This window comes from Chryseobacterium sp. TQ-BC-N36 (assembly GCF_058382295.1).
Genome location: NZ_CM178175.1, coordinates 2191519 through 2249189, shown reverse-complemented (window position 1 = coordinate 2249189; position 57671 = coordinate 2191519). Strand labels below are relative to the sequence as shown.

Below are 57671 nucleotides of genomic sequence, written 5' to 3'. Positions count from 1 at the left end.
TCTTCAATAAAACAAGAATGGCATTTGTAAAAAGTGAAGAGCTTACAGAACTAGGTTCAAACGGTCTTGATATTTTTGATGTGGACGCCCGGCGCAAACGCCTTATTTCTTATGGAAAATCCGGCTGCTGTGATATTTTTACCATAGAATATGCCGTCATTCCCAATAAAGGACTTGATAAAGTCTTTGAAAAAGAAGAAGATATGACCGTAGAAGGCCGCTTAAAAGTGACCACCAAAGAAAAGCTCAATAATAAATGGATTACCAAAACAAAGGTATATCCGTCAGATCAATATAACAGAAATAAGAAGTAAGATGAAAATTCAGAAAGAAATTGATTTTATCCTGGCAGTAGATGCGCTTAAAAACGTGCAGAGAAGAAATTATAATGCAGACGACTCCCGAAGAGAGAATACCGCAGAGCATTCGTGGCAGATTATCATTCTGGCTCAGATTCTTTATCCATATGCCAAAAACCGTGCGGATATCGATTTATTAAGAGTGATAAGAATGCTTTCTATTCATGATCTTGTGGAGATAGAGGCCGGAGATACTTTTATTTTTGACGAAAAAGCAATGGTGGGGAAGTTTGAAAGAGAAAAAGCATCTGCCCAAAAGATCTTTGGAATACTGGATGAACCTTTACGAACAGAGTTTTTTAATTTATGGCTGGAGTTTGAAGATGAGAAAACTCCTGATGCTGTCTTTGCCTGCGGAATCGACAGAATCATGCCATTCATCCTGAATTCCCATACGACAGGAAAGAGCTGGACTGAAGCAGGAGTGACAGAGAGGCAGATCCGAAATATGCTTGAAAATGCAATCAGCAGAGCATCAGATGAAATGGGAGAGGCTTTTGAGTTTTTATTGAACAGGAATCTGGAAACGGAAAAAGTTTTGAAATAATTTAAAAAAATAAAGACCCTGTTCAATCATTGAACAGGGTCTTTATTTTTATGAGGATAGAAGTAAATAGTTATCAGGGTTTAATAAAATTCCGTTTTGAGAATAAAACCCTGCGATGCTGTTCCAGATATAAAATCTCAGTTCAAAATTCTTATAAGAAGTATCCAGTTTAAACTTTACTTCTTTTCCATCTTTAGACCAAACCGGATTTTTGACGATAAAAACTGTATTGTTTGTTTCTTTTCCATCCACATATTCGAACAGTCTCAGCTGAAGAGTAGCTGTCTTTTTCATAGGTTCTGTGAATTGTACCACCACATTGCTGAGGTCAACTTTCTTAAAATCTTTGTTGTTGGCATTAACTACGGAAGGCTGTGAAATTTTCTTTCCTGTTGTCTTCGTCCATTGTAATAATGGAGTGTACAGCTTGTCCAGGCTTTTATGCTTTTTGTAAAGCTGTATAACCTTTTCAGAAAATAAATTCTGAGCAATAAATCCACGTCTGATATTCACTTTATGATAGATTGCAGAAAGACTGTCCGTTTTTTCTTTTGGAAATTTTTCTCTGATAAATAAGTCGTAAACAGCCCATGTCATATACTCATTAAATGAATTGATACCCGGATATCCTGAGTTTTTATCCCAATTTGCCAGATTGAAGTTTGCTGCTATTTCCTTTGAGTACTTATCAGAAACAGGATTCACATAGCCATGGTCTATTTCCGAAAATACAGTGTGATTATCAAGAATCCTTCTTGCAAGATTATCTTTTAGATTTCCAAGGATAAGATCTTCTCCGATATTAGGAAAGTCAACAGTTAAGGAGCTGTTGATATCTCTATGGCAATTCTGCCCGCCTACCAAAGGAGAAATGGCGATAATGTACTTTTTACCTCCTTCATTGGCAGGTCTTTCTGCTATTTTATCCAAAAAAGCATAGGTATCATTGATGTAATAATACTCTTTGTAATTGGCAATTAAAGAATGGTAAAACTGCTGGTGATTTTTATAAAAAGCCCTGTAATTTGATTTCTTCACAAAATCATTGATCAGTTCCAGATTTTCATCCACTTCTTTGGGACCAAATGAATTGAATGGAAAATCTCTCGTAAGCAATCCATTTCCATCAAATGAAAAAGCATAAAAGTCAGTACGGAAGCCCAGAAATTTTTTCCAGTCTTTTCTTGAATAATTTACTTTTTTTAAGAGTGGGTGATCTTTTACAGGCTCAAAATAAGACATAATTTCATCATAATACGGAGAAACTTTCTGAACGTCATATGGATCTGTTTTACCGTATTCTGTGAGTGCTAAAATGATATTTCCCAATTCGTAACTTTCCGGGAGTTCAATTTTTACGTCTCTTTGTGCTGCTAATGATACTGAAAGGACGAGTGTAATGATTAAAATAATTTTTTTCATGTAATATCAGTTCTTCTATAGTTTTGGGAAATAGTAAGAATAATTTCCCGAGGGCTAAAATTAAAGAAAAACGTAATGAATTCCAATCATTGTTTAATGAAGATATATTATATTGCTTCGGGGAAAGTTTCGGGCGGCCAGAGGCCGCCCGAAACTTTTAGTATTTATAGTATCTGGATTGGTTTCTTGAATTCATCAATCGCTACAAAAGTAAAATCACCTACTATGGCTTTTTCTCTTTCGTAGGAATACATCTGCTCAGTGTAAATTTCAACGTTTACTTTCATACTGGTTTTTCCTACATAGGAAACTTTCCCGATCAGTTCCACAATAGTTCCGGCAGGAATAGGTTTTTTGAAATCGATCTTGTCACTGCTTACCGTTACTACTCTTTTTCTGGCAAAACGGGTTGCGGTGATAAAAGCGACTTCGTCCATCAACTGCATGGCCGTACCACCAAAAAGGGTGTCGTAATGATTGGTTGTGTTAGGGAAAACCGCTTTAAAGATTCTGGTTTCGGATGCTTCAATTCTTTCTTCTGTAGTCATATATCATTATTAATTAAAGCGATATGAAATGATATTAAAACAACAGAATAATCACAGGAATTTGGAGAATTCCTGAAACAATTCATCAGATCAATACAACTTCAGACCGCGAAAGTTACATGTTTAAGAAAAAGGCAGGTCTCCTGACTTGTAACATCATTTATCTCCTTCCCATGCCTCGCACAGTGGATCTTTGATAAAGACTTCAGTTACTTACAGTTGCGCGACAGTCCGTGATTTTCACACGGTTCCCTTTTAATCTGCAGTGATGCAGAACCAATTTCTGTGATGAATAAGCGTAAAACTTTTTCGGATGCAAAAATAATGAATTTATTCCGGATTATGATAAATAATCTGGCTGATTACTCTTCCTTTCTTGATGGTCCACAATGTTGTGTATCTGTTTTCTCCTGAGCCGTTGATCATATACAGGAAAATATTATCGTTATCAAGGGAAGTTACTCCAACGTTCTCAAAATCCATGGTAGGCTGGAACATGTTTTTGATGGCTTCTCTTACAAAAACAGAACCTCTTCCGGGCTGTTGTACCCTGATTGATTTGATTTCAGTCATTCCTTCAGGAAGGTCATTTCCAATTCCCCAGGGCTTTACTTTATCAATGGTAAGAAGTTTCCCATCAGCGTCTTTTTCCTTTTTACGGTATCCTGCATTGGAAGGATAGATATCAATCACCACTTTGCTTCTTTGGGAAGTTGGAATTTTAGGATCAGAATTATCGGTGAAAATAAGTGATCTTCCGTTTTTGGATTTGGAGGGAGTATAGGCAGGAAGCTGATCAATATAAGCAATACGTTCTTTATTCACCATTCCTTCTTTATCAAGCGTTTCATAACGTACAAACGGTTTGTCATCATCCTGCTTTTCAGGATATTTGATCCAGATCCATTCTGTTTCTCCGGGAGCAGGCTTTACATAAACAAATACATCACCTTTACGCATACGGATCTTGTCCACAATTTTTCTGTAATTGTCTTTATGAACCCGTACATTGGCATATCCTTCCTCAGCTTTTACCACTCCGAAAGGAACTTTGTTCTGTCCTTTTACAAAAGCTAAAGAAAAAATACTGAAAGCGGATAAATAGAATGCTTTGTTTATGAAAGTCATCATGAAAATTTTTTGATTCTTCAAATATATAAATTAAATGCTTTTCGGAATATAATTATAACGCTGCAGTTCGCTTAAATCTTTTATTTGTTTCAGGTGACCCTCAGAAAGCAGATATATAAGACCGGAAATATCCATAACATCTTTAAAATTATGATCAGAAATGATAAAGCCTTTATATGCTGATTCCTGATGAATGTTTTTCTTTAGTTCTTCAGTAACCTTGGGAGAAAGACTATGGAATGGCTCGTCCAGTAAAATAAAGTCAGCTTCAGAATAAATGATCATCAGCGTTTCAATAATTCTCTGTTCGCCTTTGGAAAGGTTTTTAGGTTTTTCATGAAGGAAAGGCTGTACAAATTCTGAAGTAAAAAGCAGCTCAGTATTCCTTTGATTACAAAAAAGAGGAATCAGATTTTTTATTTTTATATATTTTGGTAAAAAAAGATCCTGTGGTAAATAGGAAATTCTGTTTTTTCTATTAGGTATGGTTCTCAAAATTTTGTTGTCACATCTTATAAACTGAGTATCACCATGCTCAATTCCGGAGATGATTTTTAACAGTGTTGACTTTCCGCTTCCATTTCTGCCAAGAAGGCCTATGACTTGCCCTGTTTCGCATCCTATATAAATATCCTGCAGAATTTTTCTTTCATTAAAAGATTTTGTAATACTATCAACATGAAGCTTACTCATAAGAACAATATTATAATTTTTACAAAGAGTCCCAATACGATCGTTCCTGCCCAAAGAAAAGGCCTTGAAAATCCTAAATTGGCATAAAAGTAATATTCGCTTTTAAACCTTAACTCATAAATAAAGTAATGAAGAACCGGTAAAATTAAAAGAAAGCTTAATCCAAATGTTTCCAACCGGTAGGGGAGCAAAAAAGAAATAAGTAATGAAAACAGCAAGGCAGGAATAAGGATTTTTTTATAAAAAATCCAAAGAATAGTAAAGTTTCTGACCATGTTCAATATATTTAGAATGGCTGTCTGATATTTTATAGCTGAATTTCAAATGTATTAAAAAGAAAATAATAATGGGGTAATATATTATTATTATTATTATTATTATTACATAACTTAAAAAGATTGGTATTCTGAATATTCATTAAATTTATTTAAAATTTTGGCTAAATTTGGTGTTAATATTTTAAGCTATAATCATGATCAAAAAACTAGTTCTATTATTTCTTTTGTCAATTATTTCGTTTTATCAATGTAATGTATTGAAGGGTAAAGAAAATACAAGTTCATTATTGTTACCACCAGCAAGTGTTACGGTTACGGATATAACCCCTACGAGTGCTACTGTTTCCTGGACTCCTCAAATTGGTACAGGAAGTACAGTATCTTATAATAAGGTTGGTCTTCCGGGATCAGGTGGTACAAATTACACTACAAGCAACAGTATAACTATTACTAATTTGACACAATGTACCACTTATGAAGTAAAAGTAAGTTATGTGCAGGCTGGAGGAGGATATTCAGCTCCCGTTATATTTACAACTCCTATGTGGTATTGTATGGAAAATTCTACAGCAACAATTACTCCTTATTTATATGCATCTAATATTACACTAAATGCTACAGATTTGCCTTCAATGACAAGTAGTTCAACAGGGACAAAGGCTTATGCTGATTATCGCTCTGATCCTACTCGTAAGGTAAAATTGGTTCGTGGAAGTACTAATAACGCAATTTCTGTAACTAAAGCCGGACCTGCTACTCAAAATCCAACTACTATAGGAATTTGGATTGATTACAATGGTGATAGAGCATTCGATTCTACTGAAAGAATCTTATACTCAAGTAATAGTACTGATATGAATCCTACAGCAACTTTTAATGTACCTCTACAGGCCGGACAGGTGGATTGTAAAGTTGCTATGAGAGTCATATCTAATACGACACCTTATTTTTCAAATTGTGGACCTACAGCAGAAATACAGGATTATGAAGTTGAATTTATTGATCCTGTAAGTTTGAATGTTAATGAACGTGAGATGATAAATCGTGAAATAAATATTTATCCAAATCCTGTTGGTGATATTTTAAATATTTCAGGAGTTTCAGAATCGACGGATTATGAAATTTATAATGCTGCAGGACAGAAATCAGGAGAAGGGAAAATTTATAATTATAAAATAGATGTACATCATTTATCAAAAGGAGTTTATTTTATTCATCTGAAAGACAAAGCAGCGAGATTAAAATTCATTAAGAAATAAATAAAAGAGAGAGCCCTGAAAAGGGCTCTCTTAGTATTAGCATATTTAATCCTTGGATTAATTAAATTCTCTCAAGTTCATCCGCATCAATCGTGGTCTTGAAAGTTCCATAATTGACGATCACTTTGTTGCGTGAAATTTTTTCAATGGTTCCTACACTGGTGCTTCCCGTAATACGGACACGCTGTCCGACTTTCATCCATGCAGCACGGTCAGTTTTACGTTTTTCTTCCAGTCTTTCATTCGTTTCAGCAATTTTTTCAATCACTTCCTCTTTTTTCAGCTGCTGGGTGATTTTTCTCTTAACAACCTGCAGACGTTTGGACTCATCCTTATCCGTGCCTAATTTTCTGAATTTCTCCTGTTCAAGAAGTTTGACAAAATCTTTTACAACATCTTTTCTGGACTTACCTTTGGTATAGCTGTCGATGAATGCTTCAATTTTATTTCCGAACTGAAGTTTGCGGTGTTCCTCTTCGTATAGTTTCTGAAAATTGAAAAGCTTCTGCTGAAGCTGGTCATTCAGTTTCTGGAGGTTATCACGCTTATCTTCTACGGATTCTTTTCTTTCTGCAAGATCGGATTTCAGTTTTTCGACCTCAAATTTTTCCTGCTGCAGTTTTACAATCGTTTTGTCAAGATTAACAATATCATGTTCTACCTTTTTCTTGGCAGAATGGATGATAAACCTTGGAATTTTATTCTTTTCTGCAACTTCAAAGGTAAATGAACTTCCTGCCTGTCCTACTTCCAGCTTATACATGGGTTCCAATGTTTCTTCATTAAAGAGCATTGCTGCGTTCTGGGCATTCGGAAGCTGCTCTATCACCAGTTTAATATTGGTATAGTGTGTCGTGATGATGGCAAAACTTTTTTTATCATAGAAAAATTCCATGAAGCTTTCTGCCAGGGCACCTCCCAGCTCAGGATCAGAACCGGTACCGAATTCATCAATAAGCAGAAGCGTATTGGCATCTGCTTCTCGGATGATTCCCGACATTTTCTTCAACCTTGAAGAATAAGTCGATAAGTGGTTTTCAATGGACTGGTTATCTCCAATATCAGTCATGATCTTCTCAAAGAAAAACATTTCAGATTTTGGATGAACAGGAACCAGGATGCCACTCTGAATCATCAGCTGTAATAATCCTACCGTTTTCAGGGTAATTGATTTTCCTCCGGCATTGGGACCGGAAATACAGATGATTCTGTTGTGCTCAGTTAAGGTAAGCGTCTGTGGATGAATCGTTTTATTCTCTATTTTGTTTCTTAACCATAACAGAGGATGATAGGCATCTCTTAATCTCAGTGTTTTATGATGATTGATTTTCGGAAGAACTCCGTTGATCAGTTCACCAAATTTCGCCTTCGCCCTGGTAAGGTCAAGATCAAAAATATAAACCTGATATCTCCATAGCTGAGGTTGAAATTCTGCCAATTCTGCGGTAAGTTTACGTAGAACTTTATCGATTTCTTTTTTCTCTTCCTCTTCATTTTCACGAAGTTTGAAGTAATGCTTTACAACACTGTCCGGCTGAATATAAGTAATGGAACCTGTTTTGGATATTCCTAATGTTCTTCCGGCAACTCTTTTTTTGAATCCTGATTTTACAGCCAGAACCCTCTGGTCATCAATAATCGTTTCCCGGATATCATCCAGAAAGTCACTCTGTCCATAGGTGGTAAGTGCACGGTTGAAATTTTCCTGGATCGCTTTTTTAGCATGCTGGATTTCAGTTCTTATCCCTTTCAGAGCCGGGGAAGCTTCATTTTTTACCTCACCAAAACGGTTAAAAACCTTATCAACTTTCTCAATGATCTCTTTTCTGAATTCCAGTACAGAAACTTCTTCCAATAAAGTAGGAAAAGTTTCCGGCATGGTAGGGAAGAACTTCTGCAGTTTTCCGATCTGTTCCGTAATGGTTTTTATTTTGATGAAAGCAGCATTTTCCAGACGGTAGTTCTCAATCAGCATCAGTTTCAGCTCACTTTCAATATCTTCATATTCATCAAACGGAATCGCATTTGAACTTTCAAAACTCGACAGATATTCTGAAGTTTTTTTTAATGAAAGTTCTGCCTCGTCTATTTCCATCGGACGAAGTTGAAGAATTTTTTCTCTTGTTTTCGGAGAATACGCAAATGGGGAGATTTCCGCGAGCAATTGCGGAAACTCTAATTCGTCTAAATCTTCTTTATCTATATACACAGTGCAAATTTAGTGAGAATTTTGATTATTACGTATATCTGAGAGATTTACAGAATAAATTACCTTTGAATTTGATAATTTACTTTTTCTTGAAAATCTTTAAGTATCAAAAAAGATCAATTTCTAAGCGCACAGATTTTATTTTTTATAGGATTTTATTTCAAGAGAGCAAAGGTGGGATCAATGAAATTAATTCATCTGAGCGTGTGGATTATTCTTCTGCTTCGTCAGCGACTTAGTCGTATTTCTTTATCTGTTCCAATCAGATAATAGAATCTAATAATCTTTACATTTAAATAAATTTGATTCCGTCTTTAGTATTTACCTAAATTGTGATGTTCTTTTTATTACATTTGGGATATGAAACTGGAAACCGAAAGATTATTACTGAGAGATATCAACGAAAGCCACGTAGAGGATATTTTACGCATTCGGAGCAATGAAATCATCAATCAGTTTGTTATAAGGAACTCTCCTAAAAATAATTACGATGCACTCCAGTTTATTTTAACCATTAAAGAAAGAACTAAAAATAACCAAACTATCTATTTGGGAATTTCATTAAAAGAGCAGCCGAAAATTATCGGAACAATTTGTCTCTGGAATTTTTCTGAAGACCGTAAAATAGCGGAAGTCGGTTATGAGTTGCTACCCGAATACCACAGGCAGGGAATAATGTCTGAAGCCTTGAAAGCTGTTTTGGATGTTGGTTTTAATGAATTGAATTTAGAGGAAATCCTCGCTATTACCAATAAGTTTAATGAAAACTCAAAAGGAATTCTCTTGAAACATAATTTTGTTTTGTTGGAAGAGGAGAAGGATGAAGGGTTTCCTGATAATATAATCTTTATTCTTAAGGGGTGCTCCCACGGTCATCACTAGAATCTGACAGGTTTTTTCTATCTTTATTGCCGATTGAAATTATATGAAAAAAGAAATAAAATCTTTAACGGGACTTAGAGGGGTGATGGCGTTATGGGTGACTTTTTTTCATTTTTTTGATTTCAAAAACGAAATTCTTCAGCATATTATAGGAAAAGGATATCTTGCTGTAGATGTCTTTTTTGTATTAAGTGCTTTTTTGCTGACGGTTTCCTATTCCGATAAGTTTAAAAATCTAGAGATTATAAGAATCCTGACGTTTTATAAGAAAAGAGTCAATAGGATTTATCCTGTCTATTTTATTTCAATTATTTTGATAATCCTGTTGGCAGGGAAAATCTCATGGTTTACATTTTTTATCAATGCCGGATTGGTACAATGCTTTTTTAATCCAGACCGTTTATTGAATATCGTTTATTGGTCTCTGAGTACAGAATGGATATGCTATCTGATATTTCCTTTTATGCTTTATCTGATTATTCGGTATAAAATTCGTGGTGAAATCCTGATTGTTGGAGGTTTGCTTTTAAGGGTAGCACTTCCGCATTTCCCTGATATGTACTTTAACCCGGGAGGGGGCGCCAATATGTGGAAATCTTCAAAATACCTTGATATTCCATATGGTGTAAATTCTTTAATCAGAACAATAGCTTCTTATTTTTTTGGAATCGGAGTTGCTTTACTCCCGGGATTTAAAATAAAAAGCCGCTGGCCTGTATATGCTGTATTCACGCTATCTTTACTATCACTGTTTACAACAAGAGGGCTGGTTTTTATACCATTTTTGTCGGCATTGATGATCAGACAATTATATACAGAAGAAAAGAATTATCTTCAGGTGTTTCTGGAAACCAGGCCTGTTTATATTTTAGGAAATATTTCGTATTCATTGTATATTGTACATTATATTGTTAAAAGTCAGAACTTTATAATAGTAGATCTGCCGCTTGTTAATTCCCTTTTATTAATCACTTTTTCACTACTGCTGTCTTATTTTTCATATATGCTGATTGAAAGAAAAGTGAAGATATTTAAGGTATAATTGATACTCTTATTTTAATATTATTATTTTTGCAGTATGACCTGGACAGAAATTTTAGCCCCGATAAAGAGCACGGAATATTTTAAAACCCTTTGGGAAAAAGTAAAAAATGAATACGCTACAACCAAAGTTTTTCCACCGAAAAATCAGATTTTCAGAGCATTGGAGCTTACGGCTTTTGATGATGTGGAAGTGGTGATTATAGGGCAGGATCCTTATCACAATGATTATCAGGCCAACGGTTTATGCTTTTCTGTCTCTGAACAGGTAACGGCACCGCCGTCACTTAAGAATATTTTCATTGAGTTGAAAGATGATTTAGGAGTTGTAAGAACCTCCAAAGAACTTGACGATTGGGGCAGACAAGGCGTTTTACTGTTAAATGCCACTTTAACGGTTCGTGCCCATTCTCCTAATTCTCATAAAGATCTTGGCTGGGAAAAGTTTACGGACTTTATTATTAAGGAAATTTCAGATAAAAAAGAAAACGTTGTATTTGTTTTATGGGGAGCTTTTGCACAGAAAAAAGCCGAACTGATAGATCCGGCTAAACATTTTATTCTGAAATCGGCACACCCTTCACCTTTTTCTGTGCACAGAGGTTTTTTTGGAAGTAAGCCTTTCTCAAAAATTAACGAATATCTCGTTTCTAAAGGAAAGAAACCTATTTCTTGGTAGAATCAGCTGATTGGCCGGCTTTTTTTATAGTGATTCCGATTTTATATTTTCCGGCTAATGCTTTTGTTCCATCCTGCTGCTTCGGATAGGGTGCAATCTCCTGTAATGTAACAGTATACCCGTTGAATTCTGCTGACTGATGATAGTTTCTTCCCGGGTAATCTGCACTGGCAAGGTTCAAAATAGCAGGTCGGGTAGAGGTTCCCATTACTTCCACCTGTGCAAGAGCTACTCCGGCCCAGATACAGTTGACTCCTTCAGGACAGCGGCTGTCCTCAGAAACGCCTTTGAATGTTACATTCATCTGATATTCCTTTAAAAACTTATTTTCCCCTTCATTAAGATATATAATGCCATCTTGCTGATTATTGGCGCTTGTAGATTTTGTACCTGCTGGCATTTCAGTGGCTTTTGTGTTTATCTTTGATTTCTTTTGGGCATCGCATCCTGTTAATGCAAATATTCCCAGGCTGAGTAGAACAATTTTATGGAACATAGTTTCTTATATTTAATTAAATGACGTTAAACATATTAAGTAGTACTACCAAAAACATTGCCACTCCTACCACAAAGCTGAATCCGGTTCCGTAAATAAACCCAATCAGTGCCCCTTTGGTTGATCGTAAAGCTTTATTCATATCCTTGCTGTCGTGAAGTAATTCACCGATAAATACTCCGGCAAACATACCTATCAGAAAGCCGAGTGGAATAGGAATAAATATCCCAATGATGGTTCCTACGACAGAACCCATACTTCCCCAACGCGTACCTCCGTATTTTCTGTTGGTTTTTGCAGGAATAACATAGCTGAGCACGACAGAAGCTGCCGTAAGAATTCCGAATGCCCAGATATAGATCATAGAAAGATCTGCATCCGTCCCGAATTTATAGATCAGAAGCCCGCAAATGCTCAGCAGAAGTCCTGGTAACACCGGGAGAAAAGTTCCCAATATTCCGACAAATAATAGAATGAGGCAGAAAATATTAATAATTGTTGTATCCATTTACAGTCTTAAATTAGATGCAATATAAAAAAAGTGGCCTTATAAAAAGCCACTTTGAGAACTGAGTTATAAAATTTTATTACAAATTTAAGATTACATATTCCAGGATGGGTCCTGCTTTACCAATATTCCCGGTTGCATGGTTATGGAATGTGGTATAGTAGATATTACCGCTGCTGGAGTTCCCTGTACATGGTCCCATTGTATCTCCATGTGCCTGATGGGCACTCCATGCATTTTGATTGATTGTAATGGTGATATTATTTCCACTGGCTGTGTGGTGGCAGATGGTAATATGGTTGTTGTTTAAAGCATTGCCTACGGGAGTCTGTGGATCAGAAGGATTGGTATAATGTCCTGTTCTTATCATTAATGGTTCATTGCCTTTTTGAACCAGAACATCCCAGAAGGCAGGATCATAGTTTTGAATTTTTTCCCAGGCTCCGAGATCATACTCAATATCTAATGTATTAAATCCTAATGCACTTGCTAATGCTGTATTGGAAACATTACAGCCTGTATAAGTACCTGCAGCTCCTATATTTTTCAGGCAAAGGAGATTGTCATTGATGAAACCTCCGGGAGCATTGCAATTCTCGGTATTTGTATTTCCTCCTACCAGATAAGCCGAGGCCCAATCCGAGCTATAAAGGCTTCCGCCATTGGTCACAAAAGTGGAAAGATTAGTGTAAACATTAACGTCATTGGACGGAGTGGAGGTTCCTGTCTGGGTGGTTGTGCGGGAACCACAGTTCAGGAAAATAATGTCATACTGGGAAATCGTATTGATATTTTTTAAATCCTGATAGCTGATCTCAGTTGCTGTATAGCCTAGAGAAGTTATAATATCTTCAATTTTGTCATAGCTTCCCTTTACGTAAGCCATTTTCGCAATCTGATTCAGTTTTGAATCATTAGCGGTAATGGTAACAGTTTCATTCTTTTTAACAGTAACCGGAACTTCTGTTCTGAAATTTTTACCATCACCCGTTTGAATGTGGAGTGTGGTATTCCCTTCAGGAGCTGTTAAGCTGAAACTGCCGTCAGCACTGGAATAAGTATGATAGATATTGCTCTGGGCATCTGTAGTAAATACGAGTGCTCCTCCGATAGGTTTGGTACCGTTTTTAGCAAATACCTTACCTTCCAGTTTTCCTGTGGCGACTACTTTGGCAGGATTTTCTTCAGGAGTATCATCTCCTTTGCAATTGACTAAAAGCACAAACGTGCATAGCAAGATTAACAGGTAATTTTGTTTCATATTTAATTGATTTTGATGAGTTTAGTTTTAATCAAATTTAATAAATTTTTAATATTAAAACATTAAAATTGTAATTTATTTTAATATTTTTTACTTAAATCTGTTATTTATAGTTAATTTTTCATTTGTAATGAGGTGCTGTAGAGGTTTTGATATTTTTAGTATAATTCAATCAATATCTCTCAATGAATATTTTTGGGATGAAAATTGATTGTGAATAGTAAAATGATGATTCTTAATTTCATAAATTTGCTGTAATGAATGACCAGTTACAAGAAACCAAAAATTTTATACAGGAGCTGAGTGAGCAGCTTTATATCTATATTACCCGTATTTCACCAACCGGGCTGGACTGGGTTTTTCATATCATTGTAAAACTGAGTTTACTTCTGGTCTTGTTTTTAATTACTGATTTTGCTTTTAAGTTCATCATCAATTCGGTATTCAGGCTGTTTCATAACGAGCAGAAGTTTCCGATCTTAAAATCTGTTTATCAGTCGAAAATAACCAATTCCGTAGCCCATTTTGCTGCTTTGATTGTGGTGGGAGCTATCCAGGGATCGATATTTCCGGAAAATGCACTTCCGAAAACAACCATCTTCATTATAAGATGTGTCAATTTGGGATTGGTGCTGATACTTGCAGGAATGCTTTACAGATCGCTGACCGCTTTCAGAAATTATTTTAGCATCAAACAGGATTTCTATAAGATAATGGCGCTTAATGCCATCTCAGAAACCGTAAAGATTTTAGGAATTTTCATATTTACCGTTGTAGGAATCTGTGTGATTTTCGGGATCAAAGGAACTACAATTGTAGGAAGTCTCGGAGCAATTACTGCTGTACTGGTATTGGTTTTCAGAGATACAATTCTGGGATTTGTAACAGGTCTTCACGTTGCCACTTCTAAAAATTTAAAAGTAGGAGACTGGGTAAGCATTCCCAAATACAGTATTGAAGGAAACATTACAGAGATCAATCTTCTGACAACCAAGATCACCAATTTTGATAAAACGGTTTCCACGATTCCAACCTATGATCTGATGACTACTGAAATCAAAAATATGCAGGTGATGTCTGAATCCAATACCAGAAGAATAAAAAAATCAATTTACTTCAATATTAATTCTTTTAAATTCCTCACAGACGAGGATATTGAACGCCTGAAAGAAATCAATTTAATATCAGATTATCTTGAAGAGAGAACTTCTGAAATCAAAAAAGAGAAAGAAAGCCTGATCCATAAAGATAAGATTGTGAACGGAAGGCAGCTTACCAATATCGGGGTTTTCAGATATTATGCACAGAAATATATTGAAAATGATCCTGATGTAGACAAGCATGGGACCCGCATGGTGCGTCAGCTTGATATTACTCCACAAGGACTTCCCCTTGAGGTATACTGTTTTTCCAATGATTCCAAATGGGAACGTTTTGAACAGATCCAGGCAGACATCTTTGATCATCTGCTGGTAGCCTCAAAAGAATTTGAACTTCAGGTGATGCAGGTAAGTGTGAAAGTGTAGCAGAAGCTGGGAGAGGGAAGCTGGAAGTATTATCCCTTTTAAATATAAATTTTAATTCAATTTTTAAATGATCTTGAATGCAGAAGTACCCATTGAAGCACAAGGTCCGGATTTGCTTCCGGTCCCGGGCCTCTGACTTCTGACATCTTATATCTAACATCTAAAATAAAAAATGACAAAACTAAGCGTAAACATTAATAAAATTGCGACGTTAAGAAATGCAAGAGGAGGTGAAACCCCAAGTGTTACAGAAGCAGCTGTAAAAATTCAGGAATTTGGAGGACAGGGAATTACCATCCATCCAAGGCCTGATGAAAGGCATATCACAAGAAAAGATGTCTATGATCTGAAGCCGCTGGTTACGACTGAGTTTAATATTGAAGGAAATCCTCATCAGAGTTTTATCGATATGGTGCTTGATGTGAAACCAGAACAGGTAACCCTGGTACCGGATGCTGATGATGCCATTACATCCAATGCAGGATGGGATACAAAAAAACACCTGGATTACCTTACAGAGATCATTGCAGAATTTAAAAAAGCTGGAATCCGTACCTCTGTTTTCCTGGATCCTTTACCAGAACTGGTAGAATATGCTGCTAAGGCCGGAGCTGACAGAATAGAGCTGTACACGGAAGCTTACGCAAAAGACTATCTGACCCATAAAGAACAGGCTATAAAACCTTATTATGATACAGCCATTGAAGCTACCAATTTCGGGCTGGGTATTAATGCCGGTCATGATCTGAGCTTAGAAAACCTGAAATATTTTTCAGACAACATTCCCAATCTGCTGGAGGTATCCATCGGACACGCTTTAGTATCAGAAGCGCTTTATATGGGATTGGAAAATACAGTTCAGGCTTATCTGAAGAGACTGGCGAAATGGTAATTAATGAGAACCCGGAACTTAGAGATTAGAAGCTGGTAAAACTTCGTTTCTGATCTTATCTGATTTCTGAATTCTCACCTTTAATTTGTAAAATATGGAAATTTTAAATTCAAAAATATTCGGCGAAAATTTGACCCACACGCCGCTTCTTGTATTTCATGGATTATTTGGAATGCTTGACAACTGGGGAAGCTTTGGAAAAGATCTGGGAGAATTTCTTCCTGTACATCTGATTGACCTTCGAAATCATGGAAGAAGCTTTCATTCAGACAGCATGTCTCATGATGATCTGGCAGATGACATTGCCCGTTATATGGATCATTACGGAATTCAGAAGGCACATGTACTGGGGCATTCATTAGGAGGGAAAGCAGTCATGCAGTTTGCCATAAAATACCCTGAACGTGTTGAAAAATTGATTGTTGTGGATATTTCGCCTAAAGCATATCCACCGCATCATCAAGGAATTATCAAAGCTCTGGAAACCGTTGATTTTAATACTGTGAGCTCAAGAAATGAAGTGGAAGCTGTCCTGAATCAGTACATTCCAGAAAGATCCACAGTGCAGTTTTTAACGAAAAACCTTTATTGGGATGAAAATAAAAAACTGGGCTGGAGATTCAATCTTAAAACATTATCCGAAAAGTATAATGAATTTGTATCCAATGCTATTAAATTCGGAGTTTTTGAAGGGGATGCATTATTTATAGCCGGGGCAAAGTCCAATTATATCCTGCCGCAGGATGAATATGGAATCAAGCAGCAATTTCCTAAAGCTAAAATAGTTACAGTAAAGAATGCAGGACATTGGGTACAGGCGGAAAATCCTATTGATTTTGCAAATGTTGTTAAGGAATTTCTTGGTTTAAATTAATTTTATACTTCACTTTTCTATATTATGTTAAAATTTTATTAAAACGTAATATTATTTCTCTATAAGATGAAATTTTTGTACTTTGGATTTTCAAAACAATAAAAATATTAACTTATGGAAAACAAAAATTCAAAAAAGAAGCCGTTTTTCGCTACATTCTTGGAAAAACAGGTTAAAGATCCTGAGACAGTAAAAGGAGGAGGTATTACGTCTGTCCTTGCAGATCAGATTACTACAGCCCTGCAGGATCAGATCACTACACCTCTTAAGGATAATGTTACTAAGCCTGATAATGATAATGTAACGATGAAATATCCTTCTGACGGTGATGAGGATGTTTTAGAAGTATGAGAAAATATACAAGCATAAGCTAAATTATAAATCAAACCAAAACTAAACATTATGAAAAGCAACAACTCAAAGAAGAAGCCTTTTTTCGCATCATTCTTAGAAAAACAGGTAAAGGATCCTGAAACAGTAAAAGGAGGAGGTGATATAACCCTTGCTCAAACGGATTTGATCACAAAGCCGACAGTAGATACGGTGACATCTCCAAAAGATGATATGATGCAAACCATGAAATATCCATCTGACGGTGATGATGATGTCATCCAACTTTAAGATCAGAAAGAATATTAAATAAAATAGTAGGGGAAACTTAAACATTAAGTTTCCCTTTTTAATAAAACCGGCAAATGATTCTCTGCATCACCCACTCACAGGATTTTTATAACATCGATATCTTTTTTGAATATCTGGCCTCTCAAAATATTCCTTATTTCAGACTCAATTCTGACCGCCTGAACCATCTTCAGAAGATCAGCATTCATGAAAACTCATTTGAACTGACTGATGAGCTTGGAAATACAATACATTCTGATGATATTAAAGGAGTATGGCACAGAAAAGCCTGGAGAATAAATGCTCCTGAAGAACTGGATCAGGATTATGAAAGACTTTTTCTGAATGAATATGGAAGTCTTAGGTACAATCTGATGACTGCCTTAGAGCATGTTCCCTGGATTAACCCTTATGAGAATGAAAAAAAGGTTGATGGTAACAAAATATTTCAGCTGAAAACAGCACAGAGAAATAATTTAACAATTCCCAAAACCATTTTTTCCAATGATGAAGAAAAAATAACGGCATTTTTCCATCAATACTGCCAGGGAAAAGCAATCGCAAAGCTTCATGGAGTAACCGCAAAAACAATGTCGGGAGAAAATATGATTTCGACTATGGTTATAGAGGAAGATTCTCTTGAACACCTTTCTGATATTGCCTATTGCCCTATGATTTTTCAGCCTTATATTGACAAAGAATATGAATTGAGAATTGTCTATATCGATGGCGGCTTTTTCACAGGAAAGATCAATAACAGCGAAAATGCAGATTGGAGAGTAGCACGTGAAGGCTATTTTTGGTCAGCATATGAACTGCCTGAAGCTATAAAAGCCAATATTACTGGTATGATGAGTGAAATGGGGCTTTATATGGGAGCTATTGATATGATCAAAGGCAGAGACGAAAAATATTATTTCCTTGAAGTGAATCCACAGGGAGAATGGGGAATGTTACAGAAAGAACTGGGGTTTCCCATCGCAGAAAGAATTGCTGATAACCTTATCAAAAGAATTAATTTCCATGAATAAAATTTTAATTATAACGCATACCGCGGATAACTTTTCTATTGAAAAAGTAACAGAATATATCGAAAAAAATAACTGTGAAGTCATTCGCTTTGATGTAGATGTATATCCCTTACAAAATAAACTGTCTACTATTTTTCAGGATGGAGAATGGGTAAGCTTTCTTGAAACGCCTGAAGCAAAACACCGTTTGGATGATATCTCGGCAATCTGGTACCGAAGAGCTTACAATATCGGAAAAGGATTAAGAGAAGAAATGGATTCTAAGTTTTACGGAGCGGCAATGGGAGAAATAAGGAATACACTTTTTGGTTTCTTTGAATCTGTGGATGCCTATTCTTTGGGAAAACCAAGTGTTTACAGAAGGCTTGACAGTAAAGAAGAACAGCTGAAAATCGCAGATAAACTGGGACTGACCATTCCTGCCACCTGCCTTACCAACAATCCTGATGAAGCCCGGAAATTTATTCTGAAACATCAGAATGTAGTGGCCAAAATGCAAACCGGTTTTGCCATCTATGAAGACGGTGTTGAAAGCGTAGTATTTACCAATGTTGTGAGCGAGGACAAGTTAGAGGAACTGGATTCATTATTGTACTGTCCGATGCAGTTTCAGCAGATGATTCAAAAGAAAAAAGAACTCCGTATTACCATCGTGGGAAGAGATGTTTATGCATTTGAAATAGATTCCCAGCAGTCAGAAGATGCTAAAATAGACTGGAGAAAAGACGGAGTCAATCTTATCGATAAATGGAACAGGACAGAGCTTCCTGCGGATGTAGAGGCCAAACTGCTGGAGCTTCTTGATATTTACAACGTAGATTATGGAGCAATAGACATGATTGTTTCTCCTGAAGATGAATATTATTTCATAGAGATCAATGCCGCAGGAGAATTCTTCTGGCTGGATAATCTTACAGAAGGAAATCTTATTTCCAGAAGTATTGCAGATGTTCTTTGCGACAAAGCTCCAAGGAGAAATAATGAGGTAATGGCTTAGCATTAAATATTTTTAATCTTAAAAGTCCTGAAAGCTGTCAATTCTTTCAGGACTTTTACATACAATCATATGCTGCATTTTAGTTTTTTTCTGATTGTTGGTAGAGGAATGATAATATTGGTTAAATTAAGTGGAATTATGCTTTAAAAATCGCAAATTTGCAGAAGCAGTTTTTCTGAAGAATTTTTATAGATCCGGAAGAATTGCCGGATAGAAAATATTGTTATATTTTAGTCAGCAATCAAGTAAAATAATTAATGATTTTTGTAACGGGTGCTACCGGAATTCTGGGAAGAATAATTGTACTGGAGCTTCTTAAAAGAGGAAAAAATGTACGTGCTTCCAAAAGACCGGGCAGCAATTTAAACGACGTAAGGCATTCATACAGCTTTTATACAGAGAATCCCGACGATTTTTTTAATAAAATTGAATGGGTAAACGTAGATTTTGATGATCTTGATTCTTTGAAAGCAGTGCTGCAGGGTGTAGATGAGGTGTATCACTGTGCCGCAAAGGTGAGCTTTCATCCGAAAGACGAAAAAGAATTGTACCATACCAACATCAGGGGTACAGAAAACTTATTGTTTGCCTGTGAAGGGTCAGACGTTAAGAAGTTTCTTCATGTAAGTTCCGTTGCCGTTCTGGATAATTTTAATGAAAAAGGAGAATTAGACGAAAGTTCTGACTTTAATCCGAAAATGGAACACTCTGCCTATGGGATTTCAAAACATTTATCTGAAATGGAAGCCTGGAGAGCCTCAGCAGAGGGCCTGAATGTCATTATTATCAATCCGGGAATGATCATAGGAAGCGGAAACTGGGACCAAAGCAGCGGTGAGCTTTTTTCTACATTTGAAGAAAACAGCTTTACCTTTTCAGGAGGTTCAGCTTATGTTGATGTAAGAGACGTAGCCCGTACGGCAATCGGACTGATGGAAAACAATTTTTTTGGAGAACGCTTTATCATTGTGGCGGAAAATAACAGATATGCTGATCTTGCCAAACAGATCAGGACCCGTCTTGGGCTTAAAGAAGCAAAAATTCTTACCCAGACCCAGCTAAATATCGGAAGGGTAGCCAACATCCTTTTCGGATGGCTGATTCCAAAGCTCAGAATGGTGACTAAATCCAATATCGAGGCCATATCTTCATTCAGCACCATTTCCAATCACAAAGTCAAAGAAAAATTGAACTATCAGTTTATTCCCGTAAAAGAAAGTATAGACTTTCACCTGAATAATTATATTAACGACAAAAAGCTGAAGAAATGAATCTTGCAGAGGCAATTATCCTTAAAAATGTAGAAAAACATCCTATAAAAGCAGCCATCGGATTTAAAAAGAAAGATGAAGCCTGGAAAGAACTGAGCTGGAAAAAATTCAGCGAGATTATTTTTAAAACAGCCAACGCTTTAAAGGAAACGGGTGTTCAGGAAAACGACAGAGTTGCTATTTATTCAGATAATTCGTCCGAATGGATGATCATGGATCTTGCTTCAATGGCTATAGGAGCTGTCACAGTACCAATTTATTCTACCAATAATGCTGAACAGGCAGAGCACATCATCAACGATTCAGGGGCTAAAGTTGTTTTGGTAGGAAACCAGATGCAGTATGACGCCTGCCTGGAGTTTTTACATAAAGAAGAAAACAGCATGGAAACGATTATTGTTTCCAAAAAAGCAGTATGGATCAAAAAGGAATTCAATAGCTTTTACCTTGAAGATTTTATAGCAAAAGCTTCACCAAAGCTGGAGATCTGTAAAAGAGAGCATGATGATACAGCCACATTGATCTATACCTCCGGAACCACCGGAATTCCAAAGGGAGTAATGCTTACCCACGGAAATTTTATCAAAGCATTTGATTCCCATTTTGAATTTTTTAAGTTTAAAAACTTTGAAGAAGAATTATCGCTGGCATTTTTACCGTTAAGTCATGTGTTTGAAAGAAGCTGGAGCTTGCTTTGTTTATATGGCGGAGCGCGTGTTTATTTCCTGGAAGACCCTAAAAATGTAGCCAGGGCACTGGAAGAAGTGAAGCCTACAGCAATGTGTGCTGTACCCAGGTTTTTCCAGAAAGTATATGCCGGAGTTCTCGAAAAGGCAGAAGAAGGTTCACCTTTAAAAAAGAAAATCTTTAACTGGGCACTTAAAACCGGATGGGAAACTGCAGAACTGAGAAGAAATGAACAACCGGTTCCTTTTGGACTGAAATTCAAAGAATCTGTTGCGGATATGCTGGTCTTCAGTAAAATCAAAGAAAAAATGGGTGGAAGACTTTGGTTCTTACCTTGTGGTGGTGCATCTCTTTCGCCGGAAGTTACCCGTTTCTTTGAATCAGTAGGAATTCATGTAACCGTTGGTTATGGATTAACGGAAACTACCGCTACGTTGACGCTATTTCCTTTGACTCATTTTGAACATGGAACCAGCGGAAAACCATTACCGGGGGTAGAAATGCGTATCGGAGAAAATGATGAGATCCAGGCCAGAGGTAACGGTATCATGAAAGGTTACTACAATAAACCTGAAGAAACGCAGAAGGTATTCACAGAAGACGGATGGTTCAAGACTGGTGATGCAGGGAAGTTTGATGATAAAGGAAACCTGATCATTACAGACAGAATCAAAGATCTCATGAAAACTTCCAACGGAAAATATATCGCTCCTCAGCAGATCGAGAATCTTCTGACCAATAATAATTTTATCCAGCAGATCATGCTGATTGCAGAAGGAAGACAATTTGTTTCAGCGTTGATTGTGCCTAACTTTGAGTTTTTACAGGACTATATCAAAAAGAATAATATTCCTTTTACCAATTGGGAAGAGGCTGTAAAAAATGAAAAGGTAATTGACGTTTATAAAGAGAAAATTAAAGAATTGCAAAGCCACCTGGCAGATTATGAGAAAGTGAAAAAATTTACTTTAATGCCGGCTGAATTTGATATCAATACAGGAGAAATAACCTCTACTTTGAAGGTCAAAAGAAATGTGGTAATTAAGAAATATGCAGATATTATAGAGAAGATGTACTAAACAGTACCTTTACATTAAACTATGACGACACAAGAATTTATAGGAAAAGAAAATTTCACCATTCATACACAAACGGTTTCAGAGAGCTGTCCGTCTAATATTGCCCTGATTAAATATTGGGGGAAATATGCTGATCAGATACCTGCCAATCCAAGTATCAGTTATACTTTAAATCATTGTAAAACCAATACTTCAATGGAATTTGTAGCTAATGAACCTTTTTCGGTACAGACTTTCCTGGCTGGAAATGAAGAAGTGAAGTTTGCAGAAAAAATTGAAAAATATTTCAGAAATATAGAGCAATATCTTCCATGGATTCTGAAAGGAAAATATATCATCAGAACAGAGAATACATTTCCGCACAGTTCCGGGATTGCAAGTTCTGCTTCAGGATTTGGAGCGATTGCAAAATGTCTTATGGCTTTGGATGTTTCATTCACAGAAAAAACTTCTGAGGAAGAATCTTTGAGAAAAGCTTCCTTTCTGGCAAGATTGGGAAGCGGAAGTGCATGCAGAAGCTTATACAACGGGCTTGTGGTATGGGGAGAAACTGATGAGGTAGAAGGAAGTTCTGATCTGTTCGGGGTGCAGTATCCGGATGCTGAAATTCACGAAGTATTCAAAAACTTTAACGATTGGGTGCTGTTGATTCATGAAGGGCAGAAAAGTGTTTCTTCAACGGTAGGACACGGCCTGATGAAAACCAATCCTTATGCAGAAAGAAGATTTCAGGAAGCCGGGGAAAACTTTGTTCCGATGAAAGAAATTCTGAAAAGTGGAGATATGGAACGTTTCATCAAACTGGTAGAGCATGAAGCGCTTACATTACATGCCATGATGATGATGAGTGATCCTGCTTTTATCCTGATGAAAACAGGAACACTGGAAGTAATCAATAAAATCTGGGATTTTAGAAGAGAAACAGGATATCCTCTATTTTTCACGCTGGATGCCGGAGCCAACGTTCATCTTCTGTTCCCGGATAATGGTTCTGAAGAACAGATTAAAACATTCATTGAAGCTGAGCTGTTACAGCATACCCAGAAAAATGGAGTAGTAAAGGATGTGATGAATTTCTAAAGTAAAACAGAAAAATATTCAAATAGGAGTGGGCTTGTGTCCACTTTTTTTATGCCTAATCTTCAGTGGCAACCGTTTCACGCTCACCATCTTCCTTTTTTCCTTCCTCGATCATGATTTCTGCTTCTGCTTTTTCTTTGGCAGTAGCTCTTTCAATCAGTTCTTCCTGTTCATCATTGTGATGATCTATGAAAAATTCGCAGTATACAGGAAGGTGATCTGAACCAAAACTTTCCAGGGTTTTCAGCTGTCTGATAAAGATATCTTCACTGTGAAACATCAGATCAATAGGAAATCTTAAAAGATGATACTTGGCGTGGAAGGTAGAAACAAAAGAATGTCCTACTCTCGGATCTATCAGATGACTGGTTTTTCTGAAAAGTACAGATGATCTTGACCACGCGACGTTATTGAAATCACCTGCTACAATAACAGGCTTTCTGATGTCTTTTATACGTTTGGCAGCACTCAGAAGATCACCATCCCTTTCCTTCGATGTTTCTTCCTCTGTAGGACTCGGCGGTGGTGGATGTACACCGAAGAAAACAAAAGAAAATCCATCAGCTGTTTTCATGTGAATTTCAATGCTCGGAATATCATCAGCCACAAAATAATGAGTTCTGGCTTCTTTAACGATAACCCTCGAATAAAAATGCATTCCATAGGTGTTTTCAAGAGTCACTTTATGCTGATAGGGATATTCTTTTTCCAGTGGTCTCAATGCGGTCTCCCAATCGCTGTTACTTTCCATCGTCATGAAAAAATCCGGATTATGCTTTTTGACAAGACTTGAGAATCTTTCATATTCCTTATTGAACTGATAAACATTGGCCGAAATAAAATGTAGCTTATCAGAAGACTTGTGAAGCTGTCTGTGCTTTTTTACAGGATACAGAGGGGTATACCTGACGAGAGTCTGACCGTGGTAGACAAACAAAGCCAATAAAAAGCCCTGATAATACCATACATATTCTTTTGATTGGATCATAAGTCCAAGCAGAAAAGTGAAAATTATAAAATAAGTAACCTGTATTTTAGCAAATTCAGGAACCCTGAATATCCAGTGAGAATGCTTAATTTTTGGCAGTATAGTTATGACCAGTAAAAGTATGGTCAGAGTCATATAAATAATCCACATATAAAAAACTGAAATAATTTTGCTACAATTTAAGGAAAATGAATTTTAAAATTTATTGATCAATTTAAATTTTATTTTATCTATTTTTATTAATCTAAATCTGTTCCATGAATAAAATAATCGTATTTCTTCTTCTGATCAGTATTTCAGGTTTCGGACAGCAGCAGGATATTGAAAAGCCTATCCGTAACCTGTTCCTTGGTATGAAAAATGCAGATCAGTTGCTGGTAAAATCTGTCTTTGCAGAAAATGCTGTACTCCAAACCATAACGAAAGAAGGTGCTGTAAAAAGTGAAAGTATACAGGATTTCATCGCTTCAGTCTCAAAATTTCCGAAAGGCGAACTGGACGAAAAAATTATCGTGGAAGCTGTTCATACAGACGGAAACCTGGCCAGTGTTTTTACTCCCTATTCTTTTTATTTAAAGGGGAAACTTTCACATTGCGGCGCTAACAGTTTTCAGCTGGTAAAACAGAATAATGAGTGGAAAATTCAGTATATCATTGATACAAGAAGGAAAGAGAACTGTAAAGAAATACAATAATAAAGTAGAATAAATAGTTATTTAAATTAAAGAAATATGAACATCCATCATATTGCCATTATCTGTTCAGATTATGCTGTTTCAAAGAAGTTTTATACAGAAGTTTTAGATTTGAATATCATTCGGGAAGTATACCGTGAAGAAAGACAGTCTTATAAGCTTGACCTGGCCATCGGGGATCATTATGTGATTGAGCTGTTCTCTTTTCCCGATCCGCCTCAGCGCCCGTCACGCCCGGAAGCATGCGGCTTAAGGCATCTTGCTTTCTCCGTGGAAAATGTTACAGAAAAGCGAAATGAGCTGATAAGAAAAGGACTTGTTTGTGAAGACATCCGTATAGATGAGTTCACCGGGAAAGAGTTTTTCTTCACCCAGGATCCGGACCAGCTGCCATTAGAGTTTTACGAAATGTAAAATCTTAATGAGCGTAACCGGTAAAGAAACTCACCGCCATAATGGCTAAAACAATAGAGGAAATGACTACATAGACGTAGTCTTTTTCTTTTAAATAGCCTATCAGAGCGAAAACGATCCTCATCAGAGGAGTAATAATCAATAATAGAATACCCAGCTGAATAATGGCCATACCTTCTCCTTTGCACAGGGAATCCCAGAAATGCCCCCATACCTTTTCAGAAGAAGTGCCTACCACTAGGCTGGTATATTTTTCAGGCATTTTAAAACCTTCGAAGAACAGCTTGATAAAACCAATCAATGATGTAGCTACGGATAGAATAACACCCAGTCTCAGAAGATTTCCTACCGAACGGTTCAGATCTACATCTGTAAAATTCTTTTTCATTATCTGAAACTTTTGTTGATACCGTTATACATCATATAAATCGAAAGAATAGTAATCACAATGGCAAAAAATACTTTTAATTTTTTGGTCTTTGATACCATCAGTGTTTTTGAACCTATGAAACTTCCGATGACCACTCCAATGAGTACCGGAGCTACAATTACCGGAATAATCTCTCCTCTCTGGAAATAGATCAGTGCACTTGCTACTGCCGTTACTCCGATCATGAAGTTGCTGGTGGTTGTAGATACTTTGAAAGGCAGTTTCATCATATTGTCCATTGCCAATACTTTCAATGCCCCGGATCCAATTCCTAAAAGCCCGGACATTGCTCCCGCAAACATCATCATTAAAAACCCAGGGACTGTATTTCTTGCAGAATAGCTTTTCAATACTCCCTTATCCGGAAATGTTCCGTATAGCTTCAGTTTGTCCTCAAGACTTCCTTTAACAAGAGGCTCCTGATGGTCCGGTTTTCCTTTAAGGTTTAAAATAACCGTTAAAAGAAGAATACTTGCGAAAATAATTCCGATGGTATTCGGGTTGAGCATTCCTGAAACCAGGGCGCCAATGATAGCTCCTGCCGTAGTGGCTATTTCGAGAAACATCCCGATTCTCATATTGGTAAAGCCTTCTTTGACGAAAGCAACAGCCGCACCGGAAGAAGTTCCGATCACAGAAATGAGCGAAGCACCGATAGCATAATGCATTGGAACGCCGAATCCCAGCGTTAATAAAGGAATGATAATAACTCCTCCTCCCAAACCCGTAAGTGAACCTAAAAGACCGGCGGAAATTGCACCAAGGAAGAGTATGATGATTTCTGACATACTACAAATAATGCTACAAATATAAAATTATTGTAGTAGTCTGCCAAACATTTGAAAAAGATAAATTTAACGTATTTTTGTATGCATGAAAAATCAAATGAAATTATTTTATGTCATTCTAGGGGCAACCCCTAAAGGAAGAAATATTGAGCAGCACGATGTTTTCTTCGGAATTGCAGAGAATCTGAAAGATCTTGTTCCGGATATGAGACACTTTTGGAAAGAAGCAGAAGGAAAAATTCATGTGGATTGTTATCAGGAGGTAAGATTTGCTGACGGATATGAAGTGGAGATTGTGGAAAAGGGAGAAAAAACATCTGAAGATCAACTGTTTTTTCTCAATTTGGGAGGATATAAGCCTGGCTTCTTTGAAGAGTTCCATGAGCAGCACCTGATGGTAGGGCAGTCTATGGGAGAAATTGTAAAAAGAGCAAAAGGTACCGAATTTTATCAGACCATGGGATTTGAAGGAGCGGTAAGTCATATTGATGATAAGCATGGAGTGGATATTGATGATATTTTCAATGTGAGTGATATTCTTCCTGCTCATATGAAAGAAAAATATTCTATCGTTCTTAAAAAATCTGATGCAGAAGATCAGAAAAACCCAATGGGGCTTGGTTATTTGAAAATTGATAAAATCCAATAAAAATAAATCTAATAAAATAAAAAATGAAAATAGGAATTCTGGGTGGCGGACAGCTGGGAAGAATGCTGATACAAAGTGCACTGAAATATGATGATGAGTTTTATACGCTGGATCCGGCATCTGATGCACCATGTCATAATATCTCTTATTTTACACAGGGAAATTTCAATGACTATGAAACGGTTTTGAACTTCGGAAAAGATAAAGATGTTGTCACTATTGAAATAGAACATGTAAATGCTGATGCACTGGCAGAGCTTGAAAAACAGGGAATAAAAGTGGTTCCCAATGCCAATATTATCAAAACCATCCAGCAAAAGATCCTTCAGAAAGAATTCTATAAAGCTCACAATATCCCAAGTCCGGAATTTCAGGTGGTTTGGAACAGTGATGAAAAGATCATTATGCCGCTGCCATTTGTTCAGAAAATGAATACAGGCGGATACGACGGAAAAGGAGTTCAGGTGATCAGAACGGAAGAAGATTATCAGCATCTATGGACTGAAGCATCAGTTATAGAAAGCCTTGTAGACATTGATAAAGAACTTTCTGTCATTGTAGCGAGAAACGAGAAAGGAGAAACTAATATTTTTCCGGTGACAGAAATGGTTGCAGATCCTAAGCTGAATCTTTTAGATTTTAATGTATGTCCGGTTCTTCTGACAGAGGATGTTCAGAATCAGATTGATTCTATTACGGAGAAATTCCTAAACGCGGTTAACTCTCCGGGTTTATTTGCCATTGAATTATTCCTTGACAGAGAAGGAAAGGTATGGGTGAATGAAACAGCTCCGAGGCTACACAATTCAGGACACCAGAGCCAGGAAGGAAATACCAATTCACAGTTTGAGCAGATGTATCGTGTCGTAAAAAATCTGCCTTTAGCAGATACCGATGCCATCACGTACAGCGGAATGCTGAATCTGGTAGGAGCAGAAGGATATGCAGGAAAAGTAATCTATGAGGGAATGGAGGACGTTCTTAAGTTACCTGAAACCTATATCCATTTATATGGGAAAACAGAAACCAAGCCAGGAAGAAAAATGGGACACATCAATGTCCTTGCGGATTCCAGAGAAGAGCTGATGGAAAAGCTTGTACAGGTGAAAGGAATGGTAAGAGTGATTGCTGAGTAATATCAGTTTAAAATAAATAAAGGGAGCTGTTTTTATCTTTAAAACAGCTCCTTTTTATATTGTTCTACAAACGATTCAATAGGAACGGGCTATTATCCTGAGCGTAGCCGAAGGGAGCCCGTTTACAGATGATTATCAATTCAATCGGCTTCAGCCAAAACTTATTTTTAGGTTTCGGCTAAAGCCGAATGCACACATGTTGTTTATATCGGGCTAAAGCCCGATTCTATTGATAATATAATTGCTTTTATAATTAAGGCTTCTTAACCACCTCAATATTGTCTTTTTTATAATTGTATTTAATATAAGTTCCTAAAGCTGTTGACAAAACCGAAAATTCGTCCAGAGTTGTAAGCGGTGCATAGAGTTTAAACGTACAAATGTCCGTTGCAGAAATAAAAGGATTGGTTGCCAAATGGCTGTGAGTAGACATTGTTACTGTTCCTCCATTTTCCAATACTGTAGAGGTTGGAATAAGTCTTGAATGAAATTTTTTATGGGAAATAATATTCCCTTCTTTATCAGAAACAAAAAGATAATCATTTCCGAAAGGAATGACTCCGGACTGTGCCGTACCTGGTATTAAATACACTTTATAGTTTTCATTAAACGGGATAATAATCATATTAAGGCTATAGCCTTGTGGTACCGTTACTGCATATTTTGGATCGGATAACTGCGGAATAATGGTAGAACGGATATTTTTTAATGTGGTTTCAGTTTCATTAATTACCCTTTCCTTAAAATTTTCTTTCACAGGTTTTGTTTGGTTATTTTTGAAAGAAAGTTCTGCAATCACCATATTACCGACTTTATTAAGAAAAGAAGTTTTGATGGTGTCATTTTTTTGATAGGTGATATAGCTTCCGGTATTTTCAGCAAGTCTTTTATTGCTACCTACAAGATCTCCTGCATGCCATGATGCATTTTCGTAAGAGTAGAGTAGATTTCCTTCAGTTTTGATAGAGTCCAGTTTCTTTTTCAGCTCTTTATCAGAAAGAGTGAGGTTTTGTGCAGAAAGAATAATGGACATAAAAAAGATGAGAAATCCGATAGTTTGTTTCACAGGTTATTTTTTGCACCAAAATACGAAATTGATCGATTCTAAAAAGGAATTACTGCCATTTTTCCTTTTGTAATTTTAAGAAGAATAGTATAACGTGCTGTATCATAATGATTTGTTGTTGTGATGTATAACGCATTATTTTCACGGCCGAAATAACAGTCTTTTATTTTGTTTTGGAATTCCATTCAATAGGAACGGGCTTTAGCCCGTTCGTTTATAAAAGATTATCAATTCAATCGGCTTCAGCCAAAACTTATTTTTAGGTTTCGGCTAAAACCGAATGCACACATGTTGTTTATATCGGTTTAAAGCCCGATCCTATTGATGCTGAATTATTTAATAATTTAATAAAAAATGATTGTTCAAACACATCAATAATCTCCATCATCCCTCTTCCAGCTCCCTGCCTTTTATTTAAAAATCTTCTGAATCACATTTCCAATCTCCACAAAATCCCCATGATTTCCTACAGAACGTATTTCCGGACTGTTTTTATCGTATTCTGAGAAAGGGAAAATCAGAAGGTAATTATTATCTTTCAGATTCCTGTTCAGAAGCTCCGGAATCAGTCTCATTCGTGGAATATAGGATTTCATTCCCCGTTTGGCCATCAGAATAATCAGGGCTTCATCATCTTTCAGCTGGGCAGCCGTTCTTTCTCCATCCTGCCACGTGTTCATAATGATGAATTCTGCTTCTATATTGGCTTTTTTAATAATTTTCTGAAGGATATCCAGAATATTTTCAGGAGCATAAAATACAATCGTAGCTCCGGAGTTTCTGGCAATGTTCCATACTCTCAGCAAAGCGTGGAAGAATCCGGCTTCCTTATGAGCATTTTCCGGAATCATCACAGCATATTTCTTAATAGTGGACAGAGGCTGTGCCGCATGATATACCAATACATTCACATCATCATTCTGCAGATAACCGTTATAGAGATTGTAAACGAAAGATGGAGAGAAGCCTTTTTCATCCTCCAATCCAATGATGAGATCTGTTATTTTCTGTTCTTTAATCACATTGTTTACCCCGTTGATGACATCGTTGTCATATCTTTTTAAAGCCTGTAGTTTCACATCAGCTGCAGCCGCTGCATCGGCTGCCTGGTGGAGAAGCTTTTCAGCATTCTTTACTGAAGATTCATTTTTATCCTCATTGATGACATTTAAAGCAAACAGGTCTTCTGTATTGGAATGTGCTTTAATCAGAATTCCCAGATTCACCATTCTTTCTACAGTTGCTTCGTGGTTGATTGCCAACAGAATGTTTTCTTCTTCATGGGTAGTTCCGGAAACGGTATCTTCATTATCACTTTCAGCAATTTTCTGAGCACTTGCCATCGAAATGAAGGAGGAAATGGTACACGAAACAAGGATCAGCAGAATACTTCCGTTCAGTACATGTTCATTCAGTAACCTCACGGGTTCTCCGGTTTCAGTTTCTGAGAGGATAATATTATATCCTACCATTACTGAAGCCAGTGTGGCAGCTGCAGAAGCAGAACTCAGACCGAAGATCAGTTTTCCTTCCTCTTTGGTCAGTCTGAATGTTTTTTGGGTAGCCACTGCAGAAAGATATTTTCCTCCGATAGAAGCAACCAGCATAATTCCTGCTACTTCGAGGGTTTCCCAGCTTTTGAAGAACACTTTAAAATCAATCAGCATGCCCACACTGATCAGGAAAAAAGGAATAAAGATGGCATTTCCGACAAACTCAACCCTGTTCATCAGGGAAGAGGTATGAGGAATGAGTCTGTTTAAGGCCAATCCGGCAAAGAATGCTCCGATGATGGCTTCTACACCGGCCAGTTCGGCCAGCATTGCTGCAAGATAAATCATGACCAGTACAAAAATGTACTGAGAGATTTTATCATCCACTCTTTTGAAGAACCAGCGTCCAATAATCGGAAATACAATTAATACAATCAATGCAAAAACCACAAAAGACACAGATAATTTAACCCAGAATTCTGTTCCGACATCTCCCTGAGACATTCCCACAATTACAGCAAGTACCAGTAAGGCCAGAATATCTGTGATCATGGTCCCTCCAACAGTGATGTTAACCGCTTTGTTTTTTGCAATTCCCAGCTTGCTCACCAATGGATAGGCGATAAGAGTATGGGATGAAAAAAGACTGGCAAACAGAATGGAGGTCAGCATGGAGAAGTGAAGAAGGTAATATCCTCCCAGATATCCCAATACAAAGGGGACTGTAAAGGTATAGATCCCAAAGGTGAGACTTTTCCATTTGTTCTTTTTAAAGTCTCCCATATCAATCTCAAGTCCTGCCAGAAACATAATGTAAAGAAGCCCTGTAGTCCCCGTAACAACAATACTGCTGTCTCTGGATAATACATTGAATCCGTTCGGGCCAATGATAGCTCCTGCGATGATAAGTCCCAGCAGATGCGGAACTTTAATTTTATTAAGCAGCAGTGGTGCTGCCAGAATGATGACCAGTACCAACAGGAACTTCAGTACCGGATCTTCTATAGGAAGACTCAGGTTATGTATACTCAGTAAAATCATAAGTGTTTATTTTGTGGAACGTACTAATTCAACAGAGAACTTGGCGGTACAGCCATCTGAGGTGATGGTTCTTGTTCCTTTGATCTTGTTGTCCGAAATATCATTGAGAAGAACGTTCATTTCTACATTCTTTTTGGCTGTAGAGTCTGTTTTAAAAGACAATCGGATCTCATTATTTTCAAATTTGCCTGTATACAGTCTTACCAGATTGTTGTTATTGATAATTTTGGTAATAGGTTGGGTGGAATCGTTATCGAACTCCCAGGTATCGGTACGCTGGTCTCCTACAGCGTAATCACTGCAGTTGGATTCTGTACAGATTACCTTTCCGTTCCATGGCCCGGAAATCTCCGCAGGCCATGTAGCGATCACCACAGAATCTTTTTTGGCAAAAATACTGTCCCTCATTTTCAGGAGCGACTGGTATTCAGACTCTTTTTTGGCAAATAGTTTTTCCTTTTCTAATAATTGTTTCTCCCTGTCCGTCAGGTTTTTTTCCTTCTCTTTATAATCACAGCTTACCAGAAGAAAAGAGGTGGCCAGAAATAAAAAAAATGTGTTTTTCAGCATAGTGTAACGGTTGAAGTATACAATATAAGGAAAATGAAGGAAATATAAAAACCCTTATGAGGCAGATTTAATTTTAATTATTTTTAATAAGTTAAAAAACAGCCGGATAGGTTAGGTAAGATTATTGTTGGTATGTTAGCATTAAAATTGAATGGCATGAAAAATATATTTCTATCATTTTTGTTTCTCAGTACTATTTTTTCAGCACAAAATACAACCGCTGTTCAGGATCAATTACCGTTTGTGAATATTTGGAAAACGATTCCGGATGGTCCTGGTCCCGGAGGTGAAACTGTTATTTCATCCAAAGGTTCTCTCACTCACATCAGCATCCCTAAACTGATCATTCATCAGCCTGCAAATCCCAATGGAATTGCCGTTTTAGTGATCAGTGGAGGCGGATATGCCCATATTGAATCAGGATCAGAAGGGTATCCTGCCTGTGAATGGCTGAAGTCCCTCGGTATTACAGCTTTTGAGCTTTACTACAGGCTTCCAGAAGAAGGATGGGGTATCAGGTCTGTTCCATTTCAGGATGCACAGCGGGCTTTACGGATCATCAGAAAAAATGCAGGGCAGTATAAAATAAACCCTGATCAGATTGGTATTCTGGGATTTTCAGCGGGGGGGCATCTGGCCGGATATATTTCATCTACGTACGATATTCCTTATTATCCTCCTCAGGATGATATTGATAAGGTTTCTGCACAGCCTAATTTTACTGCAATGATCTATCCGGTAGTATCCATGCTGCCACCCAATAATAACACCCATTCATTTAAATCTTTATTAGGACAAAATTCCAATGCTCAGGATCAGGTCAGACTTTCTGTTGAAAAGCAGGTGAATGCTAAGACTCCGATTACTTTTTTGGCTCAGTCTGAAGATGACCCTATTTCTCCAGTAGAAAACAGCATTCTGATGTATCAGGCTTTGAAGGATTATAAAGTACCCGCAGAACTGCATTTATTTCAGTCTGGCGGTCATGGCTGGGGTTTAGGAAAAAAGGGGACTAATACGGGAGAATGGACGGACATGTTTTTAAAATGGCTGAAGGTCAATAGAATTTATAATACTGATCAGTAATTTTCATAAATAGCCTATTGTTTTTTAATTGTATGACATATTTGAAAACAGTTGTTTGTGTGAATTTATTTTTATGAATTCAAATAAAACATGATTATGATTCTATCTTTTGTTTTTTAAACATGGCAGGATTGTAATTGATAACAAAAACGCCCACAATAATCAATACTGCTGCGATGATGAATTTGGCAGAAATTTTTTCATCAAGAATCAGCCAGCTTAAAAAAATGGAAATTATCGTATTGATATAAGCTAATATGGATACCTGAACCGGAGAAACTTTGGTAAGCGCATAATGAAAGGCAAAAAATGCAGCTACAGAACCGAAACAGGATAAATACAACATGGCAGAGATGCTTTTCAGGCTCCAGTTTCCGAAATTATAATTTTCTGTAAAAAGGAAAGCGAAAATGATTTGTATAACACCCGCAAATGCAAACTGATAAAAAAGGTTCAGGGAAATATTTCCGCTTTGAATATTAAGTTTTTTTGTGAAAATTGTTCCCGAGGCCCATCCGGCAATGGCAATAAATAAAAACAGAATACCAAGGGCATAGTCCGGGTTCTTAAGATCATTGATGCCATCCCAGAATATAAAAAGAATTCCGCTGAAGCACAAAACCACCCCTGCAAAAGCCCGCCAGCTGAATTTCTGAAGTCCTAAAGCCATACTTCCGAAAAATACCAGAATAGGGGAGCATGCACTTATCAGTGAAGTCAGGCTGCTTGTGACTTCCTCTTCAGCTACGGTTGTCATCCCGTTGGCAACCACAAGCATTAAAGCTGAAAAGATAAACTGATATTTCAGGTTGTTCCATCCAATCCATTTAAATTCCTTTTTATAGGTAAGAATGAGAAACATGATTATAGCAGCGAGAAATTGCCGTATCCCTGCTACAAACCATGCGGGAATGGTTTCTACCGCAACCCTTATTGATAAAAAAGTAGTACCCCAGACAATAGCAACGGTACATACAGCCAGTGTAAGTTTATAATCTTTCAATATAATGTGGTGTGACAAACAAATGTAAAGTTTTTACAGGAAAAAGAATGGGTACAGTTCTTTCAATTTTTGATGATACAGATATGAGAAAAAAAATTGTTGATTAGGCTTTGCTTATGATAAAAGAACTTCCGGCTTCCAACTTCCGTCATTATTTTCTATCTTTGGACATCTAATAAAATTGAAGATGGTAGGAATTATTATGGGCAGTCAGAGCGATCTGCCGATCATGGAACAGGCTGCAAATTTTCTTAAAAGCCTTGATATCCCTTATGAACTGACAGTAGTTTCAGCACACAGAACACCTGAAAGAATGTTTGATTATGCCAAGACGGCTCAGGAAAGAGGTTTAAAAGTAATCGTGGCAGGAGCAGGAGGAGCAGCTCATCTTCCGGGAATGGTGGCAAGCTGTACGACACTTCCGGTGATCGGAGTTCCGATCTTGTCCAGTAATTCAATAGACGGATGGGATTCTGTTTTATCTATTCTTCAGATGCCTGGCGGAATTCCTGTAGCAACGGTCGCTTTGAACGGAGCTTTGAATGCTGGGATATTGGCAGCAAAAATTTTAGGAAGCGGTAATGAAGAAGTGGCCGCAAAACTTCAGAAATATCAGGATTCTTTAAAAGATAAGGTGTTAGGAACAGTAGATGATATCAAGGCTCAGCATCCTAATCATTTTGACAAATAGTTAATCTCAGTACTCAAAATAAAAGCCTCGCTTTTCAGCGGGGCTTCTTTGTTTTATTTCTTAATGAATTTTGAAGAGAACGTAGAGTGTTTCAGGATGAGCTGTAGAATGTAATTACCTTTTGGTAAAGATCCCACATTGATCATATCTTTATTAGGATTTCCTTCCAATACCAGTCTTCCGCCTGCATCATAAATTTTATATCCTTTTATATCATCTAATCCTTCAATATGAATATCATCCACTGCAGGATTAGGATAAAGCAGGATTTTTTTGCTGAGTTTTATCTCTGATGAAGACAGTAAGCAGTTTCCTACAGTATCTCCAGACATTATCCAGCCTTTATTGATAAGAATATTTCTTTTATCTGTTGCATTGGAAGCGTATGTCAGAGGTGTTGTATTATCTAAATCAATGTTATTGGCCGTGTTAGGATTGTCAGCCCATCCTGCCAGTGTTTTACTGAAATTTTCACAATCCATTCCTGCCCCCATCAAAGCCTGTGCACCGATAGTCAGGGAGGCCAGATTCCAGCTTGCAAGAGAGTGATTAAAGTTCGGAGTCTCTTTAAGAATCTGGTCTATTCTGGTAACTTTTGTCATATCCCAATTTTCTAAAGAATGATTAAAAGCTGTACAGCCATGAATAGCATGAGCCATATTCGTAACTTTAGAAGTATTCCAGTTGTTTAAAGATTGATTGAAGGCAGAATCAAAGTGGAACATAAAGCGGATGTCTTCAAGGCTCGAGGTATCCCAGTTGTTCAGAGGCTGATTGTAGCTTGGGCAAAGAGCAAACATCCATTTCATATCAGTCACTTTCGAAACATTCCAATTGTTTACCGACTGGTTAAATATTCCTCTTCCCGCAAACATAAAACTGAGGTCAGTTGCCGATGACATGTTCCAGCTATTAAGATAAGGAGAATTGAACTGATCGGGGAGGGAGGTGTTGATACTATCATACATAATAGCAAACATAAATCTGAAGTTCTTAATTGTTGAAGTATTCCAGTTCTGCATAGAGCTGGCACCCGTAAAGCTTTTTATACCATAAAACATATAAGAGGCATCTTCAACATTGCTAAGGTTAGGAATATCAGTTGCAGTGATCTGAATGATTTTACAGTGACCGAATGCACTGTTCATAGAAGTCCAGGCGATGTTTCCCCACTGTTCTATTTCCAATATTTTATCGGCACTGCCGTTGATCTGCCAGATCGGGAAGATCTGATCCGGAAGCTGAACTTCCTGTACATCGCCGAATTTTATTTGTCTGAAAATACCGTTGCCGTTGCTTACTTTTACTCTGTATTTTGCAGCATCCTTATCTCCGAATGACATCCCGAAATCAATAAAAACCTGTTTTGTGGAAGTTACACCGATCAGGCTTCCATTGTGCTGGGGAAAACCCACTTCTTCCCAGTAAATATCATAGTTTTCACCAATTCCGGGAAACCATATTTGTTGATCGTTAGCCTGATAGGGAGCACTTACAGTAATAGGCTGTATCACTGTAGAAGCAGGCTTCCAGATGGTGATAAATTCATTCTGGGCTTTTATCATGTATACCATCAAAATTAAAAAGACTGCCAAAAATTTTTTCAGTATCATATTGGGTACTTTATGGTTATTTCTTAATTAATTTTGAAGAAAATGTTTTTTCTTTCGTGATAAGCTGTATGATGTAATTTCCTTTGGGTAAAGAGCTTACATTGATGGCATCTCTGTTAGGATTTCCTTCCTTTACGAGTCTTCCGCTTGCCTCATAAATTTTATAATTTTTAATATCACTTAGGCCTTCAATATGGATATCATCTACTGCAGGATTAGGATAAAGCGAAAGTTTTTTACTCAGCTTTACATCTGATGAAGACAATAAACAGCTTCCAACAGTATCACCTGTGAATGACCACCCTTTATTGATGAGAATATCTCTTTTGTCTGATACATTGGAAGCATATTTTAATACTGTTAAAGGACCTAATGAGATATTGTTCGCCGTATTGGGATTATCTGCCCATCCCATGAGTGTTTTACTGTAATTTTCGCAATTAAGTCCTGATAATGTTAAAGAACCGTTACCATTGATAAGAGAAGCCAAATTCCAGTTTCCTAATGGCTGATTGTAGCTTGTTGCACCATTCAGTATATGATCAATTCTCTCTACTTTAGTCATGTCCCAATTTTCTAAAGACTGATTAAAGGATGTGCAACCATGAAATATATGAGCCATATTGGTAACGTTGGAAGTGTTCCAGTTTAACTGCTGATTGAAGACAGGAATCATATGAAGCATAAAGTGCATATCTTCAAGGTTTGATGTATCCCAGTTATCCAGACGCTGATTGAAGCTTAAACACTGGCCAAACATCCAGCTCATATCAGTTACTTTTGATACATCCCAGCTGTTAAGAGTCTGGTTAAAATGGGTTCTGTTTGAAAACATATAGCTAAGATTCGTGGCAGATGACATATTCCAGCTGTCAAGATAAGGCGGGTTGAATTGCTCTGTCAGCCCAGGTGGCGATGGTGTATCAAATAAAAGTGAAAACATAAAACTGAAATTCCGGATCTTCGAAGTATCCCAGTTTTGCATAGAGCTTGCGCCTTTAAAATTGGTAGTACCATAAAACATGAAAGAAGCATCCTCCACATTATTAAGTTTCGGAGTATCTGTGGCAGTAAGCTCCATCAGCCTGCATAGACTGAAGGCGCAGTTCATACTCGTCCATGAAATATTACCCCACTGTTCTATTTCTAGTAATTTATCTGTACTTCCATTGATCTGCCAGATGGGGATGAGTTGCTCGGGACCGGGAAATAGTTGGGATGTTCCGAATCTGATTTGTCTGAATGTACCGCTGCCATTGCTCACTTTTACCCTGTATTTTGCATCGGGCCCGTCTGAAAAGGAAGTTCCAAAATCAATAAAAACCTGCTTTGTGGAAGTGACATTGGTAAGAGTCCCGTTGTGTTGGGGGTATCCTACTTCCTCCCAGTAAATATCATAATTGTCACCAATTCCGGGAAACCATATCTGCTGAGAATTTGCCTGATAAGGAGCATCTACGTTTACGGGCGGTAAAACAGTAGACCCAGGTTTCCAGATGGTAATGAATTCATTCTGGGCTTTCACCAGGAAGACCAGCATAAAAAAAAAGAATGTTGGAATTTTTTTTAAGATCATGTTTATCGTTTTATAGGTATTAGTTTTGTCTTTGGTTACTGTTTGATAAATAGGAGAGGATAGATCCTATTGTTCATCAAAACCTGTTAGAGAATGAATATGGAATTATTAGCACTTTCCTATAGGACTTTACCGGATATATTTTTTTGTACAATGAAATGATAATATATGTAGAGAAAAGGTAAAAGTTTTTGTACATGTCATTAGTTTGTGAAATAAACATAGCTAAAATACAAAAAACTTAATATATTTTTAACTTTGTTGTAAAATTAACAGTATTTTATGTTGTTTAATGAAGCTATATAAATAAAAAACTCTCCAAAATGGAGAGTTCTGCTTTATTCCTGAATCATATTATCACGTGTATTTTTCTGGACTGCTATGGCTCCGAAGAGAGCGAGCAAAAACGCAAAGGCATAAAAACCTTTTTCACTGGGAAGAATGGTTGCATTCCATAGTCCGATCGCAAGTAATACAATAGATGATAATGTTGCAAACCAACAGATCCCATAATAAATATCTGTTACCTGAATGTTTTCCAATCTGTCTCTTACCGCCTTTTGCAGTGAAACAACGGCAAATAGACCATAAAGAAGAATGGTGAAATAATACCCTTTTTCATTCAGCTGCATTTCAGCTCTTGCAAGGCCGACAATGAACCCGATCATTCCTGCTCCCAATGCTACCCACGATGCAGCGATAAATGCATTCGATACCTTTTGTTTTTTCATAGATTAATGTTTTATTTAGGAGGGCTAAGATATTCATTTTTTATAAACAGAGCCTTAGTAAAGTTGAAATATGTGTAAAATACGGACACTGTATATTTATTAATTTTTACGCTTAAACTAAAGTCCGTTTCTTTGGGTAATTATAAAAATAAACTCAGAGAACATATCAATCATCTCAGCTGCACATCACCCGAATCTCACTCTCATAACTCATCTATCATAAAAAACTCCCCAAACCGGAGAGCTTAATCCTTATTGAGTGATATATTCATAGTTGTACTGAACGGAAAGGCTTCCATCAGCTTCTTTTCCGACAACCTGAACCGGTAATCCTGAACTGTTGTATTGTATAGTGTAAGTTACAGTCTGGCTTTGCTGCCATACTCCGTTATTTTTAAAGCTTATTTTTTCTACGAGATAATTATTCTTGCTTAAAGTATAAGCTCCTCCCATCATAATTTTAATATACTTATTGATATTGGTGTAAGGATTGAGCTTGTCATCATAAGAAAAATCACTTTTGTTGCTGTAAGTTATAGTTCCTCCCAATGTTGACGTTTCAGATGAAATATTATCTCCATTATAGACATACGTATCAGTCCCGGGGTTGGAACATTCAGGATTCTGACAGAGTGTGGAGGAGATCACCTGTCCGTTAGTATTATAAGTATAGGTGACTGTCCTGTTATAATTAGCGTTTGTGTAAATCGCTTTTACGTTTGTCAGCCGATCACCATTGTAAGTATAGACTGAATAATAATCTACCGTACCATCTGACTTATAATAGTTTGTTTTTGAAGGTTTTCCGGTATTGTCATACTCGAAGGTTGAAGTTCTTCCTTCTGAAATTGTTTTGATTAATTGTCTCTGATTGTTATAACTCAAAGTTGAAACAGTTGTTTCAGGATTGGAAGGATTATCGTAATAAACGGTGGTTATCTTACTCAATAACAGCTGAGGCTGTTCGGAAGGTGTATTCGTGCCCTCATTATCATCATTGCTGCTGCAGCTGTTAAAGAATACGACTGAGCTCATGAGTCCCAGAAATAAGAATTTTTTCATGTTATTTTTTTTGTGGACAAAAATAAGAAATACTGGGTAGTATCACATAAAAAATCCCACTATCTTATCAATAGTGGGATTATATCATGTTGTATTAAGATCTTAGTATCTGTAATATTCCGGCTTGAATGGCCCTTGTACGTCTACTCCGATATAGGCAGCCTGCTCAGGAGAAAGAGTTTCAAGCTCTACGCTTAATTTCTTAAGGTGTAAAGCTGCTACTTTTTCATCTAAGTGCTTAGGAAGCGTGTATACTTCATTTTTATAAGCTGCAGCGTTATTCCATAATTCGATCTGAGCCAAAGTCTGGTTGGAGAAAGAGTTTGACATAACGAAACTTGGGTGGCCTGTAGCACATCCTAAATTTACAAGTCTACCTTCTGCAAGGATGATCACTTCTTTTCCTTCAACAGTATAAATATCAACCTGAGGCTTCACTTCAGACTTCGTATGACCATAGTTTTTGTTCAACCAAGCCATATCGATTTCATTATCGAAGTGACCGATGTTACAAACGATCGCTTTATCTTTCATTTTAAGGAAATGCTCTCCTCTTACGATATTGAAGTTACCAGTTGTAGTGATGATGATATCAGCATTGTCTACTACAGTGTCTAATCTTTTTACTTCATAGCCGTCCATAGCTGCCTGAAGCGCACAGATCGGATCAATTTCCGTAACGGTAACAATAGAACCCGCTCCTCTGAATGAAGCAGCAGTCCCTTTACCTACATCTCCATAACCGCAAACTACCACTCTTTTTCCGGCTAACATTACGTCTGTAGCTCTTCTTACCGCATCTACAGCAGATTCCTTACATCCGTATTTGTTGTCGAATTTAGATTTGGTTACTGAATCATTTACATTGATTGCAGGCATTACTAAAGTTCCGTTCTTCATTCTTTCATACAGCCTGTGTACTCCTGTAGTGGTTTCTTCAGAAAGCCCTTTAATATCTTTTGTTAATTCAGGGTATTTATCAAAAACCATGTTTGTTAAATCTCCACCATCATCCAGAATCATGTTTAATGGTTTTCTGTCTTCACCAAAGAATAAAGTCTGCTCAATACACCAGTCAAATTCTTCTTCGTTTAAACCTTTCCATGCGTACACCGGAATTCCTGCAGCAGCAATAGCAGCAGCAGCGTGATCCTGTGTAGAGAAAATATTACAAGATGACCAGGTAACTTCAGCTCCTAAAGCTACCAAAGTCTCGATAAGCACAGCCGTTTGGATGGTCATGTGAAGACATCCTGCGATTCTTGCTCCTTTCAGTGGCTGAGACGGACCGTATTCTTCACGGATAGACATCAGACCAGGCATTTCTGCTTCAGCAAGGGTAATTTCTTTTCTACCCCATTCTGCAAGGGAGATATCCTTAACTTTATAAGGAAGGTATTGTGTTGTAGTACTCATATGTAATGAATAATTTTAAATTCAATTGATAATGAAAGGCAAAATTACGATTAATAATTAAGATATAAAAACGACAGATCAACTTAAGATCTATGAGATTCAACATGAAATTCTGAAGCATGGAAGAAAGTTCTCGCTATGATTAATCTTTATACACTTCAAGCCACCTCCATCCTTCATCTTTTTTCGAATGATTTCTTTTCACTATTTTTGTCCAATAAAAAAACAATGCCCCTTTACCGAGATTTTTCAGATGATAATGCCACCATCCTTGTTTGGAAGTATGATGAAAGTGAAGAACTTGATATCAATGAACTTCTGGAACCTGAAAATGCAGAAAAAGTAAAAGATTATCATCCTAAAAAATTGCTGGAAGTTCTGATGGTGCGTAAGCTTCTGAAAGGGTTGAAGCCTGGTTCTAAAATCTTATACAAAGAGAGAGAGCCTTTTCTTTCTCCATATGATGCAGAAATTTCCATTACCCATTCTTTTCCCTTTGCCGCAATTGCCATTTCTAAAAGCAAAATAGGAATTGATATTGAAAAATTTAATCCTAAGATTTTAAGGGTCATTGATAAGTTTACCTACGAAAATGAGCGTGGGTTTATTCCTGAAGATAAAGCAGATACCTTTTATACTATCATATGGAGTGTGAAGGAAAGTATGTACAAAATTCATCATTCAAAGTACTGGTCGTTAAAGAAAAACTATGAAGTAAAGCCTTTTGAGCTGAAGCATCTTCATAAAATAAGCTGCAGGGTATATGATGATCAGTTTTCTGATGAATTCAAAGCCAGGGTAGAGTTTTTTGATGATTACTGCTTTACGATTGTGGAGGAGTAGGGGTTGTTTCGTTTCTGTACTTTTCGATCACTTTTCTCTGTTCTTTCGCTACATCGTAGATCAGTTCCAGAATATCCTGGATATTTTTAAGCTCTGTCAGGTGTGATATCTTATCAGGATCTCTTCTGTCTGTAATATCATTTTCCTCAATTTCAGTTTTTCTTTTCAGCAGCATGTCTTCAATGGAAGAATCTTCAGGCTCAAGACGGCTTTCCATTTTCAGTGTTTCATTGATATCATTTCCGTTGAGAAGGGCAGAAGTTTGCTGCATCTCTGCTTCAATCTTTCTGCTCCAGCTTTCAGCATCTATTTCCGGATACTGCTCATTGCTTTTGGAATATTGAGACAGGGAAGCGGTGTATGCTGTAATAAGATGTGATGTTGCTACAAACTGATGGACAACTTCCAGTTTTTTCTGCTGGTTTTTAGGATCAGAAATCATCCTCTGGAAATTATCGGAAAGGTTGGCTAAAGAAATGATGGCATTCTTTCGCTTTACCTTATAATCTTCAAGGTCAAAATTTCCCTTCAGAAATTTTGAAATCACACTCTGGAAGTAGATGAGGTTATCTGTTGCGGACTTTTTCATCAGGTCCAGATTTTGTGTATGTTCCCAAACGGGCAATACAATGTAAGATACCACAAAAGCGATAATTCCGGCAATAGCCGTATCAACAATTCTGTCTTTAAAAATAATATTGACTTTCCCCGGATTCAGAAAATTAAAGCTCAGGAAAATATAGATGGTCATGAATAAAACTGCCCAGAAATACCGCCCTTTTAAAAAACTGAAACACATGATCATACTGATAAGCAGGATAGCGAATAGCAGTCCGTTGATATGTATGAAATACAGAATGGCATAAGCAATAACAGCTCCTGCAATGGTTCCGTAAAGACGAAGAAGATTTCTCTGCTTGGTAATGGAATAGGCAGGTTTCAGAATAGCTGTAATGGTGATTAATATCCAGTAGGTATGCCCCAGTCCCAGAAAATCAAACATAGAAAAAAGATATCCTAACAGCAATGCGGTTGTAATTCTGATTGCATGGCGGAAATGGGATGATGATAAGGAAATATTATTTCTTAATACCTTAGCGTTAAGCTTAGGTTCATTGGGCATAAATTTCCTTAAGTCCAGTCCTGTAGATAAACTTTTTGCCAGCTTTATATCCTGTGAAAACACTTTGTAGATTTCGTTGATTTCTTTGGTAATCTCATAAATACGCATCAGGATCTGTCGCAGGATCATGAAGTTTTCAAGGTTATCAGGAGAAAGCTGCTTATTTCTGAGTTCGAAATAATTATAATTAAGATTCTTTAATTCCAGTTCGAGATTGAACATAGGTTTTGCTCTTGTACCGCTTTGAAGAGCAATTCCAATATTGGTAATCTCTTCTGCCAAAAGATTAAGGTAATCATGAATATTGACCAGGATCATACTTTCTTCAAAGCTCTGCTGTAACTTTTGATAATCGCTTTCAGAGGTCATCAGCTTTTCATGAAGGTCCATAGAATTCAGGAACATCAACATCAGTAAACGGCTGGTTGTTGTAGATTCATTGACGATTGTTCTTGTTTTAAAAACTGTTTCCCTGGTGTCTTCCTGCAGGTTTTTTATTTCAATCTGCTTGGCAATAACCTGAGTGGTCAGCCTATTAAAATCCGGATTTTTCTGGTAATAACTGGCTTTGATCTTTAAAAATTCGGCAAGCTGAAGATAATTTTCTCCAATCATCTGGCTTGCCAGTTTATAAGGACGAATTGTTGTTACAATAAGGAATATGAGTAAAAACCATGTACAGCCGGAAGCAAATATCAGCAGGCTTTTAAAGATATTATTTCCTGTAAGATGTCCGTCAATAAAGATAGCGAGTACAACAAGGGATAGTGAACCTACTGCAGCCAGTCTTTGTCCGTAAACTCCGATAAGGGAAAAAAACATCCCAAATACGATGATTTCAAGAAGTACCAGTATCTTGATGCTCATCACGAGACTGGCAATGAGCGCTACCAATACAAAACTGCAGATTGCAAAGGTAAGAGCATTTCTTCTGCGGATGAAAGGGCCTGGCTGATCTGTGAGAGCTACAAAGCTGGTTCCGAGTGGGAATAGAAAATATTCCATTAAGATCCCAAAGTGAGCGAGAACTAAACATGGCAGAACAGTAGCTAATGTAATTCTGATCGCAGAATATACATACTGACTGGTTACGAATTTTTTGAGTTCCGCTGAATAGTTCATACTACAAAAATAGCTATTGAATTTAAGAAAATCGCCATAAAAAAGATACTTTTATCAACTTAAATGTTATATTTTTTTTAAGTAGGTTATTGTATCATTTAAAATAAACTGACAGATGAAGCAGATTCATAATGTATTGCTTGACCAGTTTTAACACAACAGCTAACAAATCTTGTTCCATGAATTCTTATCTTAGATTATCTCAATTTTAAATAATAGTTTTATGAAATTCATTATTAAAAATGTATGTATCATTTTGTGTTCTTTTATCATTTTAAGTTGTAGTTCACAAAACAAGAACGGTTTTAAAGCAAAGAAAATTTATGAATCAAAAGACTTGGTTATCACTCAGATTTCGGAAAATTCTTTTATACATACTTCTTTTAAACAGACGAATGATTTCGGGAATGTGCCCTGTAATGGACTGATTGTAAAAGATCACAACGAAACTATTGTTTTTGATACTCCTACTCAGGATAAAAGTTCAGAAGAGCTGATACGATGGATCAATGAAAAGTTGCATGCTAAGATCAATGCAATTATTCCAACCCATTTTCATGATGACAGTTTAGGAGGATTGATGGCTTTTCATAAACATAATATTCCCTCTTATTCATATGCTAAAACAATTGAATTAGCCAAAGAGAATAATTTTGTCATTCCTGAAAACAGTTTTAATGATGCTGTTATTTTAAAGGTAGGAGATAAAGATGTTGTTGCAAAGTTTTTTGGTGAGGGACATACAAAAGATAATGTTGTAGGATATTTTCCAGGTGAAAATATTTTGTTTGGAGGCTGTTTATTAAAAGAGCTTGAGGCAGGTAAAGGATATTTGGGAGATGCTAATATTTCTGCATGGTCCAAAACCGTTGAGAAAGTTAAAAAAGAATATCCCAATGTGAAGGTTGTAGTTCCGGGGCATGGAGATTATGGAGATGGAAAGCTCCTTGATTATACCATTGATTTATTCAAAGGTCAATAGTGAATTTTTGCTTTGCAAAGTGAATGGTGAATGATTGCAGTCTGTAAAAGAAATTGACAAGCGAAATGGATTGACGATTGACAATTAATAAAAAAGCCTCATTACAAAGTATGAGGCTTTTTTATTGCTGTTGTTTTTTTTAACGATCTACGTTGGATGTTTCGTCTCCAATGTTCCAGGTAAGACCGAAACGAAGTGTATTATCCAGTGCACTGTTGATTTTGGACATATTGATCAGATAGGAAAGATCCAATCCGAAAGAGCGGTATTTTAACCCGACACCTGCTGTAGCAAACTGTCTTGCTCCCTGCTCTTCACTTTCATGGAAGTAACCTCCTCTTACAGAAAATGCATTGTCATAAGAATATTCTAAAGCACCACTGTACATGATACTATTTTTATTTTTGAAAGATTTTCCGATACCAGCCATAGGTCCTACGTTCGGGATCTGGTAAATAGGCTGTCTTGTATTCGGGTCTATTCCTGCGTATTCTGATCCGGGAACCAAAAGTTTTGAACCTTCCACAGAAATTCCGATTCTGTTCATATCATCCAGGTACATGTCATATCCAACCCCTAATCTTGCCATGGTAGGAAGATAAGATCTTGATTCTTCATTTCCTGTATAATCCAGTTTAGGACCTAAATTCTGAATAGCTAAACCTGCATTTACTTTACCATCATATCCACCGATACTGGAGAATCTTGGAGAGTTATAATATGCTGAAACGTCTACCGCAAAACTGTTAGCCGCTTTAAGTGTAGTATCTGTGTTGAATCCTCCGGCTAAATCTGAACGGATGAATCTTCCGGTAACAGCTCCGGAGAATGAATCAGAAAGCTTCAAGGCATAGGCAACGTCAATTGAGAATTCGTTTGGTTTTGATGTACCCATTGAAGCAATTTCTGTACCCACCAACTGAGTCAGGTCTACCTGTCCCATATTGAAATAATAGATACTCGCGGAAATTGTAGATCTTTCTTCCTGCCCCAGAAACTTATGGAACGAAGCATATAATAAGAATACATCATTGGTAAGTTTTCCCATGTAAGGCGTATAGTTAAGACCTACGGAAGAACTTGACCTGCTGAAAGGGTATTTAGCCGCATTCCAGAATTGTGAAAATGCATCCGGAGAGGTTACCACCCCCTGATCTCCCATACCTCCTGATCTCGCATCAGGTGCGATTCTTAAGAAAGGAGCTCCGGTAAGAACTGGGTTTACTTTACCTAAATCTTGCGAATAGCCTAAAAAACCAGCACTCAAACCAAATCCTAAAAGCAGTTTAGTAGTTAAATTCATATGTTGTCTTTTATATATTATCAGTTTTTTATTAATATTATTGTCTATGTTTTATTTAATTATTTCAAAAGTACCATTTTTTCTACAGCTGTAGCACTTCCTTTGCATTTTTCTTGATTTTGACTTTTTGCAAATATCTTAAAAATATATGTACCTTTTGCTACTGTAGACCCAAAATCATCTCTTCCGTCCCATTCTATTGCCTGACGAGGGGTTCTAAAGCCCTGTAGGAAAGGTTCTGCAACCACCGGTTGTGATAAAGTTTTTACCAGTCTTCCGGTTATTGTATAAATCTGTACGTTCACATCCAGAATATCATCACAATTGTGTTCAAACTGAATATATGTTTTATTCGTAAATGGATTGGGCCAGTTCAGAGGACGGTTGATCGTCAGGTGCTGGTCAGATTCATCTTTAACTTCAAAATTTAACGTAGCAGTTGTCGAATTATTGTTTATATCCCAAACTTTAAATGTTAATTGATGTTGCCCCACTGCCAGATTTCTGAAAGGATAGGTTACATTCCCTTTTTGATAATCGGCTAGACTTGGGTTTAAACAACCATTTCCTTCTCCTGCAGAATAAAAATCATTCAAAACGACCGTATTGATGATCTGTCCGTCAAGATATACGGTAATGTCATGCCCTACTCCAGATCCTGTTGAGTTAATTCCTGTATCATCGGTAAGACAGGCAAGAAGCATTGGATTCTGATTCGTAATTCCGCCATCCGCAAAGTTGGTGTTATTCATGTACAGCTTTACTTTTGGGGGCTGATTATCATTGATTCCGTTTGGATTAATATCACCTACCTGTACGGCCTGGTTATTGAAAACATCAGTTGACTTATTATCTGCATAGGCAAGTATTCTTCCCTGGCCTACAGCATAATTAATATCTTTAGGTACATAAAATTCAGCAGTGAATACACCGTTTACAGCAGTTCCGGCAGCCTTTACAATAGCACTTCCTTCTTCTGTGTAATCAAGGACAGGAGATAAAAGTCCGTTGTTATTTAAGGTTTTCTTGTTCAGTCTTTTGTCGAAAATATTGATACTTACTTTTCCGTTGAAAGTATTATTTAATGTTCCGTTTGGATTATTGATGTGTCCTTTTATTTTAACGAAATCCAAACCTCTTATCAGCCCCGGAACCGGAGTTTCAATATTATCAATAATCAGGAGTCTTTGAGGTCTGCTCAGTTTCATGGCAGGATCACCCAGGAAGTTAACCTTTAGGTGATTATTATTTGGACCCTTTTGTTTTTTTGCAATTAAGTGTGCATTTCCTAAAGAGTTGAAATCATCATTGGTTAATTTAAAGATATTTTGGGTAAATGTATTGGTAAAATCACGTCCGTAATCCACTCCGATGGCACGGCTGGAGGTAATCATTGTTGAAGCCCCTCCCTGTTTCATTTTAATAAACTGCTCACCTACAGAATTGGTGGCCGGCTCATCCCATAATGTAAATTCACAGGTGATGGTAGATACAAACGGGAATCTGCTGTATACATTGGAAAAGTTATTGGCATTCTGAACCTCAGTACTTGTGAGTACTCTTTCCTGTGCCCAGCCGTTAATTCCTCCGTGTCCGAAATAAAATAAATATAAGCTGTTTCCTATCGCATTGGAGATAGCCTGGTTGACCTGTGGATATCTTCGTCCTCCGGATGTGCTCTGAGCAGGGAAGGCATCCATGTATAATTTTTTAACATTATATTCTTTCAGGTCAGTCTGGCCTGGCTGTTCAAATATACCGGCCAGAGAAGCATTCATTACATTGTGGAAAGGACTTCCTCCTTCATTATTATCATCCACTACGAAATCAAGCCTCATACGCCAGTCTCCAAACGGGCTCGATTGTCCCTGAAGGGAATTGTAATAAGCTAGTGTTTTATTGATCATATCTCCGGCTTCGCTTACATTGGCCGCAGGAATTCTCCCTACAGGAAGATCCGGAAGATTATTTTCAATTAATAATGTGTTCTGTGGCTTCGTCATTACAATGTAATCATCGGTTACAAATGATGATACGTAATCTGAAGACTGCTCACTTTGGTAGCTGGGAACAACGTTTGTATTATTTGGAACTCTGTTTTTATAATCGTAAGAAGCATCTCCCAGAATGAATACATACTGAAGCCTTCCGAGTGGCGTATTCAGCTTGCTTACGAAATCTCTTACAGCGGTAAGATCTTTGCTTCCGCTGCCGTATTCTTCATAGATCTTATTAATATCTACAATTTCTACTTTGTAATTGTGATTGGTCTGATGGTAATTGGCAATTCTTTGTGCCTGTCCCATCATTTCCGGTACAGTAAGAATCAGGTAATCTACATTTTGTATAGCCGAAAGATTCTGATTGGCAATTCTTCCTACAAACTGAGGACTGAAAGCAGCATCGGCACGAAAAGCAACAAATTCATTGTTGAAGTTCTGGTCAGCAGCAGTGTACGCAAAATTGAAAGAGCCGGCTCCGGCTTTATTCACCCTTCTGTTGGCATTGGTAATATCTGTTACATCCCACACCTGCTCTATATTAGCCGCATTGCTGATACTGAAACCATAATCTGTATTGCTTCCGCTTACAATAGAATAATCCCTGAAGTTCATCTGCGAGCCATTGAAAGCAAGGTTTTCTTTGTACTGAACTTCTACATAATCAAAATAAAAGGTCCCGTTGGGATTTTTGGAGATGTCAGGATTATACACCAGTGTAAACTGGTTTCCGGTCAGATTGGTCAGCGTTCCGGAATATATTATAGGGTAGAAGGTATACTGGTAACTCGAGGTGTCCGAAGGAACCGTTTGTATCGGTTGGGGATTTAAATTGTTGATTTTAAAATCAATGGTATTCTGTTGGGAATTATATGCTACGACCTGAGTTCTGTATCGTATCACATCATTAGCCTGTATAGGAGAATTGGTCGTGAGTGTTACTGTTTTTTCATTATTGAAAGGAGTGTCTTCTACCCATGTTCTGCCTACTTTTAACAGGTTTTTCTGATCTTTGTTGATCACCTGGTAATTGTCATATCTTGTGATCAGCTGAGCAGGAAGATTTCCGTCAACAGTGGGAACTCTTTTTCCGGCACCTTTGTCAAAGTTGATATAGTAATATGAGAAATCCTCATATATATTTTTAACATTATTGCTTGTATTGATTCGGGTTTCATGTCTTTTAAAACCGTTTCCGTTGGAAGTGTCATAAAGGTTATATCCATCCGGCCCCTGCGCATAGAAAAGGGCATAATCATTATCATTCCATACACCATCATCTTCACCCACCACCTGAATCGCATTTTCCTGTAGAGCTCCATATTTTACATCCTGATTATATTCAGGAAGCATGATTCCTCCGTTTCCATAAATTCTGAAATTCTTTGGGTTTACAGAAGCAGGATTGATCCCGTTATCTTTCAAAAACTGAGAGGTGATTTTGAATATACCGGATTTGTCTACCTTAATTTTATAAAAATTACCACTCGATAAAGGATTAACAGTAGTTCCTACTTTATTGACCGTTCCTGTAGTATTGACGAAAGAAGAAGCTTCTGAAACATTGAAGGAAGATAATCTCTGAACACGGCCCTTTACATTTTTAAAAAGGGCAACACTGATACTGGCATAGCTGTCTCCATCTAATGTATAATAAGAAACATCTGCCACATCATTCGCAGGAAGCCTGCCTTTATCCAGCTCAAATAAATCCTGGTTGGAAACGTTTTCCCAGACAAGGTCTGAGATTTTTAACTGCTTTTCTCCGATTTTTTGCTTGGTTACTATAAAAACATTATTTTGGCTGAAAGAAAAACCCTCATTTTTGAAATTGGGAAGATTTAATTTTGTGTCACCAAAATCCTGGATTTTAGAACCATTCCATTCTATGGTGTTTCTTTGGGCGTAAAGTGTTGATGCAAAAGCGATTAAAGATAAAAGCGTTATTTTTCGTTTCATGTTTACTATTGAAATTGCTAAATTACAAAATAAATGAAAATTTTAGAATTAAATTGTGATACAATAAAATTAATTTGTTATCGTTTTTCAAAAAAATCAAATCTTTATTTGATTTATTGAATAATTTATTTTTTCTTTGTACTTTGAAAATATTTATATCGACTATGAAAAAACTAAAGTTGTTTTCATTAATAGCATTAAGTTCTACACTTGCATTAACCAGCTGTGGCGGATCAGGAACCAGCAAAGGTGGCGGTACCAAAAAATTTGTCAGCAAAACAGGTTGGAAACCAAACGAAAAACAGGGTTGGTTTTTTGCAGGAAAGCAACAGAAGCAGAAGGGTTGGCCTGGGATGGTATATGTAGAAGGTGGAACTTTTACAATGGGATTAGTGAAAGATGATGTTATGCACGATTGGAATAACACACCTCGCAGAATGCAGGTAAGTTCATTCTTTATCGGAGAAACTGAGATTACTAACTACGAATACCGCGAATACCTTACATGGTTGAAGTATGTATTCCCACCAAGTGACCCTAGTTTTAAGGAGATCTATAACGGTGCTTTGCCGGATACCTTATTATGGGACAACAAATTATCTAGAAACGATTATAATGAAACGTATCTGCGTTCTCCGGAGTTTGATTACTATCCGGTGGTAGGTGTTTCCTGGACCCAGGCAAACAGATACTGCGAATGGCTGTCAGACAGAGCGAATGAAAAAGCTTTGATGCAGGCCGGTATTATTGCCAAAGATTTGTATATCAACGAATCCAACAACCAGGGAGGAACTGCATTCAATATGGATAAATTCAAATCCAATGATCCTGAAATGCAGGGATATATCAATGAAAAAAGAATGCAGCAGAAAACAGGTATGAAAACGACCAACCAGAGACTGCTTGCTGCCAACAGAGCTCCAAATGCTGCAATGGTACAGAAATTCAGACTTCCTACCGAAGTAGAATGGGAATATGCAGCTCTTGGGATGGCTAAAAACAGAGAATATAACCAATACCTGGGTAAAAAGCCTCAAATTGAAAGATTAAGAGGTACTAAAGGAAGAGACAGAGGAATGTTCCTTGAAAACTTCAAAATGGGTAAAGGTGACTATTCCGGTATCGCAGGATGGAAAAACGACGGATCAGCACAAACTTCTGACGTAAGACAGTATCCATCTAACGATTTAGGAATCTATGGTATGTATGGAAACGTTTCAGAATGGACTGCTGACGTTTACAGACCAATCATTGATGAAGATTATAACGATTTCAACTACTATAGAGGTAATATGCCTCAGGCTATCGTAAGAAACGGAGACGGAACTTACAAAATGATCGATGAAGGCTCAATCAAATATGATACTTTGGCTGACGGAAGATTAGTTTACAAAGGGCTTCCGGGACAGTTTGAAAGACAAACGATTGCAGACTACAGAAACTACAGAGATGGTGACAGACAGTCTTCGTTAGAATATTACAGAGCTTCAGATTCTACTGCAGGATTCGATATGTATAACTCTCCTAAATCAAGATTCGTTGTAGACGGAAACGGTAGAGTAAAACTGCAGAAAGATACCAGAGACAGAACTTCTGAAATCTCTAACGAGGTTAGAGTAGTAAAAGGTGGTTCTTGGCAGGATACAGCATATTGGCTGGATCCGGGACAAAGAAGATATAAAAACCAAAACAAAGCTTATGGCTGGGTAGGTTTCCGTGTTGCACAGGATGCCAGAACCAGCGATAAGAGTAGAACTAGAAGATAATATTTATCAAAAAAATACTTATAAAAAACCTTCCGGATTTTCGGAAGGTTTTTTTATTTTTGAATGATGAAATCGCTTTGACTGAAAAGCCTGAAATACTCGTACAGATTTGGCGATTGCATATGACTTCTTTAAAAAAAATATATATTTCCACATGAATATAGAACAGTTTTATCCTTTATTTCTGCAGGCTGCAAAAGTGACCATTGACAGCAGAAAAATAGCAGAGAATGATATTTTCTTTGCCTTTTCCGGCGAAAATTTTAATGCGGCTACTCAGGCTGAAAAAGCGATTGATGATGGAGCCCTGGCGGTGATTGTTGAGCTTCCGGAATTTGAAAACAGAGATAAAAATATCTTCTATGTTCCATCAACGCTTGAGTTCCTGCAGCAGCTGGCGGTCTATCACAGAAGTAAGCTTAGCATTCCCTTTATAGGTCTTACAGGAAGTAACGGAAAAACAACGACAAAAGAATTGATTCATGCTGTTCTTTCAGAAAAGTTTAATGTTCAGTATACATCCGGAAACCTTAATAATCATATCGGAGTCCCTTTAACGATCCTTTCCATTAAACCCGAACATGAGATGGCTGTGATTGAAATGGGAGCCAATCATCAGAAAGAAATTGAATTTCTGTGTACCATTTCCCAACCGGATTTCGGATATATTACCAATTTCGGGAAAGCTCATCTGGAAGGGTTCGGAGGCTTTGAAGGAGTAATAAAAGGAAAATCTGAGCTGTATGATTATCTTAAAAGCAATAACAGAACAATAGTTGTTAATGAAAATGATCCTATCCAGGCTGAGAAAACTGAAAATTATTCCCCTAAAATTACTTTTGGAAAAGATACTTCCGATTATAATTTTGAGTCTTTTTCAGAAGAACATTTTGTAGGGTTGAGTTATCAGGGCGTAAGAGCCGTTTCAAAACTGACAGGAGAATATAATTTTACCAACCTTTGTGCAGCAGCAAGCTTAGGGCTTCATTTCGGAATCAGCTTTGAAAACATAAAGCATGCGCTGGAGCTGTATACGCCTACCAACATGAGATCTCAGGTAGTGAAAAAAGAGGGCAGAACTCTTGTACTGGATACCTACAATGCGAACCCAAGTTCCATGGCTGCGTCTTTAAATAATTTTATCAGTTTTGAAGGCAGTAAGACCATTATTATTGGAGATATGCTTGAACTTGGAGACGAGAGTGAAAAAGAACATCAGAATGTCTTAAAACTGGCCCATGATCTTAATTTCAATGAAATTATCACTGTAGGGAAACATTTTAAAGCCGTTAATTTTTCAGATCCTGCTTTTGATAGTACTACAGAATTAATAGAATATTTAAAGCAGAATAAAATTCAGTCCGAAAACATACTGTTGAAAGGATCCAGAGGAATTGCGCTGGAAAAATCGATCGACTTTATTTAGAGTAAGGAAGCTGGAGGCTGGGAGAGGGAAGGTAAACAACGAGTATTCTCTTTTCTATACCATTTTATAAATTTTCATTGTTAAAATAAAATGATCACCAGAAAACGAGCGGTGCTGGATCGTAACTTCCAGCTTCATTCTTCCAACTTCCGGCCTTATGACTTATTTATTCAAATCCCAGAATTCTTTTACGATCAGTTGGATGTTTTTGAAAGTACTTGGGAAAACTTCATTCTCAATTTCTGATGTTGTCTTCCATGCCACTTCGGTAATGCCTTCTTCTATCTGTGGTTTGGAAGTATCTTCTCCGTCAAAATTCATTTCAAACCAGTGGGTGCATTTTAAAATTTTCTCTCCATTTCTTTCTATATAGATATGGTAGGTGGTATTGATGAATTTTACAAGCTCAACATCACTCAGGCCCGTTTCTTCCTCTATTTCCCGTACGGCAGACTCTTCTCTGGATTCTCCTTTTTCCATCTTCCCCTTCGGAAGGTCCCATTTTCCCAGCCTTCTGATGAAAAGAATCTTACCTTCGGGATCATTAACGAGACCTCCTGCAGCCTCAATAATCCTAAAAAGCTTTTGGAATTCCTGCCAGATTTCATCCAAATTCTCTCCATATACATTAAGTTCCTGCACAGAAGTATTCTCCAGAAGATCCAATGCGATCTCTAAAGTGGTATAATTTTCATACCCAAGCTTTTTTTCAAGTTCTTCAGGATGCTTAGATAGTAATAATTTTTTTTCGTTGACAAAAACTTTATACATTTGTAAGAGTTAAGAATTTAATACAAAAATAAAAAATGAATTTAGAAGGACGAAAGATTATTGTCAATAAATCATCTAAAGAACTTACCGAATTGCTGAATTCCCCTGAAAATTATAAAGATTTTATGCCGGATGGTCTTCAGAAATTTGAAACAAGAGATAACGGATTTAAATTCGGATTACAGGGAATGCCGGAGATCGCATTAAAAATAGATGAAGTGGATGATCACAAAGCTGTTTTAAGATCTGCTAGTTCAAGCCTGGATTTTTCATTAACCGCTACTTTAAATCCGATCAGCGAAAATCAGACTGAGGTTCAGATGCTATTTGAAGGGAAATTCAATCCATTTATCAAGATGATGGTAGAAAAACCATTACAGAATTTTATCAATACGCTTACCGATAAAATCGAAGCTTACAAATAATAAAAAAACCTTCTGCAATGAAGGTTTTTTTGTTTTTACGGTTCTTTTGAAAGTGAAATCTGTTTATACTGTTTGTATTCTCAGTATTTTTTTCAATAATCCCCATCAACTCTGCTCTTTTTTTATAGGTTTTCTTTAAAAAGACCGGCCTTTAAATCAGATCCTATGGAGCCTTCTGCCAGCTGGAGGTAATTACGTTTACTCTGATCTTTTTCAATGGTTACTGTTCCGGCAGTCTGTACGTTTTTCATTTCCAGAAAATCTGTTGAAGTGGCATCACTGTCACTTAAGGGACCACTTCCATAACCTGCCAGTTTATTATAACTGACAAAGATACAGTCAGAAGCTTTGTACTGGCGCTTACTCCCTTTTTCTCTGATCCATATCGTGCTTGTGTCAGCTATGATATTATGATGAAAGTCGAATTCATCTCCGTTGGTTCCCTGTGTCGTCCATACTCCGCAGAAATAACCGCCATATACCAATGAATGGTGCATCGCACTGCGGCTACCTGTCTTTCCATCATTTTTCCAGAAAACAACCGGAATCTTACAGTTGAAAAATACACAATGATCGATAACCAGACCATATCCATTGGCTATAACTCCTACGTGTAAGGGTAATACATCTGCATTTCCTGCAAACAGACATTGGGCTATAAGCAGATCATCCAGGTTTTTTCCCTCACGCCATACAGGATACGAACGGCGTAGATTAGTACCATCGATATATGAATAGTCAGGACTGCCCGTAAACCTGAGCCCTTCAATGGTAACATGGCTTACCTCGGGTTGTATCCCTTTGGCTTCTTTTCCGCCAACACCGGGTTCAAGGGGTACTGCTGTTACTATAACAGGCATCTTTTGAGGAGTCCAGCCAGTATCATCAGGCATCACTTCTGCGCGGATAACCAGACGGTTTTGAGAGGTATATTTATCATTGGTAAATATAACCGTCTGGGTTAGGAGATGAATACCTTCTGAGAGGATGATCACTGTTCCTGTCTGTTCTTTGTTCAGGTTGACACGCCTTGCGGCTTCTAAAAGAGTTTTTAACGGCTGGGTTTTTATTCCGGAGTTGGTATCATTGCCGGTCTGAGGATTCACGTATAGCTGTTCTGCTCTTACCGAGAATAGGTTCAGAAAGAAGAATAAAAGACCAAGTGTTACAGATTTTATCATATTTCTTTTTTCTGTAAAAGTAGAAACATTCCTATTCTGCAAAAAGGTCATTTTATCTTTATAATGATCATTTTACATTTTCTTTCGATACTGTTGAGGGGTGGTATTGGTAAGTTTTTTGAAGAAGCGGTTAAAATTGGATGGATCTGAAAACCCCAGCTCATAAGAGATTTCCTTTGCCGATTTATTTTTATAAAGCTGTTTCTTTATTTCTGAAATCAGCTTGTGATGAATCATTTGCTGTGCAGACAGCCCACTAAACTGCCTGCATATTTTATTAAGAAATCCCGGGCTGATATTAAGCATTTTGGTATAGGCTTCCACTTTCTGGTCCTGCATAAATCTTTTTTCCAGTAAAGACCGGAATCTGTAAAAATCAGCATGAACATAAGTATCCCTCTGAACATTATACACCCCTGCATAATATCGGTTGAGAATGATAAGCAGCTGATACAAAAGTGACCTGATCAAATGGTTACTGTCATTTTGAAGCTGCCCGAACTCACGCTCTATTTCAGATAACAGTGTCAGGCACTTTTCAAAAGCTGCCTCCGATACCTTTATTTCGTTGGGATGGGAATACTGATGAAAGTATTGAAACCGGTAAAGAAACAACTCATCTGAAAAGAAAAGATGAAGAAAATCTTTTTCAAAAAATAATGTATATCCCTTTACCATTTCTTCTATTTCCCAACGACGGACTTGTCCGGGACTGGTGAAAATAATAGTTTGCGGAGTGATTGCCATTGTATTTTCATCTAAAATAAAAGTCCCGGATCCTTCTTCGATAAAAATGATTTCATAAAAGCTAAGCTGATGCAGGGCATTATCTAAGACATAATTTTTCAGAGTTTCAATGCGCCCGATATCCAACAGCAGTTCCGAACCGTATTTATACGGGAGAAAATGATAGGTCTTGATTTTTGTGATCGGTGCCATTTCTCTTTACAA

53 protein-coding genes and 1 riboswitch (1 of these 54 running past the window's edge) are annotated in these 57671 nt (G+C 37.1%); of the genes, 27 read left to right on the top strand and 26 right to left on the bottom strand.

Features of this window, described 5'->3' with window-relative positions; all coding sequences use genetic code 11:
* A protein-coding gene (locus AC3FI7_RS10030) for an XAC2610-related protein (protein WP_491461968.1) crosses the window boundary here: on the top strand, window positions 1–314 show its end. The gene continues 388 nt to the left of window position 1, outside the view; 314 of the gene's 702 nt are visible here — the last part of the coding sequence; its start codon lies beyond the left edge, outside the window; the stop codon is at window positions 312–314.
* A 1-nt stretch (window position 315) separates the two neighbouring features.
* Window positions 316–906, top strand: coding sequence for an HD domain-containing protein (locus tag AC3FI7_RS10025; protein ID WP_142723197.1), 591 nt, complete (start codon window positions 316–318; stop codon window positions 904–906).
* Window positions 907–954: 48 nt separating this feature from the next.
* On the opposite strand, the gene AC3FI7_RS10020 is transcribed toward AC3FI7_RS10025, so the two are convergent.
* The 4 genes from AC3FI7_RS10020 to AC3FI7_RS10005 all read right to left on the bottom strand — a co-directional run bounded on the left by AC3FI7_RS10020 (window position 955) and on the right by AC3FI7_RS10005 (window position 4700).
* Window positions 955–2328 carry a hypothetical protein gene (locus AC3FI7_RS10020; protein ID WP_491461967.1) on the bottom strand — a complete coding sequence of 458 codons (1374 nt, stop codon included), beginning with the start codon at window positions 2326–2328 and terminating at the stop codon, window positions 955–957.
* A 164-nt stretch (window positions 2329–2492) separates the two neighbouring features.
* Entirely contained in the window at window positions 2493–2876 is a 384-nt protein-coding gene (locus AC3FI7_RS10015; RefSeq protein WP_002977578.1) for an acyl-CoA thioesterase, read from the bottom strand.
* Between the two features lie 116 nt (window positions 2877–2992).
* Window positions 2993–3172: riboswitch (cobalamin riboswitch) on the bottom strand.
* Window positions 3173–3206: 34 nt separating this feature from the next.
* Window positions 3207–4007 carry a hypothetical protein gene (locus AC3FI7_RS10010; protein ID WP_491461966.1) on the bottom strand — a complete coding sequence of 267 codons (801 nt, stop codon included), beginning with the start codon at window positions 4005–4007 and terminating at the stop codon, window positions 3207–3209.
* 30 nt (window positions 4008–4037) lie between these two features.
* Window positions 4038–4700 carry an ATP-binding cassette domain-containing protein gene (locus AC3FI7_RS10005; RefSeq protein ID WP_491461965.1) on the bottom strand — a complete coding sequence of 221 codons (663 nt, stop codon included), beginning with the start codon at window positions 4698–4700 and terminating at the stop codon, window positions 4038–4040.
* 472 nt (window positions 4701–5172) lie between these two features.
* Between AC3FI7_RS10005 and AC3FI7_RS10000 the strand changes: the two genes are divergently transcribed.
* Window positions 5173–6237, top strand: a complete 1065-nt coding sequence (locus tag AC3FI7_RS10000; protein ID WP_343659276.1) for a T9SS type A sorting domain-containing protein — start codon at window positions 5173–5175, stop codon at window positions 6235–6237.
* 61 nt (window positions 6238–6298) lie between these two features.
* On the opposite strand, the gene AC3FI7_RS09995 is transcribed toward AC3FI7_RS10000, so the two are convergent.
* The gene (locus AC3FI7_RS09995) at window positions 6299–8446 is read right to left on the bottom strand and encodes an endonuclease MutS2 (protein ID WP_142723202.1); all 2148 of its coding nucleotides are present in this window, start codon (window positions 8444–8446) and stop codon (window positions 6299–6301) included.
* A 360-nt stretch (window positions 8447–8806) separates the two neighbouring features.
* Between AC3FI7_RS09995 and AC3FI7_RS09990 the strand changes: the two genes are divergently transcribed.
* Genes AC3FI7_RS09990 through AC3FI7_RS09980 form a run of 3 tightly spaced genes read left to right on the top strand, consistent with a single transcriptional unit; the run spans window position 8807 to window position 11048 of the window.
* Window positions 8807–9328, top strand: a complete 522-nt coding sequence (locus AC3FI7_RS09990; protein WP_343659275.1) for a GNAT family N-acetyltransferase — start codon at window positions 8807–8809, stop codon at window positions 9326–9328.
* 43 nt (window positions 9329–9371) lie between these two features.
* Entirely contained in the window at window positions 9372–10370 is a 999-nt protein-coding gene (locus tag AC3FI7_RS09985) for an acyltransferase family protein (protein WP_491461964.1), read from the top strand.
* Between the two features lie 36 nt (window positions 10371–10406).
* Complete coding sequence (locus AC3FI7_RS09980; protein ID WP_142723205.1) at window positions 10407–11048, top strand: uracil-DNA glycosylase; 642 nt, start codon at window positions 10407–10409, stop codon at window positions 11046–11048.
* On the opposite strand, the gene AC3FI7_RS09975 is transcribed toward AC3FI7_RS09980, so the two are convergent.
* The 3 genes from AC3FI7_RS09975 to AC3FI7_RS09965 form a co-directional block, all read right to left on the bottom strand.
* Window positions 11035–11544, bottom strand: coding sequence for a hypothetical protein (locus AC3FI7_RS09975; protein ID WP_343659272.1), 510 nt, complete (start codon window positions 11542–11544; stop codon window positions 11035–11037). The two genes, AC3FI7_RS09980 and AC3FI7_RS09975, sit on opposite strands and share 14 nt — an antisense overlap.
* 16 nt (window positions 11545–11560) lie before the next feature.
* Complete coding sequence (locus AC3FI7_RS09970; RefSeq protein WP_142723207.1) at window positions 11561–12052, bottom strand: DUF456 domain-containing protein; 492 nt, start codon at window positions 12050–12052, stop codon at window positions 11561–11563.
* Window positions 12053–12131: 79 nt separating this feature from the next.
* Window positions 12132–13313, bottom strand: coding sequence for a carboxypeptidase-like regulatory domain-containing protein (locus tag AC3FI7_RS09965; RefSeq protein ID WP_491461963.1), 1182 nt, complete (start codon window positions 13311–13313; stop codon window positions 12132–12134).
* Window positions 13314–13570: 257 nt separating this feature from the next.
* On the opposite strand from AC3FI7_RS09965, the gene AC3FI7_RS09960 reads away from it, so the two are divergent.
* The 10 genes from AC3FI7_RS09960 (at window position 13571) to AC3FI7_RS09915 (ending at window position 23371) form a co-directional block, all read left to right on the top strand.
* Entirely contained in the window at window positions 13571–14839 is a 1269-nt protein-coding gene (locus tag AC3FI7_RS09960) for a mechanosensitive ion channel family protein (RefSeq protein ID WP_142723208.1), read from the top strand.
* A 172-nt stretch (window positions 14840–15011) separates the two neighbouring features.
* On the top strand, window positions 15012–15731 hold the full coding sequence (locus AC3FI7_RS09955) for a pyridoxine 5'-phosphate synthase (RefSeq protein WP_142723209.1): 720 nt from the start codon (window positions 15012–15014) through the stop codon (window positions 15729–15731).
* A 94-nt stretch (window positions 15732–15825) separates the two neighbouring features.
* Window positions 15826–16605 (top strand): alpha/beta fold hydrolase, encoded by a 780-nt coding sequence (locus tag AC3FI7_RS09950; protein ID WP_343659267.1) that lies wholly within the window; start codon window positions 15826–15828, stop codon window positions 16603–16605.
* A gap of 114 nt (window positions 16606–16719) precedes the next feature.
* Entirely contained in the window at window positions 16720–16956 is a 237-nt protein-coding gene (locus AC3FI7_RS09945; protein WP_142723211.1) for a microviridin/marinostatin family tricyclic proteinase inhibitor, read from the top strand.
* 51 nt (window positions 16957–17007) lie between these two features.
* On the top strand, window positions 17008–17226 hold the full coding sequence (locus AC3FI7_RS09940; RefSeq protein WP_491461962.1) for a microviridin/marinostatin family tricyclic proteinase inhibitor: 219 nt from the start codon (window positions 17008–17010) through the stop codon (window positions 17224–17226).
* 74 nt (window positions 17227–17300) lie between these two features.
* Window positions 17301–18257, top strand: a complete 957-nt coding sequence (locus tag AC3FI7_RS09935; protein WP_491461961.1) for an MvdC family ATP-grasp ribosomal peptide maturase — start codon at window positions 17301–17303, stop codon at window positions 18255–18257.
* Complete coding sequence (locus AC3FI7_RS09930; RefSeq protein ID WP_142723214.1) at window positions 18250–19254, top strand: MvdD family ATP-grasp ribosomal peptide maturase; 1005 nt, start codon at window positions 18250–18252, stop codon at window positions 19252–19254. The genes AC3FI7_RS09935 and AC3FI7_RS09930 overlap by 8 nt, the downstream gene beginning before the upstream one ends.
* 257 nt (window positions 19255–19511) lie before the next feature.
* A complete protein-coding gene (locus AC3FI7_RS09925; RefSeq protein ID WP_142723215.1) occupies window positions 19512–20525 on the top strand; it encodes an NAD-dependent epimerase/dehydratase family protein in 1014 nt (337 codons plus the stop codon).
* Window positions 20522–22291: an AMP-dependent synthetase/ligase gene (locus tag AC3FI7_RS09920; protein WP_491461960.1), complete on the top strand. Its 1770-nt coding sequence runs from the start codon at window positions 20522–20524 to the stop codon at window positions 22289–22291. The genes AC3FI7_RS09925 and AC3FI7_RS09920 overlap by 4 nt, the downstream gene beginning before the upstream one ends.
* A 21-nt stretch (window positions 22292–22312) precedes the next feature.
* The gene (locus AC3FI7_RS09915) at window positions 22313–23371 is read left to right on the top strand and encodes a diphosphomevalonate decarboxylase (RefSeq protein WP_491461959.1); all 1059 of its coding nucleotides are present in this window, start codon (window positions 22313–22315) and stop codon (window positions 23369–23371) included.
* Between the two features lie 55 nt (window positions 23372–23426).
* Here the strand turns inward: AC3FI7_RS09915 and AC3FI7_RS09910 are convergent, their stop codons facing one another.
* Entirely contained in the window at window positions 23427–24494 is a 1068-nt protein-coding gene (locus AC3FI7_RS09910) for an endonuclease/exonuclease/phosphatase family protein (protein ID WP_491461958.1), read from the bottom strand.
* A 122-nt stretch (window positions 24495–24616) separates the two neighbouring features.
* Between AC3FI7_RS09910 and AC3FI7_RS09905 the strand changes: the two genes are divergently transcribed.
* A complete protein-coding gene (locus tag AC3FI7_RS09905) occupies window positions 24617–25054 on the top strand; it encodes a nuclear transport factor 2 family protein (RefSeq protein WP_491461957.1) in 438 nt (145 codons plus the stop codon).
* A gap of 36 nt (window positions 25055–25090) precedes the next feature.
* Window positions 25091–25468, top strand: coding sequence for an SMU1112c/YaeR family gloxylase I-like metalloprotein (gene gloA2 / locus AC3FI7_RS09900; protein WP_491461956.1), 378 nt, complete (start codon window positions 25091–25093; stop codon window positions 25466–25468).
* 4 nt (window positions 25469–25472) lie between these two features.
* Here the strand turns inward: gloA2 and AC3FI7_RS09895 are convergent, their stop codons facing one another.
* Complete coding sequence (locus tag AC3FI7_RS09895) at window positions 25473–25856, bottom strand: DUF1634 domain-containing protein (protein WP_142723221.1); 384 nt, start codon at window positions 25854–25856, stop codon at window positions 25473–25475.
* Window positions 25856–26686, bottom strand: a complete 831-nt coding sequence (locus AC3FI7_RS09890) for a sulfite exporter TauE/SafE family protein (protein WP_142723222.1) — start codon at window positions 26684–26686, stop codon at window positions 25856–25858. Before AC3FI7_RS09890 ends, AC3FI7_RS09895 begins: the two co-directional genes overlap by 1 nt.
* 97 nt (window positions 26687–26783) lie before the next feature.
* On the opposite strand from AC3FI7_RS09890, the gene AC3FI7_RS09885 reads away from it, so the two are divergent.
* Together AC3FI7_RS09885 and AC3FI7_RS09880 are read left to right on the top strand one after the other, a co-directional pair.
* Window positions 26784–27335 (top strand): DUF1543 domain-containing protein, encoded by a 552-nt coding sequence (locus tag AC3FI7_RS09885; protein WP_491461955.1) that lies wholly within the window; start codon window positions 26784–26786, stop codon window positions 27333–27335.
* Between the two features lie 23 nt (window positions 27336–27358).
* Entirely contained in the window at window positions 27359–28471 is a 1113-nt protein-coding gene (locus tag AC3FI7_RS09880; protein ID WP_142723224.1) for a 5-(carboxyamino)imidazole ribonucleotide synthase, read from the top strand.
* Between the two features lie 253 nt (window positions 28472–28724).
* Here AC3FI7_RS09880 and AC3FI7_RS09875 read toward each other — a convergent pair whose 3' ends face one another.
* The 3 genes from AC3FI7_RS09875 to AC3FI7_RS09865 all read right to left on the bottom strand — a co-directional run bounded on the left by AC3FI7_RS09875 (window position 28725) and on the right by AC3FI7_RS09865 (window position 32641).
* Window positions 28725–29537 carry a hypothetical protein gene (locus AC3FI7_RS09875; protein WP_126653910.1) on the bottom strand — a complete coding sequence of 271 codons (813 nt, stop codon included), beginning with the start codon at window positions 29535–29537 and terminating at the stop codon, window positions 28725–28727.
* A 410-nt stretch (window positions 29538–29947) separates the two neighbouring features.
* Window positions 29948–32071, bottom strand: coding sequence for a cation:proton antiporter (locus tag AC3FI7_RS09870; RefSeq protein WP_142723226.1), 2124 nt, complete (start codon window positions 32069–32071; stop codon window positions 29948–29950).
* A 6-nt stretch (window positions 32072–32077) separates the two neighbouring features.
* Entirely contained in the window at window positions 32078–32641 is a 564-nt protein-coding gene (locus AC3FI7_RS09865; RefSeq protein WP_142723227.1) for a hypothetical protein, read from the bottom strand.
* Between the two features lie 156 nt (window positions 32642–32797).
* Here AC3FI7_RS09865 and AC3FI7_RS09860 point away from each other — a divergent pair, with 156 nt between their 5' ends.
* A complete protein-coding gene (locus tag AC3FI7_RS09860; RefSeq protein ID WP_491461954.1) occupies window positions 32798–33727 on the top strand; it encodes an alpha/beta hydrolase in 930 nt (309 codons plus the stop codon).
* Between the two features lie 94 nt (window positions 33728–33821).
* Here the strand turns inward: AC3FI7_RS09860 and AC3FI7_RS09855 are convergent, their stop codons facing one another.
* Window positions 33822–34730 (bottom strand): DMT family transporter, encoded by a 909-nt coding sequence (locus AC3FI7_RS09855; RefSeq protein ID WP_142723229.1) that lies wholly within the window; start codon window positions 34728–34730, stop codon window positions 33822–33824.
* 187 nt (window positions 34731–34917) lie between these two features.
* Here AC3FI7_RS09855 and purE point away from each other — a divergent pair, with 187 nt between their 5' ends.
* A complete protein-coding gene (gene purE, locus AC3FI7_RS09850; RefSeq protein ID WP_034699885.1) occupies window positions 34918–35421 on the top strand; it encodes a 5-(carboxyamino)imidazole ribonucleotide mutase in 504 nt (167 codons plus the stop codon).
* 53 nt (window positions 35422–35474) lie between these two features.
* On the opposite strand, the gene AC3FI7_RS09845 is transcribed toward purE, so the two are convergent.
* From AC3FI7_RS09845 to ahcY, 5 genes are all read right to left on the bottom strand, one after another.
* Complete coding sequence (locus AC3FI7_RS09845) at window positions 35475–37034, bottom strand: BspA family leucine-rich repeat surface protein (RefSeq protein WP_491461953.1); 1560 nt, start codon at window positions 37032–37034, stop codon at window positions 35475–35477.
* Window positions 37035–37050: 16 nt separating this feature from the next.
* Window positions 37051–38610: a BspA family leucine-rich repeat surface protein gene (locus tag AC3FI7_RS09840; RefSeq protein ID WP_491461952.1), complete on the bottom strand. Its 1560-nt coding sequence runs from the start codon at window positions 38608–38610 to the stop codon at window positions 37051–37053.
* 338 nt (window positions 38611–38948) lie between these two features.
* Window positions 38949–39341, bottom strand: a complete 393-nt coding sequence (gene yiaA, locus AC3FI7_RS09835; RefSeq protein ID WP_142723232.1) for an inner membrane protein YiaA — start codon at window positions 39339–39341, stop codon at window positions 38949–38951.
* Window positions 39342–39593: 252 nt separating this feature from the next.
* Window positions 39594–40403, bottom strand: a complete 810-nt coding sequence (locus AC3FI7_RS09830; RefSeq protein WP_491461951.1) for a hypothetical protein — start codon at window positions 40401–40403, stop codon at window positions 39594–39596.
* Between the two features lie 102 nt (window positions 40404–40505).
* Complete coding sequence (gene ahcY, locus AC3FI7_RS09825; protein ID WP_142723234.1) at window positions 40506–41819, bottom strand: adenosylhomocysteinase; 1314 nt, start codon at window positions 41817–41819, stop codon at window positions 40506–40508.
* 228 nt (window positions 41820–42047) lie between these two features.
* Here ahcY and AC3FI7_RS09820 point away from each other — a divergent pair, with 228 nt between their 5' ends.
* The gene (locus AC3FI7_RS09820; protein WP_343659246.1) at window positions 42048–42662 is read left to right on the top strand and encodes a 4'-phosphopantetheinyl transferase superfamily protein; all 615 of its coding nucleotides are present in this window, start codon (window positions 42048–42050) and stop codon (window positions 42660–42662) included.
* On the opposite strand, the gene AC3FI7_RS09815 is transcribed toward AC3FI7_RS09820, so the two are convergent.
* Window positions 42643–44907 (bottom strand): FUSC family protein, encoded by a 2265-nt coding sequence (locus AC3FI7_RS09815; protein ID WP_142723236.1) that lies wholly within the window; start codon window positions 44905–44907, stop codon window positions 42643–42645. The genes AC3FI7_RS09820 and AC3FI7_RS09815 overlap by 20 nt on opposite strands.
* Before the next feature lie 223 nt (window positions 44908–45130).
* On the opposite strand from AC3FI7_RS09815, the gene blaCHM reads away from it, so the two are divergent.
* Window positions 45131–45889: a CHM family subclass B1 metallo-beta-lactamase gene (gene blaCHM / locus AC3FI7_RS09810; RefSeq protein ID WP_491461950.1), complete on the top strand. Its 759-nt coding sequence runs from the start codon at window positions 45131–45133 to the stop codon at window positions 45887–45889.
* A 139-nt stretch (window positions 45890–46028) separates the two neighbouring features.
* Here the strand turns inward: blaCHM and porV are convergent, their stop codons facing one another.
* Together porV and porU are read right to left on the bottom strand one after the other, a co-directional pair.
* Complete coding sequence (gene porV / locus AC3FI7_RS09805) at window positions 46029–47192, bottom strand: type IX secretion system outer membrane channel protein PorV (RefSeq protein WP_142723238.1); 1164 nt, start codon at window positions 47190–47192, stop codon at window positions 46029–46031.
* A 59-nt stretch (window positions 47193–47251) separates the two neighbouring features.
* Complete coding sequence (porU, locus tag AC3FI7_RS09800; protein ID WP_142723239.1) at window positions 47252–51151, bottom strand: type IX secretion system sortase PorU; 3900 nt, start codon at window positions 51149–51151, stop codon at window positions 47252–47254.
* 164 nt (window positions 51152–51315) lie between these two features.
* On the opposite strand from porU, the gene gldJ reads away from it, so the two are divergent.
* Together gldJ and AC3FI7_RS09790 are read left to right on the top strand one after the other, a co-directional pair.
* On the top strand, window positions 51316–52917 hold the full coding sequence (gene gldJ / locus AC3FI7_RS09795) for a gliding motility lipoprotein GldJ (RefSeq protein WP_142723240.1): 1602 nt from the start codon (window positions 51316–51318) through the stop codon (window positions 52915–52917).
* Between the two features lie 154 nt (window positions 52918–53071).
* Complete coding sequence (locus tag AC3FI7_RS09790) at window positions 53072–54343, top strand: UDP-N-acetylmuramoyl-tripeptide--D-alanyl-D-alanine ligase (RefSeq protein ID WP_491461949.1); 1272 nt, start codon at window positions 53072–53074, stop codon at window positions 54341–54343.
* Window positions 54344–54505: 162 nt separating this feature from the next.
* Here AC3FI7_RS09790 and AC3FI7_RS09785 read toward each other — a convergent pair whose 3' ends face one another.
* On the bottom strand, window positions 54506–55114 hold the full coding sequence (locus AC3FI7_RS09785; protein ID WP_142723242.1) for an NUDIX hydrolase: 609 nt from the start codon (window positions 55112–55114) through the stop codon (window positions 54506–54508).
* Between the two features lie 35 nt (window positions 55115–55149).
* On the opposite strand from AC3FI7_RS09785, the gene AC3FI7_RS09780 reads away from it, so the two are divergent.
* Complete coding sequence (locus tag AC3FI7_RS09780; RefSeq protein ID WP_491461948.1) at window positions 55150–55539, top strand: SRPBCC family protein; 390 nt, start codon at window positions 55150–55152, stop codon at window positions 55537–55539.
* Between the two features lie 122 nt (window positions 55540–55661).
* Here AC3FI7_RS09780 and AC3FI7_RS09775 read toward each other — a convergent pair whose 3' ends face one another.
* Together AC3FI7_RS09775 and AC3FI7_RS09770 are read right to left on the bottom strand one after the other, a co-directional pair.
* Window positions 55662–56720 (bottom strand): hypothetical protein, encoded by a 1059-nt coding sequence (locus AC3FI7_RS09775; RefSeq protein WP_491461947.1) that lies wholly within the window; start codon window positions 56718–56720, stop codon window positions 55662–55664.
* 72 nt (window positions 56721–56792) lie between these two features.
* Window positions 56793–57659 (bottom strand): helix-turn-helix domain-containing protein, encoded by an 867-nt coding sequence (locus AC3FI7_RS09770; RefSeq protein ID WP_491461946.1) that lies wholly within the window; start codon window positions 57657–57659, stop codon window positions 56793–56795.
* Window positions 57660–57671: the final 12 nt, after the last annotated feature.

Bases quoted from the DNA above. Each gene is read 5' to 3' on its own strand.
- AC3FI7_RS09930 (WP_142723214.1), top strand. From the start codon at position 18,250: ATGAATAAAATTTTAATTATAACGCATACCGCGGATAACTTTTCTATT.
- AC3FI7_RS09885 (WP_491461955.1), top strand. From the start codon at position 26,784: ATGAAATTATTTTATGTCATTCTAGGGGCAACCCCTAAAGGAAGAAAT.
- porU (WP_142723239.1), bottom strand. From the start codon at position 51,151: ATGAAACGAAAAATAACGCTTTTATCTTTAATCGCTTTTGCATCAACA.
- AC3FI7_RS09770 (WP_491461946.1), bottom strand. From the start codon at position 57,659: ATGGCACCGATCACAAAAATCAAGACCTATCATTTTCTCCCGTATAAA.
- porV (WP_142723238.1), bottom strand. From the start codon at position 47,192: ATGAATTTAACTACTAAACTGCTTTTAGGATTTGGTTTGAGTGCTGGT.
- AC3FI7_RS09870 (WP_142723226.1), bottom strand. From the start codon at position 32,071: ATGATTTTACTGAGTATACATAACCTGAGTCTTCCTATAGAAGATCCG.
- AC3FI7_RS09935 (WP_491461961.1), top strand. From the start codon at position 17,301: ATGATTCTCTGCATCACCCACTCACAGGATTTTTATAACATCGATATC.
- AC3FI7_RS09905 (WP_491461957.1), top strand. From the start codon at position 24,617: ATGAATAAAATAATCGTATTTCTTCTTCTGATCAGTATTTCAGGTTTC.
- gldJ (WP_142723240.1), top strand. From the start codon at position 51,316: ATGAAAAAACTAAAGTTGTTTTCATTAATAGCATTAAGTTCTACACTT.
- AC3FI7_RS10000 (WP_343659276.1), top strand. From the start codon at position 5,173: ATGATCAAAAAACTAGTTCTATTATTTCTTTTGTCAATTATTTCGTTT.
- AC3FI7_RS10005 (WP_491461965.1), bottom strand. From the start codon at position 4,700: ATGAGTAAGCTTCATGTTGATAGTATTACAAAATCTTTTAATGAAAGA.
- AC3FI7_RS09925 (WP_142723215.1), top strand. From the start codon at position 19,512: ATGATTTTTGTAACGGGTGCTACCGGAATTCTGGGAAGAATAATTGTA.
- AC3FI7_RS09860 (WP_491461954.1), top strand. From the start codon at position 32,798: ATGAAAAATATATTTCTATCATTTTTGTTTCTCAGTACTATTTTTTCA.
- AC3FI7_RS09945 (WP_142723211.1), top strand. From the start codon at position 16,720: ATGGAAAACAAAAATTCAAAAAAGAAGCCGTTTTTCGCTACATTCTTG.
- AC3FI7_RS10020 (WP_491461967.1), bottom strand. From the start codon at position 2,328: ATGAAAAAAATTATTTTAATCATTACACTCGTCCTTTCAGTATCATTA.
- AC3FI7_RS09830 (WP_491461951.1), bottom strand. From the start codon at position 40,403: ATGAAAAAATTCTTATTTCTGGGACTCATGAGCTCAGTCGTATTCTTT.
- AC3FI7_RS09970 (WP_142723207.1), bottom strand. From the start codon at position 12,052: ATGGATACAACAATTATTAATATTTTCTGCCTCATTCTATTATTTGTC.
- ahcY (WP_142723234.1), bottom strand. From the start codon at position 41,819: ATGAGTACTACAACACAATACCTTCCTTATAAAGTTAAGGATATCTCC.
- AC3FI7_RS09820 (WP_343659246.1), top strand. From the start codon at position 42,048: ATGCCCCTTTACCGAGATTTTTCAGATGATAATGCCACCATCCTTGTT.
- AC3FI7_RS09840 (WP_491461952.1), bottom strand. From the start codon at position 38,610: ATGATCTTAAAAAAAATTCCAACATTCTTTTTTTTTATGCTGGTCTTC.
- AC3FI7_RS09985 (WP_491461964.1), top strand. From the start codon at position 9,372: ATGAAAAAAGAAATAAAATCTTTAACGGGACTTAGAGGGGTGATGGCG.
- purE (WP_034699885.1), top strand. From the start codon at position 34,918: ATGGTAGGAATTATTATGGGCAGTCAGAGCGATCTGCCGATCATGGAA.
- AC3FI7_RS09895 (WP_142723221.1), bottom strand. From the start codon at position 25,856: ATGAAAAAGAATTTTACAGATGTAGATCTGAACCGTTCGGTAGGAAAT.
- AC3FI7_RS09920 (WP_491461960.1), top strand. From the start codon at position 20,522: ATGAATCTTGCAGAGGCAATTATCCTTAAAAATGTAGAAAAACATCCT.
- AC3FI7_RS10015 (WP_002977578.1), bottom strand. From the start codon at position 2,876: ATGACTACAGAAGAAAGAATTGAAGCATCCGAAACCAGAATCTTTAAA.
- AC3FI7_RS09960 (WP_142723208.1), top strand. From the start codon at position 13,571: ATGAATGACCAGTTACAAGAAACCAAAAATTTTATACAGGAGCTGAGT.
- AC3FI7_RS09965 (WP_491461963.1), bottom strand. From the start codon at position 13,313: ATGAAACAAAATTACCTGTTAATCTTGCTATGCACGTTTGTGCTTTTA.
- AC3FI7_RS09880 (WP_142723224.1), top strand. From the start codon at position 27,359: ATGAAAATAGGAATTCTGGGTGGCGGACAGCTGGGAAGAATGCTGATA.
- blaCHM (WP_491461950.1), top strand. From the start codon at position 45,131: ATGAAATTCATTATTAAAAATGTATGTATCATTTTGTGTTCTTTTATC.
- AC3FI7_RS09950 (WP_343659267.1), top strand. From the start codon at position 15,826: ATGGAAATTTTAAATTCAAAAATATTCGGCGAAAATTTGACCCACACG.
- AC3FI7_RS10010 (WP_491461966.1), bottom strand. From the start codon at position 4,007: ATGATGACTTTCATAAACAAAGCATTCTATTTATCCGCTTTCAGTATT.
- AC3FI7_RS09980 (WP_142723205.1), top strand. From the start codon at position 10,407: ATGACCTGGACAGAAATTTTAGCCCCGATAAAGAGCACGGAATATTTT.
- AC3FI7_RS09890 (WP_142723222.1), bottom strand. From the start codon at position 26,686: ATGTCAGAAATCATCATACTCTTCCTTGGTGCAATTTCCGCCGGTCTT.
- AC3FI7_RS09775 (WP_491461947.1), bottom strand. From the start codon at position 56,720: ATGATAAAATCTGTAACACTTGGTCTTTTATTCTTCTTTCTGAACCTA.
- AC3FI7_RS09815 (WP_142723236.1), bottom strand. From the start codon at position 44,907: ATGAACTATTCAGCGGAACTCAAAAAATTCGTAACCAGTCAGTATGTA.
- AC3FI7_RS09845 (WP_491461953.1), bottom strand. From the start codon at position 37,034: ATGATACTGAAAAAATTTTTGGCAGTCTTTTTAATTTTGATGGTATAC.
- AC3FI7_RS09865 (WP_142723227.1), bottom strand. From the start codon at position 32,641: ATGCTGAAAAACACATTTTTTTTATTTCTGGCCACCTCTTTTCTTCTG.
- gloA2 (WP_491461956.1), top strand. From the start codon at position 25,091: ATGAACATCCATCATATTGCCATTATCTGTTCAGATTATGCTGTTTCA.
- AC3FI7_RS09955 (WP_142723209.1), top strand. From the start codon at position 15,012: ATGACAAAACTAAGCGTAAACATTAATAAAATTGCGACGTTAAGAAAT.
- AC3FI7_RS09910 (WP_491461958.1), bottom strand. From the start codon at position 24,494: ATGACTCTGACCATACTTTTACTGGTCATAACTATACTGCCAAAAATT.
- AC3FI7_RS09915 (WP_491461959.1), top strand. From the start codon at position 22,313: ATGACGACACAAGAATTTATAGGAAAAGAAAATTTCACCATTCATACA.
- AC3FI7_RS09940 (WP_491461962.1), top strand. From the start codon at position 17,008: ATGAAAAGCAACAACTCAAAGAAGAAGCCTTTTTTCGCATCATTCTTA.
- AC3FI7_RS09975 (WP_343659272.1), bottom strand. From the start codon at position 11,544: ATGTTCCATAAAATTGTTCTACTCAGCCTGGGAATATTTGCATTAACA.
- AC3FI7_RS09780 (WP_491461948.1), top strand. From the start codon at position 55,150: ATGAATTTAGAAGGACGAAAGATTATTGTCAATAAATCATCTAAAGAA.
- AC3FI7_RS09990 (WP_343659275.1), top strand. From the start codon at position 8,807: ATGAAACTGGAAACCGAAAGATTATTACTGAGAGATATCAACGAAAGC.
- AC3FI7_RS09790 (WP_491461949.1), top strand. From the start codon at position 53,072: ATGAATATAGAACAGTTTTATCCTTTATTTCTGCAGGCTGCAAAAGTG.
- AC3FI7_RS10025 (WP_142723197.1), top strand. From the start codon at position 316: ATGAAAATTCAGAAAGAAATTGATTTTATCCTGGCAGTAGATGCGCTT.
- yiaA (WP_142723232.1), bottom strand. From the start codon at position 39,341: ATGAAAAAACAAAAGGTATCGAATGCATTTATCGCTGCATCGTGGGTA.
- AC3FI7_RS09785 (WP_142723242.1), bottom strand. From the start codon at position 55,114: ATGTATAAAGTTTTTGTCAACGAAAAAAAATTATTACTATCTAAGCAT.